The following is a 56,865-nucleotide window of genomic DNA, read 5'->3' on the forward strand; positions in this document are numbered from 1 at the left end:
CCGTCCGCACCGAGCCGCCGCCCATGTCAGGGGCGGCGTCGCTGCGGATATCGATCCGCCAGCCGGTCAGCCGGGCGGCCAGGCGGGCGTTCTGCCCCTCCTTGCCGATGGCCAGCGAGAGCTGGAAGTCCGGCACCACAACGCGGGCGGCGCGCGCTTCGGGATCGACAATGGTGACCGACACCACTTTCGAAGGCGACAGCGCATTGCCGACGAAGGTGGCCGGATCTTCGGCGTAATCGATGATGTCGATCTTCTCGCCGGCCAGCTCGCTCATCACATTGCGCACCCGCTGCCCCATCGGGCCGATGCAGGCGCCCTTGGCGTTGACCCCGGACACGGTGCTGCGCACCGCGATCTTGGAACGATGACCGGCCTCGCGGGCCACCGCGACGATCTCGACCGAGCCGTCGGCGATTTCGGGCACCTCGAGCGCGAAGAGTCGGCGCACCAGATTCGGATGGGTGCGCGACAGGGTGATCTGCGGACCGCGCGGGCCGCGCGAGACACCGACGACGTAACACTTGATCCGGTCACCGTGCTCGTAGGTCTCACCGGGCACCTGCTCGGCGGGCGGGATCAGCCCCTCGGCGCCGTGCAGTTCGCTGCCGATGCGCACCACGATGGTGCCGCGGGCGTTGGCGCGGGCGTCGCGCTGCACCACACCGCCGACGATGTCGCCCTCGTGGGTGGAGAACTCGCCGAAGGACTTCTCGTTCTCGGCGTCACGCAGCCGCTGCAACACCACCTGGCGCGCGGTGGTCGCCGCGATCCGGCCGAAACCCTCTGGGGTGTCGTCCCATTCGGAGATCACATTGCCGTCGGCGTCCAGTTCGCGCGCCATCACCCGGACCGTGCCGGTCTTCTGGTTGATATCGATGCGCGCGTTGGGCTGGTGGCCCTCGGTGTGCCGGTAAGCGGTGAGCAGCGCCGACTCGATCGCGGAGATCACGGTCTCGATCGAGATCCCCTTGTCGGCGACGATCGCGCGCAGGGCTTCGATTTCGATGTTCATTCCACGGTCCCTTCGGTCGGCGAATCGGACGCTGTTACTGATTCGGGTAGTAATGGTGTTGTCCCTCGAACATCCGCGGCGTCGACCGCCGGCACATCATCTTCTTGACCTGGCACCGGGCGGCCGGGGACCACGCCACCGGCCAGTTCCAATTCTCGTGCGCCCGGTTTGGCGAACTCGACCTGCACGACCGCCTCGGCGATGTCGGCGAGTGGCACCCGGACTCGGTGCGGCTTGTGCTTGCCGCCGAGTACCAACGCCACTGTATCGCCGCTGAGTTCACCGACCCTGGCCTCGAACTTCGCTGATCCACCCGAGTCAGGGACGGGGGCGCCCGCGCGGAGGTGCACGCGCACCTTGCGCCCCCGCGCGCGACGCCAGTGCCGGTCCGCGGTGAGCGGACGGTCGACACCGGGGGTGGTGACTTCCAACAGGTACGGCGTTTCGCCGAAATCGCCTGCCTCGTCCAGCAACTCCGACAGTTCGGTGCTGAGCTTGGCGATGGTGTCCAAATCGGAAGGACCGTCGCTGTCGACGGTCACCTTCACTCGCAGCGATTGGTCGCTCCGCTGGCTCCGCGCCTGACCCTGCACAGCCGCACTATGCTTGCCGGTCGTCGAAATCTCGACGCCCTCGAGGTCGAATCCTCGGCGTTCGACGAGTCCAGCGGCGAGCTGGCTCAGCCTTTCCTCGGTCGGCATCGGCATATGGGGCGGCTCCTGGTTCAGTTGTCACGGCGGTGGGGAAATTTCTTCAACCGAAGGTCTAGCGTAACGCGCCCAGAGAGTGTAAAGGACCAGCGGGCAGGCAGTACGCGCGCCACGACGATGCCTGGTCCGGGGCTGCCCCGCGAATCTGGCACGATGGTGCCGTGCCCATCCGCCCTCCAGCGCCGCCGACCGCCCTGCGCACCTCCGGCATCCCCGCCGACCGGCACGAATCCAGGTTCAGCCTGGACCGCCGCAGCATGTTACGGCTCGCCGGTGGCGGCACGATCGGCGTCCTCGCGCTCGGCGCGACAGCGGGCTGCGGTGCCGACGAACCGGTGCACGACCCGGATCCGCTTGCCGCGCAAGAAGTTCAGGCCCGCACCGACGCCGCGGCGGCAACCGCCGCGATCGCGCTGGCACCGCAGCGGCACAGCGCGCTGACCGCGATCGCGACCGAAAGGACCGCGCACGCAGACGCTTTGCGGGCCGAGATCGACCGGGTGATCGGCGTTTACGGGGACGGCACCAAGCCGGTCCACCGCACCCGCACCAACGACGCCGCGCAACCCTCCGGCCCCGCCGCCGTGGCATCCGGTACGGGCGTACCACCCACCCCGCCGCCGAGCGTCGACGCCCTGCGCGCTCAGCTCACCAAGTCACGTCAGGCGGCCGCGGACCTGGCCCGCACCCAGTCCGGCTACCGGGCGGGCCTGCTCGCCTCGATCAGCGCGGCCTGCGCCGTCCAGGCAGGGGTGTTGCTCGCATGACCGAAGCCGAACGCGAAGCACTGCTCGACGCATTGCACGCCGAATACGGCGCGGTGTACGCCTACGGCGTCATCGCCGCGTACGCCTCCCCCGAACGTGGCCGCCTCGTCGCCGAGAACACCGCCGCACACCGCGCCCGCCGGGACACCACCATCGACGCTCTCACCGCGGGCGGCGCCACCGTGCCCCCGCCGGATGCCGCCTACACGGTCCCGTTCCCGGTCACCGACCCGATCCCGGCCGCCCAACTGGCCGTCACGGTGGAAACCGACACCGCCGTCGCTTGGCGCTCCGTCGTCGAACGCGCCGATTCCGAAGCCATCCGCCGCATGGGTATCGAAGCCCTCACGGAATCCGCTGTCCGCCTGGCCACTTGGCAAGCCATTCTCGGCACCAACCCACCAACGGTGGCCTTCCCCGGTAAAGCCTGACCGAGCCCAGCCGCGCATTGCACGAAGGCCGGACCCGAAACGAGTGCGGGACCGGCCTTTTCGCTGGGTCGGACTACGGGCGCATTTCGTACGCGCCGTCGTAGGACGCGACCTCGGCCCACACGCGGTCGAAGCGCGGGCGGTCGGCGACCGGGGGACGCAATGCCGACGCGGCCCACCCCTGCTGGTCGGGGGTGGCGGAGGGCTTGCCGTAGAGAGTGGTGGCGTAGGTGTTGAAGTCGCGGATCTGGAAGTCGAAGATCTGGTCGAGCAGATCGCGGTCCAGGCCGGTGATCGCGGCCTGCTCCAGGATCAGCTGGCCGTAGACCACCAGGGAGAACAGATGGCCGATGGTCAGCATGAAGTCCAGGTCCTTCTGCTGGTCGGCGTCCGGTGCCGCGGTGGTCAGCAGCGTGCGCAGGGCCTGGGCCTGCTCGAAGAACCGGCCCACGTTCGGGACGTCGGCGTGCTTCTCGTAGACCGGCGTCCAGTCGGCGAACTGCACCTTGCCCGCGCCGCGAGCGGGGCCCTGGCGCCAGAAGAACTCGTCGTCGGCCGCGTCCTGGCGGGTGCCGATCTCCGGGTACTCCTTCGGGTTGAACAGGTAGTTCGGCATGAACTTCAGGATCTGCCCGACATTGACGTGCACCGTGCCCTCGAGCCGGGGCAGCGTATTGATCAGCCGCGCCACCTCGGCGAAGTAGGTGTTCTTCTCGAATCCCTTGGCCGCCAGCACATCCAGCAGCAGCGTCATCACCGTCTCACCCTCGGAGGTCACCTTCGACTTCGTCATCGGGTTGAACAGCAGGTAGCGCCGGTCCGCCAGGCTCGCACTGCGGAAGTAGTCGACGGCCCGGTCGCTGAACAGCTTCATCGCCACGATACGGGCGTAGGCGTCGACGAAATTCGTTCGCACGTGCGGGAATTCGGTGACCGGGTTGCCGTAGAGAATGCGATTGTTCGCGTGCGTGATCGCCTCGTAGAAGGAGTGCTCGACCATGCCGATGCCGCCGTGGCACAGATTGAACTTGCCCACGTTGACGGTGTTGAGCGCCGCCGAGAAAGCTTCGGGGCCGGTGTGCAGGATGTCCTGCGCACGCACCGGATAGTTCTCCAAACGGAAGGTGCTGACGTACATCTGCTGGTGTACGACGTTGCCGAGCAGCCGGTAGTTCTCGTGCCTGCTGTCCGCGGCGAACCACACGTACCCGTCCGCGCCCTCGATGTCCGCGCGACGCGAGAACACCGAAACCATGCTCGCCACATTGCCGTTGCCGATGTAGTACTTCTCACCGTTGGCGCGGAACAGGATGCCCGCCTCCGCATCGGCGCTACCCGGCTCGCTCGGGGTCAGCACGAGATCGGTGTTGTAGATGTCGGCGCCGTGCTCCCGCTCGGACAGCCCGAACGCCATCACCTGTCCCTCGGCCAGGTCCGCGGCCGCCCGCTTCTTGGCTTCCTCGTTGTCGCTCTGCCAGATCGGGCCGAGGCCGAGAATGGTCACCTGCTCGGCGTACCAGTAGGCCAGCCCGTAGAAGCCGAAGATCTCCGACAGCGCCGCGTTGCGGGCCGCGTCCCAGCGCCGATTCTCGTCGCCGTCGGCGTAGGCGGCCGGCGTCAGGAAGGTCGCGAACAACTTCTCCCGCGCGACGAAGTCCAGGAAGTCCGCCGTCCACACCGCATCCGCGTCGTCGGCCAGCAGCTGCTGCTTGCCCCGCGACTCGAACCACTCGATGGTGGCCCGCAGCAGCCGCCGGGTCTCGGCGTCGAACTGCTTCGGGTCGTATGTGGCCGGGTTGAACAACAACGGATCGGTGCTCGTCATGCCGTTAACTTACCAGCGGGTAACAGCACTCCGGAGCCAGTCCGCCGTACCTCACACAGCAAATCCTGCCTACGCTCCCGTAGGTCCGTCGCGCGTGCAGCCGGGAAACAGAACGGCCCCGCTGGAATCCCATCGGGGCCGTTCTGTTCGATCGCTGAGACTAGCCGCGGACCTTGGCGACGACGGCGGCTACGGCCGAGTCGGCGGGGAGGTCTTCGGCTTCGCCGGTGAAGCGGTCGCGGAGTTCGACCTTGCCCTCGGCCCAGCCCCGGCCGACCACGAGGACCAGGGGCATGCCGAGCAGTTCGGCGTCCTTGAACTTCACACCCGGTGAGGCGGTGCGGTCGTCGAAGAGCACATCGAGGCCATGCGCATCGAGGCCTGCGACGACCTCCTCGGCGCCGGCCCTGGCCGCGTCGTCCTTGTTCGCGATGACGACGTGGACGTCGTAGGGCGCGACCTCGGCAGGCCAGCGCAAACCCTTCTCATCGTGCTGTTGCTCGGCGATCACCGCGACCATCCGGGAGACGCCGATGCCGTAGGAGCCCATGGTCAGGCGCACCGGCTTGCCGTTCTCGCCGAGCACGTCGACGTCGAACGCGTTGGTGTACTTCTGGCCGAGCTGGAAGATGTGACCGATCTCGATGCCGCGGGACGCCACCAGCGGGCCGCGGCCGTCGGGCGAGGGATCGCCGTCGCGGACCTCGGCGGCCTCGATGGTGCCGTCGGGGGTGAAGTCGCGCCCGGCGACCAGGCCGACGGCGTGCTTGCCCGGCGCGTCCGCACCGGTGATCCACGCGGTGCCGGTGACCACGCGAGGATCAACCAGGTAGCGAACACCGTTGGCCTGCAGCGCCTTCGGGCCGATATAGCCCTTGACCAGGAACGGGTTGGCGGCAAAGTCGGCCTCGGTGAGCAGTTCGACCTCGGCGGGCTCGACGGACGCGCCGAGGCGCTTGTCGTCGACCTCGCGGTCGCCGGGGATGCCGACGCCGAGGATCTCGGATTTGCCGTCCGGGTGGCGCAGCTTCACCATCACGTTCTTCAGGGTGTCGGCCGCGGTGACCGGACGCCCGAACTGTTCGGCGATACCCGCGCCGTTGGCCCAGTCGACGAGGGTCGCGATGGTGGGGGTGTCCGGGGTGTCGTGCACGACGGCCGCGGGCCGGCCCTCGATCGGCAGCGGCGCGGGCGCGGGCGTGACCACGGCCTCCACATTGGCCGCGTAGCCGGATTCGAGGCAGCGCACATACGTGTCCTCACCGACCGGACTGTCGGCGAGGAATTCCTCGGACGCGCTACCGCCCATCGCACCGGAGGTGGCCGCCACGATCACGTACTTGACCTGCAACCGCTCGAAGATCCGCTGGTATGCCTCGCGGTGCGCGTCGTAGCTGGCCTTCAGCCCGTCCTCGTCCAGGTCGAACGAGTACGAATCCTTCATGATGAATTCGCGGCCACGCAGGATGCCCGCGCGGGGCCGTTCCTCGTCGCGGTACTTGTTCTGGATCTGGTAGAGGGTGACCGGCAGGTCCTTGTAGGAGTTGTATTCGCTCTTCACGGTGAGCGCGAAAAGTTCTTCGTGGGTCGGGCCGAGCAGGTAGTCCGCGCCCTTGCGGTCCTGCAGGCGGAACAGACTGTCGCCGTATTCGGTCCACCGGTTCGTCGTCTCGTACGGATCACGCGGCAGCAACGCGGGCAGCGAGATCTCCTGGGCGCCGATCGCGTCCATCTCCTCGCGCACCACGTCCTCCACCCGGCGCAGCACCCGAAGCCCGAGCGGCAGCCACGAGTAGACGCCCGGCGCGACGCGCCGCACATATCCGGCGCGGACGAGGAGTTTGTGGCTGGGCACCTCGGCGTCGGCGGGATCGTCGCGCAGGGTACGCAGGAAAAGGCGAGAGAGGCGGGTGATCACGGATGCACAGGGTAGTCGCTGGCGCGGCGATGTCCCCAGCGCATTACCGTTATCGCTCGTGCTGGTGCTGCTGCCTCCTTCCGAAACCAAGTCCGACGGTGGTTCCGACGTGCCCCTCGACCTGGCCGCGCTGTCGATGCCGCAGCTCACAGCGGTGCGCGAGCGGCTGGTCGACGAGGTGAGCAAGCTCGCCACCGACCCGGACGCCACGCGCGCCGTGCTCGGTCTCGGCAAGGGGGCTGACAGCGAGATCGCCCGCAACGCGACCCTGCGCACCTCCCCTACCCGACCCGCGCTGGAGCGCTACACCGGCGTGCTCTACGACGCGCTCGACGCCCGCTCCTTCACGAAGGCGCAACGCGCCAAGGCCTACGCGCGACTCGGCATCGGTTCCGCGTTGTTCGGCGCGGTCCGCGCGGGCGACCCGATCCCGGCCTACCGCCTGTCCGGCGGCTCGAAACTGCCCGGCCTGCCCACCCTTTCGGCCGTCTGGCGCGACTCGCTCGCCGACGCCCTGCTCGCCGAGGCCGCCGGTGACCTCGTCGTGGACCTGCGCTCCGGCACCTACCAGCAGCTCGGCCGCGTGCCCGGCGCCGTCACCGCCAATGTCCTCACCGAACACCCCGACGGCACCCGCACCGTGGTGAGCCACTTCAACAAACACCACAAGGGCCTGCTCGCCCGCGCCCTCGTGCTCACCCGCGCCGAACCCACCGACGTCCGCGGCCTCGCCCGCGTCGCGAGCAAGGCGGGCCTGAAGACCGAAATTGCCTCTCCGACAGAGCTGCTGATCCTCACCTGAGGGTGCGTCCGCCGCGGGTCAACCTGCGCTCGCTCGCCCGGCGGCCGTCCCGGTCTCGCCGGGCTCGAGCGTTGGTTCGAGCGCGGCGTGCGATACCGCATGGTCGTCCGGCTCCGAACTCTCCAGCGACTCTCGTCGGTCGATGGCGTACTGCAGCGCCAGCGCGATGAATACGACCGCGGCACCGGCAATCTGATGCCCATACAGCACATCACCGCGCAGGCCGACGCCGAGCGCCAGCGCCACCAGCGGCATCAGATAGAAGGCGAGCCCGGCCTGCAACGGCCCCACCGTTCCGATCAACCAGTAGTTGAGCAGGAACGCCACGGCCGTCCCGACTCCCATCGCGACCAGCGAACCGATGACCGCGGCACTGGGATCCACCGGTTGCGCCAATTGCGGCGCGGTGACCACCAGCATCAGCAGACCGGCGACGATCGCCTGACTGGCCGCCAGTGCGACTTTGGAGTAGCCCAGCGTGCTGATCAGATGCTTCGCGTACGCATAGGCGACGGCGTAGCAGACAGCCCCTGCCAGACAGGCGAGTTGGCCCGTCAACGTCGAGCGCGACTCTTCGCCCCACGGTGCCATCAGCACGATGATCCCACCGAACCCCAGCACGGACGCGACGACCTCACCGCGGCTCCCCTTGTCCCGCAACAGCAGCCAGACCACCGGCAGGGACGCCAGCGGAGTCACGCTGTTGTAGATGCCCGCCATGCTGACGGAGACGTTCTGCTGACCCCAGGCGAACAACATCCAGGGCAAGGCCTGCCCGAGAATCCCCATCAGCAGCAGCCGCGCCCAGATGCCCCAGCCACGCGGCAGCTGCCGCCGCAGAGCCAGGCAACAGCCCAGCAGGATGGCCCCACCCAACCACAGTCGCGTTGCCACGATCTGCGACGGATTGGAGCCATCCAGTGCCAGTTCGACCAGCAGGAAGTTGGAACCCCAGATAGTCGCCAGTGCGATCAGAGCAAGGCGGCTAGCGGCGAGCACGTCAGCGCCCTTCCCGTCTCCACTGGATAGGCATCGGTGAAAATGCGCAGCCCGCCATCGGCGTACCAGGACATGATCTGGCCATCCAGCCGGGCGCGCAGCTCGATGATATCGACGACCGCCTTGGCGCATTCATTGAGTTCTTCGTTGCCGACGAAGGAGAACTCGGCGAGCAGATCGAGGGTGACGGCCTCGTGTTCCTCGTCCTCGTTCACGCCGGAATGGGCGGCGATCGGCTTGAAGAATTCCTCGGACAGATCGTTCTCCCGGCACCGGGCCAGGAACAGCTCGAGGAAGTCGGGTTCGGGTTCCTCCATCGGGAACAGCGTGCTGACAATGCCGAGCGGGAATTGGTAAGCGTGCACGCCCATCGTCGCCATGATGGACATCGTCGCGGGCAGCGGCTGCATCCGGAGCAGCTGCTCGCGGGTGATTCCGACGGCTTTCAGCGACTTCTCCAGCATCCGGTCGTGGTTGCGTTCGGCTTGATAGAAGGCCATGAACTGCTGCCAGACTTCGATGCCGATATCGTCGCGCGCCAACAGCGGGGCGAGCGCGCGTGGACACAAATGGGTGACGTGCCAGTATTCGATGGCGTAGCCGATGATCTGGTCTCTGCTCACCTTCCCGGCCACCAGCGCATCGGTGAACGGGCTGTTGATTGTCGCCCGCGCCGCATCGGCCGCACGCTTGAGCTGCGCGTAGGCGCCGACACCGGTGGTTCCGCTGCCCAGCGGGACGGTATCGGAGTCGGCCAGCATGCCTTGTTCATCGAGCGCTTCGAGTACCGCGTCGAATTCTTCCCTGCTGCCGGGGAATTCGGTCGCGAGGTCGTCGGCGGTGCGGGTGCCCGATGCCAATGCTTCGAAGAACTTGCGGGATTCGTCGGCACGTCCCTCGAGGTATTCGAGTTCGATCCAATGCTTGTCCGCCAGATACGACAGCCGGACACCGTCGGCCGTCTCGGTTCGCTCGACCTCACGGCGCAATGTCGGACGCCGCAGCAATTCATGGCCGGCCATCTTCAACTCCTGCAGTGGTAGTGACGGGTGACGAACCGATCGTGCGCACGAGCGGTCGATCGGGATCGCCGTAGTACTCGAGAATTCCGTTGAAGAACTCGGCGTAGGCCTCGACGAACAGATGCGCTTTACCCACCAGGCGCGCTTGCGTACCGGCCGGAAGTGGCGGCAACGCCGCGAAGAACTCCCGGCTCACGCTGCCGTGATCGTGGCCCGCGTTGACCCGCGCGTGCTGCCGCAGCGGTTCGACGAAATGCGTGGGAATACCCGCGGTGGCACAGGCGCGCAGGAACGAATCGTAGTAGGCCCCTTCGCCTTCGGCCTGTTCGAGACGTCCCTCGAGAATGCCGATGGTGGCGATGAAGAACAGCGGATCGGTGCGCGCCCACCAGGACAGCAATTTGATCAGGCCCGATGTGGTGGACAGTGGCCGGGCCGTCACCAGGTCCTGGCGACTGATTCCCAAGCCTTCGAAGGCTCGGACGACGATGTCGTCGTGCCGGTGCTCCTCATGGTAGAAGTCGTTCGCCATGGTGCGGATCGCGTCGCTGCTCGGATAGGACAGGATCGCGGAGTCGAATTCGCTTTCGCGGGAAAGGAAGAACCAGTTCTCCAGGCCGAACCCGTAATAGACGTTCGGCTCGACCTGCTCCGGATGATCGAGTATCGCCCGCCAGAACGGGCCGTCGAATATCAGTTCCTCGAGCAGCCGGTTCACGACGTGTTCGACACTGCTGAGCACAACCATCGGCGACTCGGCCTCGGGCACCGAGCGATCGGCGAGCAGGCCGGTGATCTGCGCGGGCAGCAGGATCGAGGTGAGTTTGTCCGGCGCGACTCCCGTCTTCGCCGAGATTTCCGAAAGGGAAGCTGATCCGTCGGCCGAGCGCAGCACCGCGCCTAGTTGTTCGGCGGTGATGTCGTCTTCCGGCTCGACCTCGAATGTCACCTCCCCGCTACGCAATTCGAGAGTATTGGCAGAGGTTTCCGATACTTCTGCCAAGAGGTGGGGCTTGCCGGGGATTGTTCGAGTCACCGCGCCGTCGACCTTTCGTACAAGGAATTCAAGGGGCGGGTGGGGCGCCCCGATCCAGGGCCGCCCCATCCTTACTCTGCTGCGGATCAGAGGTGAACCGCAGTCAGGGCAACAACTTTCGAAGTGCGACGAATTTTCATGACACCTCCCCTCGAGGAACCAGGCGCTCGGACGCCAACCGCTTGGTGGGCTGATGCCGAGCGGCTAACGGAATGTCCGATGATCGGACGAGCCAAGAATAACAGGATGTCTCGAATGTCGAGGCCAATTCTGTTGGCCCACTTGACATTTAGCGTGATAAGCCCCATTTCTAGGGGCATGACACGATGAGTTCCGTCAGCGGTGGAAGTTCACCACTGCCCGACCCGATACAGACTGTGCAATCAGCACAGCAATGGACGCCGAAGTAAGTAAGCAGTCACTTACTGGGCGAGCGCTACGGGCGGCGCGGCTGCGGATGGCATGGAAGAACCCGGGAGCAGGGGGGCGCTCCCGGGTTCGAGGTAAGAGGTGTAGGCGCTACTGCTGCGCGGCGGCCAGCAGCGCGCGGATCTTCTCGGCACCGGCGGGCGCCGCGGCGTTCTCCCAGAACGGAACTGCCGTCGCGTACGCATCCGCGTAGACCGGTGTATTCACCTGGAAACGCCAACTCTCGCTCAGCGGGCCCACGTCGACGGTGTCGTAGCCGAGCACGTCGAGCAGTTGTGCCGCCGCGGCTTTCGCGTCCGCGTCATCGCCCGCGATCGGCAGTGCCGTGCGGTCCGGCGCCCCGGCGGGGCGGGCCAGCGCGCCGAGGTGCACGAAGTAGATGTTGTTGAACGCCTTGACCACCTTCGAGGTCGGCAGATGCTTCTGCAACAGCTCGCTGCTTGTCGTCGTCCCTTCCTCGAGCTCGGGGAACGTCCCGTCCCGATCCGGGTAATAGTTGTTGGTATCGATGACGACCTTGCCCGCCAGCGGCGCCACCGGCACCTGCCGATAGTTCCGTAGCGGCACGGTCACCACCACGATGTCCCCCGCCGCGGCCGCCTCGTCGGCGGTCGCCGCCCGCGCCCGCGGGCCGAGTTCGGCGACGAGATCGGCGAGGGTCTCCGGACCGCGCGAGTTGCTGAGCACCACGTCCAGACCCGCGGCAATGGCGAGCCGCGCCACCGTGCCGCCGATATTCCCACTTCCGATCAATCCAAGGGTTGTCATAAGCGCTGATAACGACGCCACGGTCAGCGATGTTCCCGCATGCGCCGACGGCTGCGTCCGGGCGTGAGCCACGCCACTTACCGTGCGTCGGCGGTAGCTGTGAGGTCGCGGATGAGTAGTGCGGCGTGCAGCGAGGTGCGCGATTCCCCGTCTTCGAGATCGACGGCGAGAATGCGTTCGATGCGGGCCAGCCGGTCGTAGAGGGTCGGCCTGCTGATGTTGAGCCGGCGCGCGAGTTCGGTCTTGTTGCCCGCCAGGTCGAGGAACTGGCGCAGGGTGCGGGTCAGGTCGGCGGTGTGGCGAATGTCGTAGCGCAGCAACGCACTCAGCTCGGTTTCGGCGAAACGCTGGACGCCCGGCTCGTTGCGGATCAACGAGAGCAACCCGCGCAGCCGCACGTCGCCACTGCGATAGAACGGCCGCGGCACCGAAGTCTCCAGTGACAGCGCGACTTCCGCGACGTGCGCCGCGTGCGGCAGTTGGTGGGCGGTGTCGAGCAGCGAATCCGATTCCGCGCCGACTCCGATCACCACTCGCTCGACGCCGTCGACGCGGCGCACCTCACCGATGATCGCCGTACAGGCGGCCGTCAGACTGTCGTCGAGATCGCCGCTGCGCGGCAACGCGAGAATCATGCCGACTCGATCGCCCTGGTCGGCGGCGGCGAGCGCGGTCAGCTTCGCCAGCCCGAGGCCGTGGGTCACCGCGTCCAGGATGCCCGCGGCGCGGCGTTGCCTGGCGACCGGATCGGTTTCGGCGACCGCGGCGATATCGATGGCCAGCGGGACGTAGGCGGCGCGCCGGGCCAGGCCGAGCGCGGCGGCTCTGGCCACCGCGTCCCGCTCGTCCAGCACCCGCCCGTTGACCATGTCGTCGATGAGACCGGTCTGTGCCTGCCGGTGCAGGCCGAAGCGGTCCTTCTCGATCATCCGGTGCAACGTGAGCGTCTGGGCGGCCCGCTCCAGCACCATCCGGGCCCGGGCGGTGGGCACCCGGCCGGCCGGCAGGATCAGCCGCCCCCACCGCTGGGTGTGCGGGCCGACGGCCACCGCGTCCCAGCCGTCGGGCAGCAGCCGCGAGGTGGTCTCCCAGTTGTCCAGCAGCGCCGAGGTGGACGCGTGCCGGGCGGTCAGCGTGAGCACCCGATGCGCCAGGTCCTCCAGCACGACCGACGAATCGAGCATGCCCGCAGCGGTTTTCACGATCTCGGCGAGCGAGGCGCGGCGCACGCTGAGGTCGGTGAAGGTCTCGTGCACGGTGCGCGCGAATTCGAGTTCGGCGTACTGCTCGGCCACGATCACCCGGTGCACCGCCTCGGTGATCTCGACGAACCGGGTCACCTTGTGCAGCGCGATCAACGGCAGCCCGAGCGCGTCGGCGGTCGCGGCGACGACCGGCGCGAGTTCCGGCACGTACCCGCCCAGCTCGATCACCAGACCCGATACCCCGGCGGCGGCCAGCGCGGTCAGGTAGCCGACCGTCGCGATGTCGCCGTGGCTCATCGCCTGCCCGGTGGTCAGAATCAGTTCCCCGCCGACCAGCAACTGCGCCACATCCGCCACGTCACTCACGTGCACCCAGCGCACCGGGCGGTCCAGCGATGCCCCGCCGACGACCTGCGGCTCGCCGGCGCGCACCACCGGCATTGCCAGCACATCGGCCACGGAGGGAAGCACCGACGAATCGTAATACGAAATCGGAAATCACGTACATATCGTCGGGCCATCCGCCAAGGTTGATGCCGGAGAGTGGTAACCAGGGACGCGTCCATCCGCCGACGCACCGCGACGCTCACGGATCGAATCGAGGAGAAATGCAGACAATCGCGCACTGGGTCGACGGCAAGGCTTTCGCTGGCACCAGCGAGGCAACGGCGGCGGTGACCAATCCGGCAACGGGCGAGGTGACCGGGCAGGTCGCGCTGGCGAATGTCGCGGACACCCGCGCCGCCATCGACTCGGCCGCCGACGCCTTCCCGGCCTGGCGGGACACCTCACTGGCACGGCGCACCCAGATCCTGTTCCGATTCCGGGAACTGCTGAACGAGCGCAAGGAAGAGCTCGCCGGGCTGATCACCGCCGAGCACGGCAAGGTGCTCGCCGATGCGATGGGTGAGGTGAGCCGCGGCTTGGAGGTGGTCGAATTCGCCTGCGGCGTCCCGCATCTGCTGAAGGGCGGCTACACCGAGAACGCGTCGACGAAGGTGGACATCTTCTCCATCCGCCAGCCATTGGGCCCGGTGGCGGTCATCTCACCGTTCAATTTCCCGGCGATGGTGCCGATGTGGTTTTTCCCGCTGGCGATCGCCGCCGGAAACACGGTGGTGCTCAAGCCGAGCGAGAAGGATCCGTCGGCGTCGCTGTGGCTGGCCGCGCTGTGGGACGAAGCCGGTTTGCCCGCAGGCGTTTTCAACGTGGTGCAGGGCGACAAGGTCGCGGTGGACGAGCTGCTGGACAACCCGGCCATCAAGGCCGTCTCGTTCGTCGGTTCGACGCCGATCGCGCAGTACGTCTATCAGCGCGGCACGGCCGCCGGTAAGCGGGTGCAGGCACTCGGCGGTGCGAAGAACCACATGGTGGTGCTGCCGGACGCCGATCTGGATCTGGCCGCCGACGCCGCGGTGAACGCCGGATTCGGTTCCGCCGGTGAGCGTTGCATGGCGATCAGCGTGGTGGTCGCGGTCGGCGGCGCGGCCGACGAGTTGGTCGGCAAGATCACCGAGCGGGCCGCCACCATCAAGACCGGTGACGGCACCCGGGATGCCGATATGGGTCCGCTGGTCACCCGGGCGCACCGCGATCGGGTGGCCGAGTACATCGCGGCGGGTGAATCCGCCGGTGCCCGTGTCGTTCTCGATGGACGCGCGATAGCCGCCGATGGCGCGGCCGACGGATTCTGGCTCGGCCCGACGATTCTCGACCACGTCGGCACGGACATGAGCGTCTACACCGACGAGATCTTCGGCCCCGTTCTCTCGGTGGTACGGGTGGACAGCTATGACGACGCACTCGCGCTGATCAACGCCAACCCCTACGGCAACGGCACCGCCATCTTCACCAACGACGGCGGCGCGGCGCGGCGCTTCCACAACGAGGTGGAGGTCGGCATGGTCGGCATCAATGTGCCGATCCCGGTTCCCATGTCCTACTACAGCTTCGGCGGCTGGAAGAACTCGCTGTTCGGTGACTCGCACGCGCACGGTGCCGACGGGGTGCACTTCTTCACCCGCGGCAAGGCGGTCACCACGCGCTGGCTCGACCCGAGCCACGGTGGGCTCAATCTCGGGTTCCCGGAGAACAAGTAGTCACCGTCAAGTAGCCGATAGCACCAGTGACGCAGGAGAACTCGCCGATGACCCTCCCGAACGGATTGACCCCGGCAGCCGCCCGGCAGGCGGCGGCGCGCGCGTACGAGCTCGACCGGCGCCACGTCTTCCATTCCTGGTCCGCCCAGGCGCAGCTCGACCCGATGACGATCAGCGCCACCCAGGGCTGCTACGTGTGGGACGGCGAAGGCAACCGGCTGCTCGACTTCTCCTCCCAGCTGGTGAACACCAATATCGGCCATCAGCATCCGAAAGTCGTTGCGGCGGTGCAGCAGCAGGCGGCGAAGCTGTGCACCGTCGCACCGCAGCACGTGAACGACGCCCGCTCGGAAGCGGCCAGGCTGATCGCCGAGCGGACACCCGGCGAGCTGAACAAGATCTTCTTCACCAATGGCGGCGCCGAGGCCGTCGAACACGCGGTGCGGATGGCCCGGCTGCACACCGGTCGCTACAAGGTCTTGGCGCGCTACCGCTCGTATCACGGTGGCACCGAGACCGCGATCAACCTGACCGGTGATCCACGACGCTGGCCCAACGACCACGGCAACAGCGGCGTGGTGCACTTCTTCGGACCGTTCCTCTATCGCACGCAGTTCCACGCGGGCGATGAAACCGAGGAAACCGAGCGCGCTTTGGCGCATCTCGAGCAGACCATCGCGTTCGAAGGGCCGAGCACCATCGCCGCGATCGTGCTCGAATCCATCCCCGGCACAGCCGGAATCATGATTCCACCGCCGGGTTACCTGGCCGGTGTGCGGGCCCTGTGCGACAAGTACGGCATCATCTTCATCGCCGATGAGGTGATGTCGGGGTTCGGGCGCACCGGAAAGTGGTTCGCGATAGAGCATTTCGAGGGCGTCACGCCCGATCTGCTCACCTTCGCCAAAGGGGTGAACTCGGGGTACGTGCCGCTCGGCGGGGTGGCGATCAGCCCGGCCATCGCCGCGACCTTCGACAATCGGGCATACCCCGGCGGTCTCACGTATTCCGGTCATCCACTGGCCACCGCCGCCGCCGTCGCGACGATCACCGCGATGGCCGACGAAGGCATCGTCGAGAACGCCGCCGAGATCGGTGCGCGGGTACTCGGCCCCGGCTTGCGGGAACTCGCCGAGCACCACCCGAGCATCGGTGAGGTACGCGGCACCGGCGTGTTCTGGGCGCTCGAGCTCGTCCGCGATCGCGTGACCCGGGAACCGCTCGCGCCGTACGGTGCGACGAGTGCGGCGATGACCGAGGTCGTCGCCGCATGCCGGGCCGCGGGACTGCTGATGTTCGTCAATTTCAACCGGCTGCATGTGGTGCCGCCGTGCATCGTCAGCGAGGCCGAAGCGAAAGAGGGGCTGGCGATTCTCGACCGAGCACTGACCGTTGCCGACCAGCACACGTCCTGACCACCGGCGGCGGCCGGGGCACAGTGCGTCCCGGCTCTCGCCGGAATGGCACGGCAACCGGAATGTCCTCGACCGACCGAGCGTTCCAGTTGTGCGTGACCGATACTGCTGAGCTTTCCGCGGATCTGAAGAAGTATCTGGACGAGTCGAAGGTGTTCGCGACCGTGGCCACGGTCGGCCCCAACGGGCAACCACACCTGACCGTCATCTGGCTGAAGCGCGACGGCGACGATCTGCTGTTCTCCACCACCACCGATCGCCAACAGGGCAAGAACCTGGCCCGCGACCCGCGGATCACCGTGATGATCAACCCGCCGGACAACCCGTACACCTACGCGGAGATCCGCGGGACCGCGACGCTCACGCCGGACCCGGACAAGACGCTGCCGGACGAGCTGTCGATGAAATACACCGGTCAGAAATATTCGGACTTCAACCCGGCGTCCGTGCACGACGGCCCGCGGGTCATCGTGCGGGTCACGCCACGCAAGGTCGCAGGCCGCCTCTGATATCCGACGGCCCGGCAGGCTTATGCCTGCTGGGCCTCTTCCTGCGCGTGCTGCGCCTGGGCGAGCTCCTGCGGCGTGAACCGCACCGTCAGCGCGATCAGACCGGCCACGAACGCGACGATCGCGCACACGAAGAGCACCAGCGTGTAGCCGCTGCCCAGCGCGGCGACCTCGGTCGCGGTCATATCGGTCACCTTGCCGGTCCGCCCGCCGAGCGACAGCGTGCGCGAGGCCGCGATCGGGCTGAGCAGGCCGATGGCGACCGGCGTCGCCAGGTTCATGAACATCTGCCCCACCGCGGACAGTGGCCCGATGTTCGCCGCGGACACCCCGACGAGCACACACAGCGGCGCGAGCACCATCGCCATGCCGACGCCGAAACCGATCACCACGAGCAGCGGCAGCAGCGTCGTCAGATACTGCACGTCACCGTCGAGCGTCGCACCGAACAGCAGACCGATGCCGAGCACGGTCGCCGCACCGGCCAGCAGCCAGCGCGGCGCGACGAACATGGCGGCCTTGGAAGCCACCGCGCCACCGATGCCGATGCCGATGGTGAACGGGATGGCCGCGACGCCCGCCTGCAGTGGGCTGTACCCGATCACGTTCTGCAGGAACTGCGCGACGAAGAATGTCATCGCGCCGAGCACGCCACCGGCCAGGAAGATCAGCAGGAAGGTCGCGACGCGATCGCGGCTGTCGAACAGCGACCACGGCAGCAGCGGATCGGGCACCCGCCGTTCCATCAACACGAAAACGACGAGCAGCACCGCGCCACCCACCAGCGAACCGATGATGGCCGGGTTGTCCCAACCCATCTCCGGCCCCTCGGTCGCACCGAACACGATGGCGGCGCAGGCGAGCGTGCCGAGCACGGCGCCGCGCACGTCCAGCGGTGACCGGTGGTGGGCGGTGTCGGCGAGTTTGTACACCGCGCCGAGGATGATCAGCGCACCGATCGGCACATTGATGAGAAAGATCCAGCGCCAGGACACCTGGGTGAGTGCGCCGCCGACGACCAAGCCGCCGACCGATCCGATACCGACCATCGAGCCGACGATCGCGATGGCCTGGTTACGCGCCTTGCCCGGCGCGAAAGTCGTTGCCACGAGGGCGAATGCGGTCGGCGCCGCGATGGCCGCGCCCGCGCCCTGGATGGCGCGCGCGGCGAGCAGCATGGCTTCGTTCTGCGCCAGTCCGCACAGTAGCGAGGCGAAGGTGAACAACGCGACGCCGATGATCAACATCCGCTTGCGGCCGAACGCGTCGCCCAGCCGTCCGCCGAGCAGCATCAGCCCGGCGAAGGTGAGGCCGTAGGACGTTACCGTCCAGGCGCTACCCGCGCTGGTCAGACCCATTTCCTCCTGCAGCCGAGGCAGCGCGAAGATCACCACGGTGCCGTCCAGCACCACCATGAGTTGCAGCCCGCTCAGCACGAGGATGGCGAGCCCGAAGGCCCGCTGCTTCATCGGATACTGCATCGCCGCAGCGGGATTCTGGAGCACAGTGAGCCACTGTAAACGATTGGCCTAGGTCGGTTCTGCCACGCTGTCCGCCGAGAAGCCCGCCGTGGGGCCGATGACCACGATGGCGGGCGGGCGAATCCCTTCGGCACGGACCCGGGCGGCGACGGTGCCGAGGTCGGCGCGCAGCACCCGCTGGGTGCGCATGGTGCCTTCCTGGATGACGGTGGCCGGGGTGTTCGCCGGGCGGCCGCCTTCGATGAGCACGGTGGCGAATTGCTCGATGCGCTCGACGGCCATCATCAACACGATGGTGCCGCGCAGGCGGGCCAGGGCGGGCCAGTCGACCAGGGAATCCGGGTGATCGGGGGCGACGTGGCCGCTCACCACCACGAACTCGTGGGTGACGCCGCGGTGGGTGACCGGGATTCCGGCCGCGGCCGGTACCGAGATCGGGCTGGTGATGCCGGGCACCACGGTCACCGGAATGCCCGCGTCGACACAGGCCTTGAGTTCTTCGAAGCCGCGGCCGAAGACATACGGGTCGCCACCCTTGAGGCGGACCACGAACTTGCCTGCCTTGGCGCCCTCGATCAGTGCGGCATTGATCGCGTCCTGCGCCATCGCCCGGCCGTAGGGGATTTTCGCGGCGTCGATCACCTCGACGTCGGGGCCGAGTTCGGCCAGTAGTTCCGGCGGGGCCAGCCGGTCGGCGACCACGAGGTTCGCGCGGCCGAGCAGCCGTCGCCCGCGCACGGTGATCAGGTCGGGATCGCCGGGGCCGCCGCCGACCAGCGCGACGCCCGGCGTGATCGGTGTCGAATCATCGGTCACCACACCGGATTGCAGGGCCTCCAGCAGCGCGTTGCGCACCGCGGCCGAGCGCCGGTGCTGGCCGCCGGCCAGGACGCCGAGGGTCATGCCGTCGTAGCGGGCGGTCGCCGGGGTGACCGCGGTGCCGAGCCGTGCGATGTCGGCCCGCACACAGAAGATCCGCCGCCGGGTGGCCTCCTCGACCACGGCCGCGTTGGTTTCCGGTTCGTCGGTGCAGGCGATCGCGTACCACGCGCCGTCCAGGTCGCCGTCCGCGTAGGCCCGCAGCGTGACGGTGAGCTGCCCGGACGTCGCCATGCCCTCGACCGCCGGGGTGACTTCGCGGCTCACCACGTGCACGTCCGCGCCGGAGGCGATCAGCAGTCCGAGCCGGCGCTGCGCCACGCTGCCACCGCCGACCACGACGACGCGGCGGCCCTCGAGATCGAGCCCGACCAGGTAGTTCGGGTCACCCTCGTTCGGGGCGGCGGGCTGGGATACCGCCTGGTCGGCGGTGGGGTCTGACGTGTTCGGCACAATTTTCGAGCCTACGGCCTGCGCCCGGTGTGACGGCAATCGACTCGGCTACCGCCGGTACGGCGTCTCTTGGACCCAGTGGAAGCCGCGCTCGACCAGCGGAAAACGGTCGAGGTCGAGCAGCTCGAGCCGCATGCGCACCGGGCGGCCGCCGAGCTGGCCGTCCAAGATCAGCCTGTTCGGTTCCGGCCGTTGAAAGGAGAAGGTGCCGAACTTGAATTTGCCCGTCATGTCCTGGGCGATGGTCACCGTGTGCTGGTCGGTGTCGACCGTTCCAGGGAAGGTGACCAGCGAATCGTCCATCCGCTGGACGGTCACCGAGACGGGGTTGTCGAAGATGACCCGGCGGAGGCGTTCGGTCGCGATAGCGGTCGCGGGACGGGGCTGGTCGTTGCTGGTGACCAGCGCGGGCAGATCCTGTCCGGCAAGGGAGTATTCGGTGACATTCCAGATGCCGTAGAGCGGCGACTCGGGCCGGGCGTTGCCGTAGCGCTGCCACGCTTCCAGCGCATCGGTGAAGATGGTGAAGACGAACCAGAGCGCGAGCACCACTTGGATTACGCGTGCTACCCGATTCCATCGCGCCTTCGCGAACAACGGGCGCCGCACCACCGCATCGACTCGTCGGCCCGCGAGAAACAGTGCGAGCCTGCGGGCTTCGGGCACGACCAGAGCGATCGCCAACAGCAGCAGATGCAGCGCGTACAGCTTGACCGGCACGTCATAGGTGAGGTTGAGCAACAGCACTTGCAGACCGACCACCAGCGCGAGCAGCGCACCCGCCGTCGCCGTGAGCGGCACGAGCAGCAACAGGGCCGCGGTGACCTCGGCGAGGCCGAGCGCGATCTCGTACGGCTCCGAGGCCGCCGTCTGCGCCCACAGCAGCCCCATCGGGCTCATGTCGCCGAAGGGCTCGACGAGCCGCTGCAATTCGAACGACATCTGCGACGGCAACACCTTGACCAGCCCGTACAGCAGCAGCGAGGTCGCCAGCGAAAACCTGAGCAGCAGCCGGAACCATTCGTTCAGCACCGCATGGTTCGGCCGCCGCCGATCGACGGCCGACCACACCGCCGTGGCCACCGCCGCCACGAGCAGCCAGGTGAACGCCGACACCCAGCCCGCGGCCGTGTCGCTGCTGCCGGTCTCGGCCCAGCTCAGCGGCTTGTTGAGCCGCAGGACATGCTCGGCCACCCAGTCGCTCGGCAGGCGCAGCGACCACGCGTTGCCGACCTCCCGCACCCACTCGTGCGGCACCCCTAGCGAGCCGAACAGCTTGAGAAACAGCCACTGCCCGGCCATCGCGACGCCGAGGTAGACGAACGCGAACCGGAACAGCACCCGCGTCACCGGCCGCCACCGCTCAGCCGGAACCTCCGTCTCGGAGTCGGGGCGGACCACGTCCATCACCATCGTTGCCACCACGCCCAACCTCTCCCACAACCCGAAACTCCTGTGCGGCCAGCAAATCTAGGCCGAACTGCCTGCTGGATGAACACGGCAGAACCGGTGCCCCTGCCTTCGGAGGCACCAGAATTGGGGTTCCGACCGGCCGGATCCGCTTCGCCACATGGGGTTTCCGTCGTATCGGCCCGGCGCTGGCGCGGTTCGGCGTGGCGATCATCACCTGTTCTGCGCTGCCGCCTGTCCCCGCCGTGCGGGGTTTGTCGTGGTGGCGGACGATCCGTACGTTGCGGACGGGATAGTTCCCTTGCAGGCTTGACCCATGACGCAGGCAATATCGGCACGACAACTGCTCGACGTGGCGTACGACGAAGCCATGCGCGGGCTCGCCGAGGGCGGCATCCCGATCGGCGCGGCCCTGTTCGCCGCCGACGGCACGCTGCTCGGTCGCGGCCACAACCGCCGTGTGCAGTCCGGCGATCCCAGCATCCACGCCGAAACCGACGCCTTCCGCGCCGCCGGCCGCCGCCGCGACTACGGTTCGACGATCATGGTGACCACGTTGTCGCCGTGCTGGTACTGCAGCGGTCTGGTCCGCCAGTTCGGCATCGGCTCGGTCATCGTCGGCGAATCGCGGACCTTCCACGGCGGGCACGACTGGCTGGCCGAACACGGCGTCACGGTGACCGTCCTCGACGACCACCGCTGTATCGAGATGATGAGCGAGTTCATCGCCGACTATCCCGCGCTATGGCACGAAGACATCGGCGTCGCGACCGACATCGAGGCCGAATGAGCGCGATCGCCTCGATCGACCTGGCCCGCTGGCGAGCGGGCGGCACGGCGGCGGCCGAGGTCGAGCTCGAGGTGGACGAGGGCTTGCGGCGCGCCGGGTTCCTGCTGGTGCACGGGCACGGCGTGCCGGCGGGGCTGGCCGGGCAGGTGCGCGCCGCGGCCCGGCGCTTCTTCGCGCTGCCGGATCCGGTGAAGGAAAAGTACGCTGTCACGGTCGGTGGGCGCGGGTGGATCGGGCCGGGCAAGGAAGCCAACGGTTATGCGGAGGGCACCGAGACGCCACCCGATCTGAAAGAGACCTTCGCTGTCGGCGCGGACACCGCGATCGGCGACCCGCGCGTCGACGATGTCTGGTTCCTGCCCAATGTGTGGCCGGACGAGGTGCGCGAGTTGCGCGAGTTGGTGACCGCCTACACCGCCGCCGTGCACACCCTGTCCGATGAACTGCTCGCGCTGTTCGCTGCCGCGCTTCGCTTGCCCGCCAACCCTTTCCAGGACCTGGCCAGCCGTCCCACCTGGACCTGCAATATCAACCACTACCCGCCGATGACCGTGGTCGGCACACCGGAGCCCGGTCAGTTCCGGATCGGGCCGCACACCGACTTCGGCACCGTCACCGTGCTGGATCGCGAACCGGGCGCGGGCGGCTTGCAGGTCTTCACCGAGGAAGGGGGCTGGGCCGACGCGCCGTACGATCCCGCCGCGCTGACCGTGAACATCGGTGACCTGCTTGCCTATTGGAGCGGGGAGCGCTGGCCGTCCGGACGGCACCGGGTGCTGCCACCACAGGCGGAGGCGCCGGAAGAGGACCTGGTGTCGCTGATCTACTTCTACGAACTCGACCACGACGCCGTCGTCACGCCACTCGCACCCCCGATCGGTCGGGTGACCGGTCGACCACCGGTCGTCTCCGCCGAGTTCCTGCGCACCCGCTTGGATGCCATCACCCTCGGCTGACCCGCCCCGACTTCCGGCAGAGCGGGCGGTGCCGCGTGCGGGAAGTCAGGGATGCAGCGAGCCTCGGACTAACGGGGGTAGTCCTGGACCCAGCGGAACTCGGTGCTGCGCAACCGGAAGCTGTCGAGGTCCACTTGCTCCAGCGACACCGTGACGGCGTGGCCGTTGAGTTGACCATCGAGTCGTAACCGGTCCGGCGCAGGCTGGGTGAAGGTGAAGGTGGCGATCTGTTTCGGCTCGGGCCGCACCATTTGGACCGGCCCCGCACCGGTGGTCGCCTCTGACACGGTGATCGTGTGCGCCTCGCTGTCGACCGCACCGATGACATGAACCAAACTGCCGTCCATTTTCTGGTACGTCATCGCACCGACATCGAAAATCACCCGCTGCCAACGGTTCTGATCCGTGATCAGCGGCGGAAGCGGCTGACCGTTCTGGCTGAATTCCGACACCGACCAGATTCCGTACAACGGCGGTTTCGGCGCACCACTCCCGGATTCATTCCAGTTCTTCAGATTCTGCGGGACGAGGCCGAGTATTACCCACGCGCCGAGCGCGACCTGCAGGCCCACCGCGATCAACCGGACACGGCGCGTCCGGAACGGATCCGGCTGCCTGGCAGGACCGGTCGGTCGTTGCAGCACAAGAACATTCGCCAGCTTGCGCGCCTGCGGTGCCAGCAACACCAGCGACAGCAGTACCAGGTGGAATGCCAAGATCTTCACCGGCACACCGAAGGTCATGTTCAGGATGAACACCTGCGCCATGCTCACCAAACTCAACAGCGCACCCAACGTGGCAGTCCGCGGGAGGAACAGCAACACTCCGGCCAGCACTTCCGCGAGACCGAGCAGCATCTCGTAGGCCGGAGAGCTACCGACCTGTAGCCACAGGACCCCCATCGGCGTGAAGTTCCCGTACGGCGTGAGCAAGGCCGTCAGCGGCGGCTCGGGCATTTGCAGCGGAATAGCCTTCGCCAGCCCGTACACGAGCATCGTCCCCGCTAGGCACAGCCGGATGCCGAGCAGGAACCAGGCATGCAGCGTCTGATAGTTCGGGCGTCGTCGGTCCAGCACAGTCCACACCGCAGTCGCGGCGAGGGCGACCACCAGGTTGCAGAACACGAAGACCCAGATGATCGCCTGGTCACCGCTTCCCGACTGGTGTAGCGCGACGTCCGCGCCGAACACCTGGCGCCCGACCCAGGCCAGGATCGGGCTCAGTGGCTCGAGCAGACCCTGGTTCGTCCAGTCCGGGAGCTTGTTCTGGAAGATCCCCGCGTACACCCGCGGCAACCCGAACACCAAGCAGAACAGCACGAAATAGACGAAGGAGAACCGGAATGCGACGCGGGTCGCCAGGTTCCACGTCGGGGTGGCCGCGGCGGGGGCGGTGTCGTCCGTTTTCACTGACTCCGTATCGACCGCGTTCACGTCGCCCCTCTTCGCCACCGGATTTACCTGCACCGACGGTATCGGCGCGGGGCACGGCGCCGCCTCCAGGAAGTCCCCGATTTTCCCGTCATCCGTGAGTCGTATTCGCTGGGGCGCTTGCGTTGCGGCGCACAACCAGCCGAGCGGAAACCGGCGGCGGCAGCCGAGGATGTATCCCCGCTTCCGGCCGCCGGTTCTGACAGTCGCCGCTGACCGGATCAGCTGAAGTGGGGGTAGTCCTGGACCCAGTGGAACCCGGTGCTGCGCAAGGGGAAGCTGTCGAGGTCCATCTGTTTCAGCGTCAGCGTCACCGCACGGCCGTGCAGCCGTCCGTCGAGCCGTAGCCGGTCCGGCGCGTCCTGGGTGTAGGCGAAGGTGCCGATCTGGTTCGGCTGCGCCTGTGCCGCCTGCCCGGGGTTGGCACTGCCTGCCGCCTCCGAGAGCGTGATCGTGTGTGCCTCGGTGTCGACCGCACCGACGACGGGAACCAGGGTGCCGTCCATCTTCTGATACGCCATCCCGTTGATATCGAAAACCACTCGCTGCCACCGGTTCTGATCAGTGCTCAGCGGCGGAAGCGGCGCACCGTCCTGATTGAACTCCGACACCTGCCAAATCCCGTACAGCGCGGGCTTCGGCGCTCCGCCGCCGCCTTCGTTCCACCATTTCAGACCCTCCTGGGTCGCGCCGAGCAGCACCCACGCGCCGAGCGCCACCTGTACGGCGACCGCAATCGACCGCACGCGCCGCGACCGGAACGGCTCCGGTTGCACCGCAGGACCCGCTGACCGTTGCAGCACAAGCACATTCGCCAGCGTGCGAGCCTGCGGCGCGAGCAGCACCAACGAGACCAGCATGAGGTGACCCGCCAGAATCTTCACCGGCACATCGAAGGTCATGTTCAGGATGAACACCTGCGCCATGCTCACCAAGCTCACCATCGCACCCAGCGTCGCGGTCCTCGGCCAGAAGAGCAGCAACCCGCCGAGCACTTCCGCGGCGCCGAGCAGGATCTCGTACGGCTGGGAGGTGCCGACCTGGAACCACAGGACCGACATGGGCGTGAGGTTCCCGTACGGCGTGAGCAGGGCAACCAGCGGGGGCTCCGGCATCTGTGTCGGAATCACCTTGCCCATCCCGTACCACAGCATCTGCCCAGCGAGGCAGAGCCGCAGGAAGAGCAGGAACCAGGCTTGCAACCGCGGGTAACTCGTCCGTCGATCCAGCGCGGTCCACACCACGGTCGTCACCATGGCGACGACCAGGATGGTGAAGACGAAGACCCAGATGATCGCCTGGTCACCACTGCCCGAGTCCAGATGCAGTTCGACATCGGCACCGAAGACATGTCGTCCGACCCACTCCCAGATCGGACTCAGCGGATACAGCAACCCGTTGATCGCCCGCTCGGGGAGCTTGGCGCCGAGGGGCCCGGAATAGACGAAGAGGAACTGCGGAAAGATCAGGCAGAACAACCCGAAATAGGTGAAGCAGAACCGGAACGCGATGCGGGTCAACCGATTCCACTTCGAGTCCGCGACCTCGCTATCCTCCTCGGCCTCGGTGACTCCATGCCGATCGACGGATTCCGTACCGACAGCACTCACAACAACCCCTCTCCCTCCGAACACGCCACGGGCGAACACGGTATCGAGGCGAGAGGTGCGTCCGCCTCCAGGAAATCCCCCGTCTTTTCCTCCCCATTCAGTCGTACGTGCTAGCACCACCGGCCACTCCGCCGGGCCTTGCTCAGGCAAAGTACTCGCATGTCAAGCGCCGGTTCCGCACAGTGAGCGGGTTCGGCGACCTCGATCGTTTTCCGCCCGCGGCCCGACTGGAACGCGTTACTGTCGCGTATCGCGGCGCATCGCCGCCGATGTGGGCTGCGCCGTGGCGCGCCCGCGTTTCATGGCGTCAGGAGGACAACGATGGCCGACGACCCGGATCCCGCTGAGCGGCAGCAGCTGACGGTCAGCGAACGTGATCTCGACGTGCTCGCCGAGGACTTGGCGCGCTGGCTGGATTCGAAGGTCTCCGCCGATCATCCGCCGAAGGTCTCCGGGCTCTCGCGGCCGCAGTCCGGCGGGATGTCGAGCACGTCCATCTTGTTCGACGCCGAGTGGAGCGTGGACGGGCGACACGAGAGCGGGTCGTTCGTCGCCAGAATGGCACCGGAGGCCGGGTCGTTCCCGGTGTTCGAGAAATACGATCTGGCCACCCAGTACAGGGTGATGGCCGGAGTCGCCGAGAACACCGACGTGCCGGTGCCCGGGCTGTGCTGGCTGGAAGAGGACGAGAATCCGCTCGGCACACCGTTTTTCGTGATGAAGCGGATCGACGGACGAGTGCCGACGGACAATCCGCCGTATGTGTTCGTCGGCTGGCTGTTCGACGCCAGCCCGGAAGAACGCGCGCTGCTCACCGCCAACACCGTCGAAGTGATCGCGAAGATTCACGACATCCCGGACCCAGCACTGCGATTCCCGGCCTTGCGCGGTGCGGGCCAGTCGCTGCGCAGGCACGTCGAGGCCCAGAAGGCTTGGTATCGCTGGGCGCTGGCCGACGACGGCTACGAGATTCCGCTGCTGGAGCGGGCTTTCGCCTGGCTCGACGAGCATTGGCCCGCCGACCCGGGACCGGACGTCCTCAGCTGGGGCGATGCGCGGCCGGGCAACATCATCTATCGAGGCTTCGAACCCGCCGCGGTCTTGGACTGGGAGATGGCCGCGCTGGGCCCACGCGAACTCGATGTCGCCTGGGTGATCTTCATCCACCGGTTCTTCCAGGACATCGCCACCCGATTCGGCCAACCTGGTCTGCCGGACTTTCTGCGGCGCGCCGACGTCGTCGCGAAATACGAAGAGCTGTCCGGTCATCCGGTGCGCGATCTGGATTGGTACGTCGTCTACGCCGCGCTGCGGCACGGCATCGTGATGGCCAGGGTGAAGCGCCGGATGATCCATTTCGGCGAGGACACCGATACCCCGGACCGGGACGACTATGTGATGCATCGAGCCAGCCTGGAACGGCTGCTCGACGGAACCTACGAATGGGATTGAGAGTCAGCCATGCCAGTTCCCTTGGACGAGTATCCAATTCATCAGACCGGGCTGTCGCTGGCCCGGGTGGCCAGTAGTGACCGGAACTTCTACGACAGAAGCTATTTCAACGGCCACAACCGGGACGGCGGCACCTTCTTCATCACCGGGTTCGGGGTGTACCCGAACCTCGGGGTGACCGATGCCTACGCCGCCGTCCGGCGCGGTGACGTGCAACGGACCGTCCGCTTCTCCGACGCGCTCGGCGACCGCGGTCTGGATCAGCGGGTCGGCGGCTATCGCATCGAGGTGCTCGAACCGCTGCAACGGATCCGGGTGATCTGCGAGCACGACGAGCTGTCCTTCGACCTGACCTGGGCGGGCGCCTTCCCGGCCGTGCAGGAGCAGCCGCATCAGATCCTGGCGGGCAACCGGCCGATCATCGACGCGAGCCGGTTCGCGCAGGTCGGCTCGTGGGCGGGGACGTTGCACGTCGACGGGGACGACATCACCGTCGACCCGGCGGTGTGGACCGGTACCAGGGATCGGTCGTGGGGCATCCGGCCGGTCGGCGAGAGCGAACCGCCCGGCCGCGCGGCCAGCGAACCGTCCGGCGGCTTCTGGTGGATGTATGTGCCGCTGCGCTTCGACGACTTCGCGATCGTGATCATCGTGCAGGAGGAGCCGGACGGCAGGCGCACGTTGAACGACGCCGTGCGGATCTGGCCGGACGGACGCACCGAACAGCTCGGCTGGCCGCGCATCACCATCGACTACCGTTCCGGCACCAGGCTGCCCGTCGGTGCTCGACTCGAACTGACCACACCGGACGGCAAGCCGCTGGAGATCGAGGTGACCACGGGCACCAATGTGCCGCTGCATGTGGGTTGTGGCTACGGCGGCGATCCCGATTGGCAGCACGGGCAGTGGAAGGGCCGCGACTGGTCGTTGTCGAGCCGGTACGACCTCACCGACCCGACCATCGTCGCCCGGGCGCCCTTCGGCGTCATCGACCACGTGGCCCGTGCTCGATGCGGCGGGGTCGAGGGCTGGGGTCTGTTCGAACACGCCAGCCTCGGCCGCCACGATCCCACCGGTTTCGCCGATTGGGGTTCGGTCGCGCCGTAGGTCAGACCGCGGGGCGGGCCAGTTCGGGTCGCTTGCTGTAGTCGGTCAACCCGATCACATTGCCCCACGGGTCGGACACTTCCACGCTCCATCCGGTGGCGACTTCGAAGGGCGCGGTGCGCAGGTCGACACCGCGCTCGTGGAGTTCCGCTGCCGCGGCCTGCGCGTCGGGGACCTCGAACCACACCCGCATCGCGGGCGGCGCGCCCTGTCCCGCGGCCGGATCCACGATCGCCATGATTCCGGGGGTCTGCGCGGCGACGCCGAACAAGGCGATTCCCCGCTCCGGCACCGTGAACCGCACCGATAGCCCGAGCCGGTTCCCGTAGAACTCCACTGCCGCGGTCAGATCCCCGACGGGAACCAGCACGTTGTCGACTCCTCGGATATCCACCCCGCCATGTAACCACGCGTGGCCCGCAGGCGGTTCGGGACACCGCGGTCAGCCGGTGAGCACTCGCCGACTGCGCGGTGTCTGGCAACTGGGGACGCCGACGGGGACGGTCAGGGCGAGATAGGTTGTGCCGCAGCGATAACTACTCCGTGGGCGGTACGTTTCGTCAACACCAACGGGCCGCCTCCGGCCGCGAGGACGGCGGCTGCCTCCGCGACACTCGACGTACCGACTGCGGCCGCCGTTCGCGGGTCCGGGTTCGGCACCGGGACGTCGTCGAGTTCTGCGGCGGTGAAGGTCCGAATCGGCGCCTTCAGTTCGGCCGCCGCGGCGCGAAGACCTGATTCGTCCGCTCGGCGGTCGATGGTCGCGAAGCAGTGGATCTTTTTGTCGCCGAGCACTTCCCGCACGGCGGCCACGATTCGATCGGCGGAAGTATCGGGGCGCAAGCCGAGGCCGACGACCAGGTCAGGCACCAGCGGCCGCAGCGCCGGTGGCTGCTGTTTCCGGCGACCCACGACCCTGTCGCCCGGGCGGAATCATTCGCTCAGTGACTCGCATGAGCACCAGCGAATTCTGCCGCTGCCGCGACGAAACGGCTGGTGGCTTCGGGGTTTCCGGCGGGATGGGTGTGCAGGTAGGAGGCGTGGACGCGGTGAACGAGCGCGCCCTCCCTGACGCGTGCGCCGTCGCTACCGTGCCACCCCCATGCCGGGGTGGCCGTGGACGCCGTCGTCAGGCGGGTCCGATGGAATTCGTGCCCACGCACGCGCTGCCCCGCTCGCCACAGCGGGGAGTCGGTCAGCGCCACCGCGTCGCGGTAGCCGAGGGTCAAGCGTGGGCCGAACTCGGCGTCGGCGTCGATCACTCCGGCCATCGGATGTCCGTCGAGTGAGCGCGTCAAATAGAGCAATCCCGCGCATTCCGCGTGCACCGGCAGTCCGCGCCGGGCCTGCTCGGCCACCGCGGTCAGCAGCGCCGAGTTCGCCGCCAGCGCCGCGGCGTGCTCTTCCGGGAACCCACCGGGCAAGACCAAACCTGATGTGCCGCTGGGCAAGTCGTCCCGCAGCGGATCGAAGACCAGCACTTCCGCACCAGCCGCCGCCAACAGCTCGCGGTGCTCTGCGTAACCGAAGGTGAAGGCGGGACCGCCCGCCATGGCGATCAACGGACGGTCCGCGACGGCTGCTTCGTGGACAGCCTCGACCGGGTCCCAAGCCGGACCCGTGGCGGTCGAGCGGGCCAGCGCGGCGATGGCGTGCAGATCCACATGCGCGGCAACAAGATCCGTCATCGCGGCTACGGCGGCGGTGGCGGCGGCGCCGTGCTCGACGGCCGGGATGAGCCCGAGATGCCGTGACGGCACCTCCAATTCGGTCATGCGTGGCATCGAGCCGAGCACCGGGAGTCCGACCCGGTCACAGGCCGCGCGCAAGACCTGATCGTGCCGTTCGCTCCCGACGCGGTTCAGGATCACCCCGCCGAGCCGGATCCCGCTGTCGAAAGTGGCGAAGCCGTGCAGCAATGCGGCCAAACTCTGGCTGTGTCCCCTGGCGTCGACGACCAGCACGACGGGCGCGCCGAGCAAACTCGCGACCTGCGCGGTAGACCCGTCGGCGACGGGCCCGGCTTGGTTCTCATCGATGCGGCCGTCGAACAGCCCCATCACGCCCTCGACCACCGCGAGATCGCAGTCCCGCGCACCGTGCTGATACAGCGGCACAACACGTTCCGCGCCGACGAGCACCGGATCGAGATTGCGCCCGGGTCGTCCCGCAGCCAGCCCGTGATACCCCGGATCGATGTAATCCGGTCCCACCTTGAACGGCGCGACCCGATGCCCGACCCGCCGCAACGCCCCGATCAGCCCCGTCGCCACCGTGGTCTTCCCGCTCCCCGACGCGGGCGCGGCGATCACCACAGCGGGCACACCGGCGGTCATCGGCACCGCCACGGCGTGGCATTGCGGGGGTTCACCATTCGATGCCTCGCTGGCCTTTGCGGCCCGCGTCCATGGGGTGTTTGAGTTTGGTCATCTCGGTGACCAGGTCGGCGGCGTCGATGAGCGCTCGCGGGGCGTCGCGGCCGGTGATGACGACGTGCTGGTTACCGGGGCGGGTGGTCAGGGTTTCCACGACCTCGTCGAGGTCGACCCAGCCCCATTTGAGGGGGTAGGTGAATTCGTCGAGGACGTAGAAGCGGTGTTGTTCGGCGCGCAGGCGGCGGGCGATTTCCTGCCAGCCCGCGAGCGCGGCGGCGGCGTGATCCTCGTCGGTGCCCGGTTTGCGGGTCCAGGACCAGCCTTCGCCCATCTTGTGCCACTCGACCGCGCCGCCCGCGCCGGTTTCCTCGTGCAACCTGCCGAGGGTGCGAAAGGCCGCTTCCTCCCCCACTTTCCACTTCGCGCTCTTCACGAACTGGAACACCGCGACATCGAAACCCTGGTTCCAGGCCCGCAACGCCATCCCGAACGCCGCCGTCGACTTGCCCTTGCCCGGCCCCGTATGCACCGCGAGCACCGGCTGATTGCGCCGCTGCCGCGTGGTGAGCCCGTCGTCGGGCACGGTCTCCGGCACACCCTTAGGCATCGAATCTCCTTGTCAGTCCGCGGCTCACGCCGCGCGCACCACGGAACCGCCACCTGGTCGCCCGGCACCGGCACGCACCACGTCGGCGACCGAATCCCCGGTCAGTTCAGCCAATCTCAGATATCCGCCGCGGAGTTCACGGGCCAGCTCGGCGGCGAGGCCGAGGCGGATCATGCCGCGTTCGCAGTCGACCACGATCGAGGTGACCGCATCGTTCGCGAGCAGCGCGGCGGCGGCGCGGGCCCGCGGGACCGGATCGACGCCACCGGTGGCGCGACCGTCGGTGAGCAGCACCAACATCGGGCGGCGGCGCGGGTCACGGAGCCGTTCACGCTGAACGATCTCCCGCGCCTTCAGCAGACCCGCGGCGAGCGGGGTCTTGCCACCGGTACGCATGCCGGACAGGCGGCGCACCGCGATATCGACCGAAGACGTGGGCGGCAGGACTAGTTCGGCATCCTGGCCGCGCACGGTGACGACAGCGACCTTGTCGCGGCGCTGGTAGGCGTCCCGCAGCAGGGCGACCACAGCACCGGTGACCGCGGACAGCCGGTCCCTGGCGGCCATCGAGCCTGAGGCGTCGACCACGAAAACGACCAGATTGCCTTCCCGCCCTTCGCGATACGCGCCGCGCAGATCCGCGGCGACCAGCTTCAGCGGACCGTCGCCGCGACCGCGGGAACGCTGATGCGGCGCGGCGGCGAAGATGGTGCCGAGCAGGTGCAGGCCGGTGGCGGTGTCGGAGTTGGAGCGCACGACGCGACCGTGCCGGGACTCGGCTCGGGAGCGGCGGCCCGGGGCGCCTTCGCCGATGCCGGGCACTTCCCAGCGCGGCGGGGTGGTGGCGGCGGAAACCGGTGCGCCGCTACGGCCTTCGCGCGCACTCGGTGACCGGCCGCCGCCGGGGCCGTCGGGCGGGGAGTCCGGATCGTCGTCCGGGTCGGTATCGCCGCGCGGCGACGAAGGTGTCCGATCGGCGTCGAAGTCCGCTGTGTCGGTTGCCGATCGGTCAGCACGGCTCGACTCGTCCGTGCCCGCGGACGGCTGGTCCTGATCCGGCTCGAATTGATCTGTGCCATCGGGCGATCGGTCCTGCTGCGGATCGGTGTCCCCACTCGATTCGGCCTCGCGGGCCACTTCCTCGGCGGCATCCCGCATCGCGTCGTCGAGCTGGTCCTCGCTGATACCGGGCTCGTCGAACGGATCGCGCCGACGCCGATGCGGCAGTGCGAGTTCGGCCGCGATCCGCACGTCCTCCTCGGTCACCGCGTCCGCCCCACGCCACGCGGCGTGCGCCGTCGCGGTGCGCGCGACCACCAGGTCCGCCCGCATCCCATCGACGTCGAACGCGGCGCACAGCGCGGCAATTCGGCGCAGCTCCGCGTCATCGAGCAGCACGTTCGCGACCCGGTCACGAGCGCCGAGGATGCGCTCGGCCACCGCCCGGTCGGCGGCGGCGTAGCGGTCGGCGAACCCGGCCGGATCGGCTTCGTAGTCGAGCCGACGGCGCACCACCGCCATTCGCACGTCCACATTCCGCGAGGCCGCCACATCGACGGTGAGCCCGAACCGGTCCAGCAATTGCGGACGCAGCTCGCCCTCCTCCGGATTCATCGTGCCGACGAGGACGAATCGCGCCGGATGCGAATGCGAGACGCCGTCGCGCTCGATGTGCACCCGTCCCATCGCCGCCGCGTCGAGCAGCACGTCGACCAAGTGGTCGTGCAGCAGGTTGACCTCGTCCACGTAGAGCACGCCGTGGTGCGCGGCGGCCAGCAGACCGGGCCGGAATGCCTGCTCGCCGTCGCGCAGCACCCGCTCGAGGTCCAGCGAGCCGACCACCCGGTCTTCGGTGGCGCCGACTGGCAGTTCCACCAGTCGCGCGGGCCGCGCCCCGGTCTCGTCCACCACCGGCGGCAGCAATTGCGCCAGCGCGCGCACCACGGTCGATTTCGCGGTGCCCTTCTCGCCGCGCACCAGCACACCACCGATACCGGGATGCACCGCGCACAGAATCAGCGCCAGTTGCAAGCGCTCTTGGCCGACTACGGCGGAGAACGGAAAACCCGCCTCCGTGTCGGCGGACCGGGTACGTGATCCGGTCAGCGAGTGGGACGACGGCGCGGTTTCGGCATGGGACAAGGACACGCCCCAACTCTATGCGCGCCCGCGCGGCCCGCCGACGGTGCCCTCGAGATCATCGCCGAACACCAAACCGCCCTCGCCGCATGTCTGCGACGAGGGCGGCAACGAACAGCTGGCCCGGCGATCACCCTTTGCGCATGGGAATGTGCAGAATCCCGTCGTCCTCGAATTCCTCGCCGTCCGGCTTGAACCCGTGCTTGGCGTACATGTCGACCAGATAGGTCTGCGCGTTCAACCGCACGGTCGCCTCGCCGACTTCCGCCAACGCGGCCTGCAGCAGGCGCGTGGTGTAGCCGTGGCCACGAGCAGGGACGGCGGTGCAGAGGCGGCCGATACGGAAATTCTTCACACCGTCCTGGTGCTCCTCGAGCAGTCGCAGCGTGGCGATCACCTCGCCCTCGTCATCGAGCCAGAAATGCCGTGTCTCCGGCAGCAGGTCCAGACCGTCCAATTCCGGATACGCGCACTTCTGCTCGACGACAAAGACTTCGACGCGAAGTTTCAACAGCTGATAGAGGGTGGCGTTGTCCAGATCCAACGCCCATGACCGTTTGAGAGCAACCGTTGACATCATCGCCTGTTGCTATCACACCTAGCCGTTTGCCGCGACCCCCGCATGCCTCGGCGTGTTATCTGTGCCACTCGTCAGATTCAGCGTCTTGGAGGTCCAGTCCCACACTTCGCGGAACAACGGCTGGTTTTCCGACAGCTTGGTGCCCAGTGAGGGAATCATCTCCTTCAGCTTCGGCGTCCACGCGGCGTACTCGTTCGGGAAGCAGCGCCGCATGACGTCCAGCATCGCGGTGACGCCCGTCGACGCACCCGGGGAGGCGCCGAGCAGACCGGCGATGGTGCCGTCTTCGGCGGCGACCACGGCGGTGCCGAACTCGAGCACGCCGCCGACACCCTTGCGGCGGATCACCTGCACCCGCTGGCCCGCGGTGATCAGCTCCCAATCCCGGCCGTCCGCGCGCGGAATGAACTCCGACAGCGTGTCCACCTTGCCCGCCTGGGACTTGAGCAGTTCGCTGATCAGGTACTTGGTCAGACCGAGCTCGGTCACGCCGACGCCGAGCAGCGAGAACAGGTTGTTCGGCTTCACCGACTTGAACAGGTCGGTGTTCTTGCCGTCCTTGAGGAACTTCGGCGTCCAGCCGGCGTACGGGCCGAACAGCAGGCCCGGCCTACCCTTGATGACGCGAGTATCCAAGTGCGGCACCGACATCGGCGGCGCGCCGACGGCGGCCTTGCCGTACACCTTGGCCCTGTGCTGCTGGATCAGGCCGGGGTTGGTGCAGCGGAAGAACTGGCCGCTCACCGGGAAGCCGCCGAATCCGTCGATCTCCTTGATGCCGGATTTCTGCAGCAGCGGCAGCGCCCCGCCGCCCGCGCCGACGAACACGAATTTGCTGATGAGCGTGCGGGTTTCGCGGGTGCGCAGGTTGCGCACCTTAACCCGCCACGACCCGTCGGACTGCTTGGTCAGGTCGCGCACCTCGTTACCGAAGGCCAGGTCGGCGCCGGTGGCGCCGAGGTAGGCGAGCAGTTCCTGGGTGAGCGAGCCGAAGTCGATGTCGGTGCCGCCGTCGGTCCAGTTGAGCGCTACCGGGTCGGAGAAGTCCCGACCGCGCGCCATCAGCGGAAGCCGCCTGGCGAACTCGTCGGGGCTGTCGATGTACTCCATGCCCTCGAACAACGGATGCCGCGACAGCGCGTCGTAGCGCTTGCGCAGGTAGGCGACGTTGTCCGCCCCGTGCACGAAGCTCACGTGCGGGATCGGGTTGATGAAGGTGGACGGGTCGCCGAGGATGCCGTTCTCCACCGCGTAGGACCAGAACTGGCGCGACACCTGGAACCGCTCGTTGATGTCGATGGCCTTGGTGATGTCCACCGAGCCGTCGGGGTTCTGCGGGCTGTAGTTCAGCTCGCAGAGCGCCGAGTGCCCGGTGCCCGCGTTGTTCCACGGGTCGCTGCTCTCCGCCGAGGCGGCATCCAGCCGCTCGAACAGGGAGATCGACCAGTTCGGCTGCAGCTGCCGCAGCAGCGCGCCGAGGGTGGCACTCATGATGCCGGCACCGATGAGTACTACATCAGTCTTTTCAGTCATGGCAGCGTTCGGCACGGCGAAATCGACTTCCTTGTCCTTCTACGCGGACCCGCCGAGCTGGTGGGTCCGCTTGGGCACAATGCTTGCGTATGGCCTCGGTTCTGAAACCATGGCGGGAGTTAGGTTACCCGCCGTTCACCTAGCCCCAATTGTGCACCTCACCACGCCGATCCCCTGCCCCGAACCCGCGGAATGTGACATAGATTGTGTATGTGACAAAGGAAACTTCGCTTGCCGCGCCGCAGACCAGCACGCAGGAATATGGCCAGTGGGAAGCCGATGTCCTGGGTGAGAAGTATCAGCAGCGGACGCTGTCGTTCGGGCCGGACCCGGATGGGGAGGGCGAGGCCGTCGCCACGCTGGTGCGGTATGTGCCGGGTCGGGAAGACGAATTGACGGCGGGGGCGGTGCTCTATGTGCACGGATTCACCGACTACTTCTTCCAAGAACATCTCGCGGAGCATTTCGCTCAGCGCGGGTATCACTTCTACGCCTTGGATCTGCGCAAGTGCGGGCGGTCGTTGCGGGCGGGGCAGACGCCGCACTATGTGACCGATCTCGCACTGTACGACGACGAGCTGAACGAGGCGCTGCGGATCGTGCGGGAGGAGACCGGCGCGCCGGTGGTGTTGAACGCGCATTCCACCGGCGGACTGATCCTGCCGCTGTGGCTGGATCGGCTCAACCGGACCCGTGGCACGGCGGCGGCCGGGATCAGCGGTCTGGTGCTCAACAGTCCCTGGTTCGATCTGCAGGGTCCGTCCTACTACCGGACCATCGGCACACCGGTCATCAAGGCGCTCGGCCGTTTTCGGAAGATGATCGAGCTGCCGGTCGGCAAGATCAGCACCTACGGCGACAGCCTGCACCGCACCGTGGCCGGCGAGTGGGATTACAACCTGGACTGGAAACCGTTGCACGGCTTCCCGGTTCGGTTCGGCTGGCTGCGCGCGATCCGCAACGGCCACGCGCAGTTGCACGCCGGCCTCGACATCGGCGTGCCGTCGCTGATCCTGCGTTCCCGGATGACGAAGTTCGCCCGCCGGTACGGCCCCGCCGTCGACGTGGCCGACGCGGTGTTGGACGTCAAGCAGATTCAGCGCTGGTCCGGCTGCCTCGGCGACCGCACCAACATCGTGCCGATCGACGGGGCCAAGCACGACGTGTTCCTGTCGTCGGCCGAGCCGCTGGCCCACGCCTTCGCCGAGCTCGACAGCTGGCTGGACTGGCTCGCGGTGTATCAGGCCAAGTCCGGCAACGGCTCACCAGGTGCTGGTGCGTAACACGATCTCGGTGGCCAGTTCGTGGTCGGCCTCGGTCGCTACGTTGCTGACATCGATGTCGACCACCCGGAACTCGCCGTAGACGAAGCGCCCGGAGGCTTCGGCGATCGAGCGCGGCAGGTTCTTGGTCACCAGCACCGTGGTCGGCAACTCCACTGGACGGACCGTAGCGTCGGCGGCGGTGCCGCCCGGCCCCGCGACTGCCGGATGGCCCCGATCGGCCACCACGAGGCTGATGAAGCGCCCGAATCCGGCCGCGCAGGCCCGCCACGCCAGTTCGGCCCCGGCCCCACGGGCGGCCACGTTCGCCCATGGCACGCCGATCTCGTCCAGGATCGCCGTGACGCCCGCGGGCTCGAGGCCGTCGATCGACTCGATCGCGATCGTGCGCAGGTCCGAATTGTGCAATCGGGCACACACCTGGTCGTAAACGTCCACCGGGTCGCCGAGGTCGGGCAGCAGCAGGACGCTGTGCCGGGACTCCGGTCCGTCTACCCGCACGGTCCATGCCCGGTCACCGACCGTGATCTGCCGAGATTTCATGCCGAATGACGCTACACGGATCACCTGAACGAAGCCCTATCTTCGGGTCAGGCCAATAGCCTCATTCCGGCGCGTTCACCGGCGGTGTGATCGAAGGTGACGGTGAGGTCGCAACCTGCCTCCTGCCCGAGCTGCTGGATGAGCGCGTCGGCGAAATCCGCGCCGTCGGCGGCCCGCCGCAACGCCTGGCGCACGGTATCGGCGCGTTCGACCACGATCTCGGTCGAATCGAGCAGCCCAAGCAGCACGTCGGTGACCGCCTCCGGGTCCTGTTTGTAGCCGCGGCGCAGCACCCAGTGGATCTCGGCGAGCACGATCATCGTCACGTAACCGGGACGGCTCTCGCTGAGCCCGTCGATCACCTGGTTGGCCCGCGCGGACTGCACCGGGTCGTCCTGGGTGAGGTAGCGGATCAGCACATTGGCGTCGAGACCGATCATTTCTGCTTGCCTTCCACGACATTGCCCGCGATCGCCTCGTTCATCTGCGCGAGACCGACCGGCGAGCCGGACCAGCCGACTATTCCCTTGAGCGACTTGATGGTTCGGGTCTCGGGCACCAGCTCGTAGGTGCCGTTGTCGGTGGGCACGAAGGCGACCCGCACCCCGGCCCGCAGGCCCATGGCGACCCGGACGTCGATCGGGATGGTGATCTGCCCCTTGCTGGTCACCGTCGCGGACACCACATTTCCCGACCTGCTGTTGGACTTCTTGTCTGCCATGTCCCTCACCGACCCGTGCTTCTTCCGCGCCCTCGACCCGCGCCTTACCCGGAGCCGAATTCCTTACTGCAAGGTAAGGGGCGACGTTCGTCACGTCAACAGTTCATGGACGCCAGGGTGCGGTGGCGGAGATCGTGCTGGTGGCCAGGGTCGGTAGACCGGCGGGCGCGCCGTCGGCGAGCAGGCTCGCCAGCTGCGTGAGATCGAGGTGGTTTTCGATCAGATCGGCCAGCAGATCGAGTTGCGCCGAGCGTACGGCGGCGACGGAAATGTCTTCGGCGGCAACGAAGCCGGTACGTCCGGCGGCCGCGGCCACGGTAGCCAGCCAGGCACGGCGGAATTCGTCCGATTCCAGCAGGCCGTGCAGGTGGGTGCCCCAGAGCGCGCCGTTCACACTGCCTTCCGGCTGTCCCTCGATGTCGAGCCAGGGCTGGTCGCCGTTGCCGATCACTCGACCGTAGTGAATCTCGTAGCCGTGCACCGGGACTCCGGCGGCATCGTGGCCGATACTGCGGCGCAACACTTTCGGATCGGCGAATTCGATCTCCAGGTTCAGCAGGTCGAGTCCGGCGACCGACCCGACACCCGACTCCACCGGGTCGACAATTCGCTTGCCGAGCATCTGATAGCCGCCGCAGATGCCGAGAATCGGTCCGCCCGCCAGCGCTCGTGCGCGCAGGGCGTCGGCAATTCCGTTGCGCCGCAACCACTCCAGATCCGACACGGTCGCCTTGCTGCCCGGCAGCACCACGAGATCGGCCCCGGCCAGCCGGGACGGCTCGCTCGCCCAGCGCACGGAAACCCCGGGCTCGCAGGCCAGCGCCTCGATATCGGTGGAGTTGGAGATTCGCGGCAGCCGAATGGCGGCGACGGTCAGCCACTCGGTACCGACGGGCGGACGGGGGCGGCCGACCGGTGCGTCCGCGACGGTGCCCAGCGAATCCTCGGCGTCGATCCACAGTTCCTCGGTGTACGGAATCACGCCGAGGGTCGGCCGGCCGGTCAGCTCGGTCAACCGGTCCAGGCCGGGACGCAACAGCTCGACATCGCCGCGGAACTTGTTGATCACGAACCCGGAAATCAAGTGCTGGTCTTCGGGTTCCAGGATGGCGACGGTGCCGAACAGGTGGGCGAGCACCCCACCGCGGTCGATGTCACCGACGAGCAGCACCGGAAGCCGCGCGGGCCGCGCCAACCCCATGTTGGCCAGATCCGTTGCACGCAGGTTGATTTCGGCGGGCGATCCGGCGCCTTCACAGATCACCACGTCGAATTCGGCGCGCAGCGAAGCGAGTTCGGCGGCCACCACCTCACGCAGTTCGCGACGGTGCTGAAAGTAGTCCCGAGCGCCGACCGTGCCGACCGCCTTGCCGCGGACCACGAGCTGGGAGCGGCGATCGCTGCCCGGCTTGAGCAGCACCGGATTGAACCGCACGCTCGGCTCCAGCCCGCACGCCTGCGCCTGCAAGGCTTGTGCCCGCCCGATCTCGCCGCCGTCGAGGGTGACCACGGAGTTGTTGGACATGTTCTGCGCCTTGAACGGCGCCACCCGCACCCCGCGCCGGGCGAGCATGCGGCAAAGTCCTGCCACCACAACACTTTTACCCGCGTCCGAGGTGGTCCCCGCGACGAGCAGCGCACCCTTCACCGCGGTCGGCCCGGCGCAGGCGGCACAGCAGGGTGAGGACTTCCGCGCCGGTTTCGGTGACCACCCGACGGCGCGAGCCTCGAACTGCGCGGTCCGCACCTCACGGCAAAGTGAGGATTTCCGCGCCGGTTTCGGTGACCACCCGACGGCGCGAGCCTCGAACTGCGCGGTCCGCACCTCACGGCAAAGTGAGGATTTCCGCGCCGGTTTCGGTGACCACGAGGGTGTGCTCGAACTGGGCCGTCCACTTGCGGTCCTTGGTGACCACCGTCCAGCCGTCGTCCCAGATCTCGTAGTCGATGCCGCCCAGGTTGATCATCGGCTCGATGGTGAAGGTCATGCCGGGTTCGATGATCGAATCGATGGCGGGCTGGTCGTAGTGCAGGATCACCAGGCCGCTGTGGAAGGTCGGTCCGACGCCGTGGCCGGTGAAGTCGCGCACCACGCCGTAACCGAATCGGTTGGCGTAGGACTCGATCACCCGGCCGATGACGTTCAGCGCCCGGCCGGGCCGGACCGCCTTGATCGCCCGCAGGGTGGCCTCTTCGGTCCGTTCGACGAGCAGCCGGACCTCCTCATCCACCTCGCCGGCCAGGTAGGTCTTGTTGGTGTCGCCGTGCACGCCGTGGATGTAGGCGGTGACGTCGATGTTGACGATGTCGCCGTCCTCGATCACCGTCGAGTCCGGAATGCCGTGGCAGATCACCTCGTTCAGCGAGGTGCAGCAGGACTTCGGAAAACCCTTGTAGCCCAAGGTCGACGGGTAGGCGCCGTGGTCACACATGTACTCGTGGGCGATCCGGTCCAGCTCGTCGGTGGTGACGCCGGGTGCGACGGCCTTGCCCGCCTCGGCCAGCGCCTGTGCCGCGATCTTGCCCGCGATCCGCATCTTCTCGATCGTCTCGGTGGTCTGCACCCAGGGCTCGCTGCCCTCGTTGACGGTCTTCTTCCACGCGTATTCCGGGCGCTCGATCGTGCGCGGGACCTCGCGGGTCGGTGACAGGGTGCCGGGGGTCAGCGGCTTGCGAGTGCGGACAGACATAGCGAACAGCGTAATCGGACCCTCGCACAGGTGCCGCGGGCGCGGACCGTACGCGTCGCCGAAGCCAGGCGGAATAGTGGCGGACCACGGTCCGTTTACCGTAGTGGTTGACATCGACACTACTGAGGAAAGAGGCTCGACCGTGGAACTGGGACTCACGACATTCGCCGAGTTGTACCCGGTCGGCGACCGGCCCGCGCCGAGCGCGGGTGCGCGGCTGCGCGAGGTGGTCGAGGAGGCCGTCACCACCGAGCGGGCCGGGCTCGACGTCTACGGCGTCGGCGAACATCACCGCAAGGATTTCGCGGCGTCCTCGCCCGCGGTCGTGCTGGCCGCCATCGCGGCGCGAACCGAGAAGATCCAGCTGACCAGCGCGGTCAGCGTGCTCAGCTCTGATGATCCGGTCCGGGTGTACCAGGACTTCGCGACCCTGGACGGTCTGTCCAACGGTCGCGCGGAGTTGATGGCCGGGCGCGGCTCGTTCACCGAATCGTTCCCGCTGTTCGGCTATGACCTGTCCGACTACAACGAGCTGTTCGAGGAGAAGCTGGCGCTGTTGCTGCACATCCGCGAGGACGGGCCGGTCACCTGGTCCGGCAAGTTCCGCGCGCCGCTGCGCGAGGCCATCGTCTATCCGCGCACCGACCACCGGCCGCTGCCGGTGTGGATCGCGGTGGGCGGCAGCCCCGAGTCGGTGGTCCGCGCCGGGCTACTCGGCCTGCCGCTGGCGATCGCGATCATCGGCGGCCAGCCCGCCCGTTTCAAGCCGCTGGTCGAGCTGTACCACCGGGCGCTCGCCGAAGGTGGACACGAGAAGCAGCCGGTGGCGGTGCACGCGCACGGCTACCTCGCCGACACCGACGAGCAGGCGGTCGCCGACTTCTACGAGCCGTACGCGTTGGCCATGAGCACCCTCGGCCGGGAACGCGGCTGGGGGCCGATGACCCACGCCCATTTCGACGCGCTGCGCTCGCCGGAGGGTTCGCTGTTCGTCGGCACGCCGGATTACGTCGCCGAGAAGGTCGCCGACATTCGCGACACCCTCGGCCTGGACCGGTTCATGCTGCACACCAGTGTCGGCACACTGCCCCACGAAAAGGTGCTGCACAACATCGAATTGCTCGGCGAGAAGGTAGCCCCGCAGGTCCGCTGACCCGACACCTATTGCGCCGCGCACACTTTCGCTTCCCGCGCGCGAAATCGCTGACGATTCCGCGCGCGGCGGGCGGGACGGGGCGCGGTGGGCGGACTACGCGGTGAGGTGGACTACGCGGTGAGGTGGACTACGCGGTGAGGTGGGCTTCGAAGGCTATGCGGTCGCCGCGGTAGAGGCCGCGGACGCGTTCGATCGGATCGCCTTCGGGGTCGGTGCTGCGGCGGTGCAGCAGTAGCAGCGGTAGGGCCGTGGTGCATTCGAGGAGGGCGGCCTCGCGCGGGGAGGCGAGCACCGTTTCGATGCGTTCGGTGGCGCGGGCGAAGACGACGCCCGAGGCGCGGATCGCGGCATACAGCGAGGTGCCCGGATCGTAGGTGGTGCGCAGGTTCGCGAAGCGGTGCAGCGGCAGGTAGGTGCTCTCCAGTCCGATTCGTTCACCGTCGGCGAGCAGCACCCGCTCCAGGTGCATGACCGAAGTACCCACGGGCACACCGAGATCGCGAGCGGTGTCGGCGTCGGCGGGCACGTCGTCCCAGCCGACCAGCAGCCGCCCGGGGACGCGGCCGTAGCTGATCGCCCCTTCGGTGTAGGAGCGAAGCGACAGCGGCTGCACCATTTTCGGGCGGGAGACCACGGTGCCACGGCCTTGTCTGCGAATCCGGCCATCCACCAACAGATCCCGCAGCGCCTGACGCACGGTCTCGCGCGCCACCTCGAACCGGACCGCCAGATCGCGTTCCGAGGGAACCGGATCGCCCTCGTCGAGATCGTCGAGGATCGTCTCCAGCTCGGTGCGCACCCGGTACGACTTCGGCAACCGCTCGGGCAGCGCGAATTCGGTTCGCCCGCCGTGTATGTCGTCGGGCACCGGGTCGGCGCCGATCCCCGCCACCTCCGTTGCGTCCATGGCCCACAGCGTACCCGCAATTGGTCTATACCAATTATTAACCTGGCGTTAGCGTGGGCAACACTCCTTGGTCTAGACCAATGTGCACCATGGGGTTCATGCGATTGGTCATCATCGGAGGTGGAATCCTTGGCACCGCTCACGCCCTGGCCGCCGTCCGACGCGGTCACGAGGTCGTGCAGGTGGAGCGGGAGACCGAGGCCCGCGGCGCAACGGTACGCAACTTCGGCCTGGTGTGGGTCTCCGGGCGCTCCGCCGCCGAACTGGAACTGACCCTGCGCTCGCGGCAGCTGTGGGAGGAGATCGGCGGCAAGGTCCCCGCCGTCGGGTTCCGCCCGGCCGGATCGATCACGCTGGTGCGCACCCCGGTCGAGTTGGCCGTCGCCGAGGCCGCCGCGGCCGGTCCGTCGGCCGAGGCCCGCGGGTTCGAGTTGCTCGACCCCGAGCGGGTGCGCGCGATCAACCCGGCGCTGCGCGGGAAATTCTTTGCCGGACTGCATTGTTCGACCGACGCCGCGGTCGAGTCGCGGCAGGCGCTGCCCGCGCTGCGCGCCTATCTGGCGGCCACCGGCCGCTACACCTTCCACGCCGCCACCGAGGCCAGGGCGGTCACCGACACCACGGCGGGCGCCAGCGTGCTCGACGATCAGGGCCGCCGCTTCGACGCCGATCTGGTGCTGGCCTGCCCCGGTGCCGCACACGGCGGCCTGACTCGCGAGTTGGTCGGCTCTCTGCCCGTGCGCCGGGTGCGGCTGCAAATGATGCAGACCGCGCCGCTCGGCGAACCGCTCACCACCGCCATCGCCGACGGCGACAGCTTCCGCTACTACCCCGGCTTCGCGGGCGCTGAGGTCGACACGCTGAATCGGGAACAGTCCCAATCGGCCACCGCCGCCGAGCACAAGATGCAGCTGCTCTGTGTGCAGCGCTTACACGGGGGTCTCACCATCGGTGACACCCACGAATACGACGAGCCGTTCGCGTTCGACGTGGACGAGGCGCCGTACGAGCACCTCACCGCGGTCACCGAGGAACTGCTCGGACGCAAACTGCCGCAGGTGGTTCGGCGGTGGGCAGGCGTGTACAGCCAGAGCACCGACCCGACCGCGATCGTCACCCGCGCCAAGGCAGGCGAGCACACCTGGGTGATCACCGGCCCCGGCGGCCGCGGCATGACCCTCGGCCCCGCTCTCGGCGAGGAAACCGCCGACCTACTCGACCTCTGAGGATTGCTTTGTCGAACAACACCATTCAACTGGCCGTCCTGGACATGGCGGGCACCACCGTCGCCGACGGTGGCCTCGTCCTGCGCGCCTTCGACGTCGCCGCCACCGCGGCGGGCATCGACACCGAAGGGCCGCAGCGCGACAACGCCCGACAGTACGTGCTGGACACGATGGGTCAGTCGAAGATCGCCGTGTTCCGTGCGCTGCTGGGCGACGAGGACCGCGCCCAAAAGGCCAACCGGGCCTTCGAGTCCGCCTACGAAGCGTTGATCGACGAGGTCGACATCACGCCGATTGCCGGTGCGGCCGAGGCGATCACGAAGCTGCGCGGCGCGGGCATCAAGGTCGCACTCACCACCGGGTTCAGCCGGACCACCCAGGATCGCCTGCTGACTGCGCTCGGTTGGCAGGACGTCGCTGATCTGACCCTGGCGCCCGCGGACGCCGGACGCGGACGCCCCTACCCCGACATGGTCCTCACCGCCCTGCTGCGCTTGCGCGCCGACGCGGTGGATCGCGTTGCGGTGCTCGGCGATACGACCAGCGATATCGCCACCGGCCTGGCCGCGGGTGCCCGGATCGTCGCGGGCGCGCTCACCGGTGCGCACGACGAGGCGCAGCTGCGGGCGGCCGGCGCGACCCATGTCGTGCCGTCGGTCGTCGAGTTCACCGAGCTGGTGCTGGCCGACCGCACCTGACCCCGTCGACCCGGCACCTCCGGTGTCGACCCATCCGACCCTCCGACACTCCTCACGAACCGAAAGTTGTAGTCATCGTGCGTACTTCGAACACGCCGTCCCGCCTGGCCCGCACCCTCTCCCGGACCGCGCTGCTCGTCGCCGCCATCACCGCCGTCGCGTCCACCGCGGCCTGCGGCGGCACCGGCACCGGCACCGGCACCGGCACCGACAGCGCGGGCGGCAAGACCGTCACGGTCTACTCCGCCGACGGTGTCGGCAGCTGGTACCGGACCCAGTTCGCGGCCTTCCGGAAGCAGACCGGCATCGCGGTCGACCTGGTGGAGGCGGGCTCCGGCGAGGTGGTCAACCGGGTCGACAAGGAGCAGGCCAACCCGCAGGCCGACGTGCTGGTCACGCTGCCGCCGTTCATCCAGAAGGCGAAAGCCGCCGGGCTGCTCCAGGACAGCGGTGTGGATACCAGCGCGATCCCCGCCGCCGACAAGGACGCCGAGGGCAAGTACGTCACCCTGGCCAACAACTACCTGTGCTTCATCGCCAACCCGGCGGTCGATGCCACCGCGATCACCTGGGACGACCTGCTGAAGCCGGAATTCAAAGGGAAGCTGCAGTATTCGACGCCGGGACAGGCGGGCGACGGCACCGCCGTGCTGATCCTGCTACAAAAGCTGCTCGGCAAGCAGAGTGCGCTCGACTACCTGAACAAGTTGCAGGCCAACAATGTCGGGCCGTCCTCGTCCACCGGCAAGCTACAGGCCAAGGTCGACAAGGGTGAGCTGCACATCGCCAACGGGGACGTGCAGATGAACCTGACCACCATCAAGGAGAAGGGCTCGAAGTTCAGCGTCTTCTTCCCGGCCGCCGCCGACGGCAAGAAGTCGACCGTCGCGGTCCCGTACGTGATGGGTCTGGCCAAGGGTGCCCCGCACCAGGCAGGCGCGAAGAAGCTGATGGAGTTCCTGCTGTCCGCCGAGGCGCAGAAGACCCTGGGCCCGGACGCTTTCGCGGTGCCGGCCCGCGCGGAACTGCGTGCGGCCCCGGTGACCGGATCGGGTCCGTCGCCGAGTTCGGTGCTGAAGGGTGTCGAGCTGCTGCCGGTCGATTGGCACACGGTGCTCACCGATCTGGACGCCGACCTGGCCGCATACCAAAAGGCCACCGGTAGCTGAAACCCCGTACACCACAAGGGAGTCGACCATGACCACCGGTGACGCGCGTACGAAGTCATCCACTACCGCCCCGCCGCGGGCTACCGTCGGGGCACCGGCGATCGTGTTCGATCGGGTCGGCGTCAGCTACCGCAGCGGCCGCAAAACCACTGTCGCGCTGGCCGATTTCACGCTGCGCGTCGCCCCGGGCGAGACCGTCGCCCTGCTCGGGCCGAGCGGCTCCGGCAAGTCGACCGCGCTCAAGGCACTGGCCGGTTTCGTCCGACCGACCTCGGGCGCGGTCCGGCTGGCCGGGCGCGACGTCACCGACCTGTCGCCCGCCAAACGCGGGATCGGCGTGGTCGTGCAGTCCTACGCGCTGTTCCCGCACATGAGCGTGCACGGCAACGTCGCCTTCGGGTTGAAGTCACACCGGGTGCCGCGCACCGAGATCGGTGTCCGGGTAGCCGAAGCGCTGGACATGGTCGGTATGGGCGCTTACGCCGAACGACTGCCCAGAGAACTGTCCGGTGGCCAGCAGCAGCGGGTAGCGATCGCCAGGGCACTGGCCATCCGCCCCAAAGTGCTGCTGCTGGACGAGCCGCTCGCCGCGCTGGACGCCCAACTGCGCCAGTCCATGCTCGGCGAACTCCAGCAGCTACGAAAGGCCCTGCCGGACACGGCCATGCTGTACGTGACCCACGACCAATCCGAAGCTTTGGCCTTGGCCGATCGCATCGCGGTCATGCGCGACTCCCGCCTGGTCGACATCGACACCGCCGAAAACCTCTGGCGGCGGCCACCCACCGACTTCACCGCCGCGTTCCTCGGTGGCGCGAATCTGCTGCCGTGCACGGTGAACCGAGTGTCGGGCGGATCGGCTCTCGTCACCGTCGGCACCCAGACCTTGCGCGCGGAGGCACCTATCCCCGGTGTGGGCCAAGAGAACTGGGTCCTCGACTCGCCTGCCCTGCTGTGTGTCCGACCGCACACCGTGCGCATCGTTGCTGTCGCCGAACGCGATGCCCTGCGCGCAACGGTGGTGTCCGCCGTCTGGCGCGGCGCCTCGACCCGATTGCACGTGGCCATCGATGGGTTGGCCGACGAAGTCACCGCCGACGTCCCCGGCCATGTCGACACGTCCGTCGGCTCGGTGGTCGGCGTCCGCTTCCCCGACCCCGCCGGAGTGCTGATCCCCCGGGCGGTCGGCGCAGGCACGACCAGCATGCAGGTGCAGCCGTGAGACGCCGAGTGGTGGCGTATCGGCCCCGGGCGTTCCGCGAGAAGCCGAGCGGGAGACCGATCGTGAGCGCGCCCACGCCGCTCGAGCCGCTTGCCGAACCCCAGCCGCCGAAACGGCCTGCACAGCAACGTAACTGGAAGCCAGTGTGGTGGAGCTTGCCGCCACTACTGGTGGTCCTGTTCATCGCCGTCTACCCGATCGTGCGGGTCCTGGCGGAGTCCACGGTGACACCCACCGGCCGGGGTACGTCGGTCTGGTCGCAGGTGCTCGGCTCCGAGTCCTTCCGAAATGCGTTGTGGCGCACCGTGTCCATTGCGGTGAGCTCGACCGCGGGCTGCCTGGCGCTCGGCACGTTTCTGGCGATCGTGCTGGCGTTCGTGCCGTTTCCCGGGTCGCAGGTGGTGGGCAGGCTCATCGATACCGTGCTGACACTGCCGTCGTTCCTCATCACGCTGGCGTTCACCTTCCTCTACGGCACGGCGGGTGCGGTGAACGCGGCGATCGCCCGGATCACCGGGAGCAACGAACCGACACTGAACTTCCTGGCCACCCCGCTCGGCGTAATCCTGGCCGAGATCACCTTTTTCACGCCGTTCGTCGTGCGCCCGCTGCTCGCGGCGTTCGCGCAACTACCGCGCGAACAACTCGACGTGGCAGCGAGTCTCGGTGCATCGCCATGGCGCGTGCTGCGCCAGGTAGTGCTGCCCGAGGCGTGGCCCGCACTGGCGGCGGGCGGCAGCCTGGTATTGCTGTTGACGCTCAACGAGTTCGGCATCGTCCTGTTCACCGGAGCGAAGGGCGTGATCACCCTGCCCGCGCTGATCTACACCCGCGGCATCGTCACCTTCGATCTGCCCGGCGCGGCGGTGCTCGCCTCGGTGCAGGTGCTGCTGTCGCTCACGTTGTACGTCGGGTACCGGCTGGTCTTCGCCCGGTTCACCGGTGCGTCCGGAAAGGAAGGCTGACCCGATGCTGGTGTGGACCAAGCGGGGCAGGGCCCTAGTGCTCGCCGTGTTCGCGCTCGTCGTGCTCGTGGTGTTCGCCGCGCCGATCGCCACCGTTGTCGCGGCCGCGCTCGCCGGGCAGTGGACCGGTCCGCTGCCGTCGGACCTCGGCTTCGGCAACTTCGAGCGCGCATTGTCCGGCGAGCAGGCGGCCAGTCTCTCGGTGAGCCTGCAAACCGCGCTACTGGCCGGCGCGCTTTCCCTGGTGCTGGGCACCTGGGCCGCCCTGGCGTCCCGCGAGGCGCCCGGCTGGTGGCGCCGCTGTACCGACGCGGTGTTCCACCTGCCGGTCGCGGTCCCATCGGTCGCCATCGGCTTGGGCGTGCTGATCGCGTTCAACGAGCGTCCGGTATTGCTCGGTGGCACCAAATGGATTGTCATCGTCGCTCATTCGGTGCTCGTGCTGGCCTACGCGTTCAGCGCGGTCGCCGCCGCCCTCGACCGGCTCGACCCCGGCTACCGGCAAGCCGCCGAATCGCTCGGCGCGAGCCCGGCCCGCGTGCTCTGCCAGGTCACGCTGCCACTGCTGCTTCCCGCGCTCGGCGGGGCGGCCGGACTCGCCGTCGCCCTGTCGATGGGCGAACTGGGCGCCACCATCATGGTCTACCCGGCCACCTGGAAGACCTTGCCGGTCGGCATCTTCGCCCAAACCGACCGTGGCGAGGTCTTCGACGCCGCGGCCGGTACCACCCTGCTGGTCCTGGTCACCTTGGTGTCGCTGATCCTGCTCGGCCGCCTCCGCGGCCGCGCCGCGCTGCGCTGATCCGAAACATCGGATCAGCGCCCTAAGATGACGAGGTGTCAGCACTCCCCCTGATCTTCACCGCGGGCTGGGCGAGCGGGGTCAACGCCTACGCCGTGGTGTTGTTGCTCGGCATCTTCGGTCGCACCGGGCTGTCCGACTCGGTACCGGAGGCGCTGCAACGCACTGATGTGCTGATCGCGGCCGCCGTGCTCTTCGCGATCGAGGCGGTCGCCGACAAGATTCCGTATTTCGACTCCTTCTGGGACGCACTGCACACGGTCGTGCGGCCCGCCGCGGGTGCCGTCGTCGCGGCACTGCTTGCGGGACAAGACGGTTCGCTCTCCGAGCTGGCAGCGGGTGCGGTCGGCGGCGCCACCGCCCTCGCGAGCCATCTGGTCAAGGCCGGAACTCGGATGGCCATCAACACCTCACCGGAGCCCGCGAGCAATATCGTGGCCAGCACCGCCGAGGACACCGCCGTCGCGGGGGTCATCACCCTCGCCATCTTCCATCCGCTGCCCGCGGCCATCGTCGCGGGCACCCTCCTCGTGGTCGGCCTGTTCCTGGTGGCGTTCCTCGCCACCCGTATCCGTCGTTACCTCCGCCGCCGCCGACAACGTCGGGAGATGGGCGGCGCTACCCCCGTCTGACCGGGCAATGCCGCCGCCGCGGTGCCTGGCCCCCGAAAACCGGTATGCGCGACATATCCTCACAACGACCACGGGGGGTCCCTCGGTATCTGAGGAAAGGCTGGCCGTCGAACAATGGCATCAGCGGCGACGAAGCTAGTGAGGCACCTCGAGCCGTTGTCCGCGCCGCAGCGGCGACGGGCAATCGCGACGACGGCGTTACGGTTGGCCGGTCTCGGCGCGCTGCTGACCGAGCTGGCGGGGCGTGGGCGCTACGAGTGGATCATCTCGATCACCTGGCCGCGATCGCGGGCGACCGCGGTCATCTTGTCGGACAGCTGGATTCGGCAGGACAGGAATTCGTCTCGCGCGCGGTCGTCGCACTCGTCCGGATCGGCGTCGCGCCCGAGGTGCTGGTCGAGCGGTTGCCACGAATGGCGCACCGGACTCGGCGGGTCCTGTATCGCGCGCTCGGCCGCGGGCGCGATTCCAGCCTCTCCGATGCGCTATTGCCCGGCGTCCGGCAGCATTTCGGCGACGCCGAGGCAGCACGCGTCTTGCCCTACTACTCGACCGGCCTGGTCACCGAGCAGCTGCCTGAGCTCGCGTACGCGGCACCGAACTGGCAGACCTTGAGCCGCAAGCACACCGACGTCGTGCTCAGCTATTTAGAAGATCTCGCCGCCGCTGTGGCCGCGCATCGCAGCCTCTGCGGACACCTGCGCGATCCGCTACCCGGATCGCCTGCTCGCCCTCGCCGCGCACGTACGCGTCGGGTCGCCGCCGCTCGATCCCGGTGCGGCACGTGCAGCTCTACGGTCTGAACGCGATCGCGGGCAAGTTGGCTCCGCACGACCCGGCCGCCATCGTCGAGCTGATCCTGCATCCGAGCGGACGCGGCACCGGCCTGTCCGGACGGGCGCTGTTCACCGCATTGCGCGAGCTCCCCCGACGACCGACTGGTCGCCGTGGACGCGGCGTATTCCGGATATCAGCGGCGGCGGTTCCTCGCCACCCACGACTCTCGACGTTGGTCGGCAATCTCGGCGGCGCGACCGGGCGGACGGAGCAGGCGCGGGCGACGGCCGTCGCCGTTGCCGAACGACTGGGGAGTGAACCGGAGTGGCGGCGGTCAGCGATAGATCTGCTGCTCGCGCGGAACCGTTGGGCCGACGCCGTGTCGAGCGCGCGATCGATCCGGCAGGCGTGTGGTCTCGCCGAGGGCGCTCTGGTGCGTTACCCGGCCGAACGACTGGGGATTCAGCTGGCGCGCACCATCCGGATGGTTCATGGCGACACCGTGTCGGCAATCGCCTACGACCGCGCCGCCGACGTGGACACCGCGACAGCGCTGGCGGCCGTGGCGCTGATCGCGCAGGGCGGCGGTCACTTCGGCTGGACGTCCACCCTGGGTGGATCTGCTCGCCCGAATGCGGACGCATGAGCAGCCTGATGTTCGTCCGGCGGCGCACGAAATCTTCACTGCTGCTGAATGATTGGAATCACCACAGAGTTCCCCAGCGGGCGTGCCGCGCCAGTCGACCACGCGGCACGCCGGGCGGGGCGCCCCGTTGCGCCCGCCGTCACTGTGCCGGCGACGTGATCGTCCAGATGGAGCCACTGGTCGGATGACTACGCCTGGGACGTCGCCTATCGGGCAAGTGACGCTACCGGGGCAGTGTCACTATCGCGGTGGAATCCGTCGTTCGAGAAGATCATTGTTCCGGCAATCGGCGGCGGCCACCGGCCACGTCGGTTACCAAATCAGTGTACCCATCAACAAGTTCTGCCAGGTGGTACCAGTGTTTATGGGTGTTGTCACTGCGCACGCCCTCGACGTCGATCGCTTGGTTCGCGTCTACCCAGCTACGCGCCATCCGGTCCACCACAGCACCGAGGCTTTCCGTGTGCAGCGACGCACCGTTGCGATGCTGCGGTATCTCTTTGCCGATCCAATCATTGATATCGTCGACGAGTTCACTTCGGCGGCAGTCGATTTCTACGATCAGCGCGGAGTCGCGCACCTGCTGCCTGCGCGCGTGCAGTTCGGCGAGAGCATGCGCGGACCGGAGCATTTCCCGATCCTGGAAACGACGACCTTGAAAGGCACACAACAATTGCGGAGCAGTCGGCAGCACACCTACTGTTGGCGCGCTCATCGCCGTACCCCGAGTTCACCCGACACCAACGCGTTTTGTACCAACATAATTGGCTCTCGATTCGGTTATCCCGGTCATCGGATCGGTTGTTCACAACTAGGCTAGCTGGATCATGCTCTTACAGATGCAAGAACGCAAGAGTGCGTCCGCATGGCTGCGAGCCCTCCGTTCGGGCATCGGGTAAGGGCCTTCTCCCCCAGCTGGACAACAGGTTCTGCGGCCGATGAGCGGGAGTGTCACCGATGATCTATCGCGATCCAGGATGCCGGTTTCGGACGGACGCCAGTGCACGTCCTGGGCCTGCGAGCACTGTCGGCCGCGAATTGCGATGGGCACTCGACAGCGCCAATAGCGGTGGCCAGTCGATTGCTGGCCGTCACCGCGGGCTTCGATATCGACCCGGCACCCGTGTCAAGACTGGTTACGCCTTGCGCCGGAGGGCGTTCAGCGCATTCGAGTGAACGTGGCGTAATGGTCCCCGGTGTACCACGCGGATCTCTCGCTTCCGGTGACGATGCGTTCGGCATCACGGGTCTGCCCGGGCTTCTTGATATTGACGTCCCACTCTTGATAAGTGATCGGCCTGCCCGCCGCGTCAGTGCGCGGCAGCGTCCCCTCGCGATTCGACCAGGTACCACCGCCTTTGGTGCCGGAGCCGTCGTTCGGCGGCCACGTGCCCGCATCGATCCTGGCGAGTGTGTCCCAGGCCCGTTGCGGGACAGCGGCCCCGAGCAGCGTGATCGATTCCGTCTGCGCGGGCCGCGCATGCTGCTCCTGCGCACCCGTCGACAGCCCGAGCACCAGCGTCAAGGCCGCGGCCACCACGGCGAGGAGGTGCACTAGTCGCTTCGCTGTCGATCCCGCCCCAGTCATGACGGTGAACCTACGTGCCCAAACCGAATTCCAGGTTTCGCCAGGTTTCGACTCCGTGAAGGATTGGTGCCGGACAAACACCTTCGCCGGTGCTCATCCCACTGATTCCGGTCCGCCCCGGCTAGGCCCCGCGCTCGGACTGCCGATATTGGAGAAGCTGGTCGAGCTGGTCCGCGACTCGCTCGAGCGGGGTTATCGAACGCGCGGCGATGCACATGACGACCGCGCCTTCGATGGCGGCGACCGCGGTGGTCGCCAGGGACGCCGCCATCGGGGCATCGAAACCCTCGGCGGTCAGCTGCTCGGCGATCAATGTCTCCCAACGCGTGAAGACCTCGGCGGCGATGGCCGGTGCCGCGGGCACCTCCGATCCCGACAGTGCCGCCGCGACAACCGGGCAGCCCGCGGTGAAGTCGGTGGCGACCAGCGTGTCTTTCCACATCTGCACGAAGGCGGCAAGCCGAGCCGCCGACGTGCCGGACCCTTCGGTCGCCGTGATGGCCGCGGCCATCACCTCGCCCGCTGTCCTCGTCGCTTCCTCGATCAGCTGTTGCTTGCCGCGCGGAAAGTTCTGGTAGACGGAGCGACGGGCGGTATTGCTGTGCGCGAGGAGTTCGGTCATGCCCGTGCCCGCGACGCCGTGCCGGCGAATCAGATCAATGGCGCCCATGATGAGCCGCTCACGGGGACGCATCGTCATGGTCGCACCTTACCCATCCTCATCTTGCGGTAGACCGATCATGCTACTACATTGGGTCACACGTAACCCTTCGTAACAGGAAAATCCGGCTGCTCAGCGTGGCACAACCCAGGAGGACACATGACCGCTCTCGTCGGGCAGGACTCGACGGCGACCGACCGCACGTTCGATGCGATCGTCGTCGGCTCGGGAATGGGCGGCATGACAGCCGCGGCGTACTTGGCGGCGGCGGGCAAACGCACCCTGGTGCTCGAGGCCTACGACGTGATCGGCGGCTGTACTCATGCCTTCCGGCGCGCGGGGAAGTGGGAATTCGATGTCGGGGTGCACTACCTGGGTGACTGCGGACCGAACGGGCAGATCCCGACCATCCTGCGCGGCGTCGGGCTGGACAAGAAGATCGAGTTCCGGCCGCTGGACCCCAACGGTTTCGACACCATCGTCTTTCCCGACCTGACTCTGAAGATCCCGCGCGGCTGGGACAACTATCAACACAACCTGATCGAGGCGTTTCCCGCCGAAGCACGAAAGATCCGCAGGGTGGTAGCCATTCTGCGGCGGGTCGGCACGAGCATCGACCACAGTCGCACCCCGGCCTCGCTGCTCGGTAACGCGAAGTTCTTGCTCGCGGCCGGAATTCACGCGCCGTGGGCGATGGTTCCGCTGACGCAGTTGCTGAACGCGCATCGGCTCACCTCTGGACTCAAAGCCGCGATGTCGGTGCAGTACGGCACCTACGCCAGCCCGCCGCATCGCACCCCGGTCGCCGTGCACGCCTTCATGCTGCAGAACTTCCTCAGCGACGGTGCCTGGTTCCCCAAGGGCGGCGGACAGGTGCTCTCCGCCCGGCTCGGCGAGGTGGTCGTCGCCAACGGCGGGCAGATCCGGACGCGGTCGGCAGTGCGGCGAATCCTGGTGGCAGACAAGGCGGTAACCGGCGTAGAGCTCGACGACGGCAGCCGATTCACCGCCCCGATCGTGGTCTCCAACGCCGACATCAAGAAGACCTACCTGGATCTGGTAGGTCGAAAACACCTGCGCGCCACCACCATCGCCCGGGCCCAACGGTTGCGGATGTCGCAGTCGTTCTTCAACTGCTACCTAGGCGTCGACATCGACCTGAGCACCCGGATCGACAACACCAACTTCTACTCGGTGCCGACCACTGAAGATGTCACCTCACTGTTCCAGGATCTGGCCGAGAACAAGGCGGGCTACACCAAGGACGAGCGCATCGAACAGGCGCGAAAGAGGTTGCCCGCGTACGTCAGCGTGACCACGACCAAGGACCCCGGCAACCCGCACGGCGCCCCGGCCGGTTCCTCGGTACTCGAGGTGATGACGCTCGCGCCCGCCGAACCGGAATTCTGGGGCTTGGCCGAGTGGCCCGCCGTCGGCGACGACAGCTACCAGCGCAACCCCGAATACCTCCGAATGAAGGAGGCGTACACCGAGCTCATGATCGCGCGAGTCGCCGAGGTCATCCCCGGCATCGAAGAGCACATCGTGTGGTGCGAGGGAGCCACCCCGCTGACCCAGCACCGCTATACCCGCTCCAGCAGCGGCACCCCGTACGGCCTCGAAATGTCCATCACCCAATTCGGGCCGTTCCGTCCGGGCGTGCGCACCGAAATCGGCGGCCTGTTCCTGTGTGGCGCGAGCACCGCGTGGGGTCCCGCCGTCGAGAGCGCGATGCTGTCCGGCCTGCACGCCGCGGGTGCGGCGTGTGGGCGCGACCTGGATCAGGAGATCCGCGCCGGTCGCGTCCTCGGCATGGTCGACGACAGCGAAGACCCCGCGGGCTGGGAGCCGCTCGCGGCAGCCAAAAAGCTTGCCGTTCGCACCGCCCGTGTTGCGACTCGATCCTGAACGCGGCTGAACCGAAAACCTTGGACCCCCGAGCGATCGCAAGCGGTAGGCTCTGGCCTACGAACACACCGAGAGGGGTGTTGTCATGGCAGGTAAGCGCACCGTCCTGACCGTTCGGCTGCGTCGGTTGGCGGCGATGCTGCAAGAGATGCGCGAGAACGCCGAACTCAGCAAGGAAGAAGTGAGTTCGAAGACCGGCATCAATGTCACCACGCTGTATCGGATCGAGACCGCGCAGGCTCGGCCGCAGCGGCGCACGCTACAAGCGATGCTCGACTTGTACGGCGTGACCGAGGAGAAGCGCGAAGACGCCATCGAGTTGCTGTCGGACGCGCTCAAGCCGGGAATGTCGCGGGCGTATGAGGGCAGCGTGTCCGAGGTGTACGCGGCGTACATCAATTTCGAGGCCGAGGCGCTGTCCGCGCGGCACTACCAGACCTCCACCATCCCAGGGCTACTCCAGACCATGGAATACGCGACGGCGGTCATCGACACCTCGATGCCGAAGGTCGAGGCATCGGTCATGGAGGACCGGGCGCGAGCCAGGATGGATCGCGCCGCCAACCTGACCAAAGACGATCCGCTAGAGCTGTGGGTGGTGATGGACGAGGCCGCCATCCGGCGCACCGTGGGCGGCCCCGCAGTCATGCGCGGTCAGCTGGATCGGCTGCTTCAGGAAACCAAGCGCAAGAACGTGATCCTGCAGATCCTGCCGTTCGACGCGGGCGCCCATCCCGGCATGGCCGGGTCGTTCACGCTGTTGGACTTTCCCGACCCGGCCGACCCCGAACTGGTGTACGTGGAAGGCATCGCCGGCGACGAACTGATCGAGGGACATCCCGAGATCCGGCGCTTCGGCGTCATCTTCGACCAGTTGCGCGCCATGGCGCTGAGCCCGCGCGATTCCGCGGCGATGATCACCGACGCCGCCGCCCGGATGGGTTAACTCCGGCTGGCCCGCCGGTAGCCGACCGCGGCGGGCACCGCGAACACCACGATCGCGCCGACCGACCACGCCACGGTGGCCAAGAGTGCGGCGCGGACCGGGCCGCCCAGCGACAACCCGCGCATGGCGTCGATCGCGTACGTCATCGGCTGGTGCGCGACGATCGGCTGGGCCCAGCGGGGATACGCGGTCAACGGGACGAAGCCGGTGCTGAAGAACATCATGATCGACGAACCCAGCGAAACCGCCTCCACCAGAGCCGCTTTCGCACTGAACACCGCGACAGCGGTGACCAGCGTCGCGAAGCCGAGACCGTACAGCAGCGGCACCCCGAACAACGCGATCCCGGCGAGTACGCCCTGCTCGAACCGAAAGCCGAGCAGCACGCCCACCGTGAACAACACGAGGGTGCACAACAGGATTCGGACTCCTTCGGCGAGGATCCGCGAGGCCAGGCCGGACGCGCGATGCACCGGCAGCACCCACAATCGGGCCAGCAGACCCTGATCGCGCTCCCGTCCCAGGGTGATCGCACCGGCCAGCGACCCCGACATCACCCCCACCAGTGCCACC

General features: G+C 67.7%; 54 protein-coding genes (2 of these 54 cut by a window edge). 23 read left to right on the forward strand and 31 right to left on the reverse strand.

Annotated elements, in window-relative coordinates; genetic code table 11:
- Positions 1-1,015: the 5' portion of a transcription termination factor NusA gene (gene nusA, locus ACFK0J_RS28025; protein WP_069167613.1), read on the reverse strand. 17 nt of this gene lie to the left of the window's left edge; only the first 1,015 of its 1,032 coding nucleotides appear in the window; its start codon is at positions 1,013-1,015; the stop codon falls past the left edge of the window.
- A complete protein-coding gene (rimP, locus tag ACFK0J_RS28030) occupies positions 1,012-1,722 on the reverse strand; it encodes a ribosome maturation factor RimP (protein ID WP_378732328.1) in 711 nt (236 codons plus the stop codon). Before rimP ends, nusA begins: the two co-directional genes overlap by 4 nt.
- A gap of 164 nt (positions 1,723-1,886) precedes the next feature.
- On the opposite strand from rimP, the gene ACFK0J_RS28035 reads away from it, so the two are divergent.
- Positions 1,887-2,492, forward strand: coding sequence for a hypothetical protein (locus tag ACFK0J_RS28035; protein WP_378732331.1), 606 nt, complete (start codon positions 1,887-1,889; stop codon positions 2,490-2,492).
- A complete protein-coding gene (locus tag ACFK0J_RS28040; RefSeq protein WP_378732334.1) occupies positions 2,489-2,923 on the forward strand; it encodes a ferritin-like domain-containing protein in 435 nt (144 codons plus the stop codon). Before ACFK0J_RS28035 ends, ACFK0J_RS28040 begins: the two co-directional genes overlap by 4 nt.
- 73 nt (positions 2,924-2,996) lie before the next feature.
- On the opposite strand, the gene ACFK0J_RS28045 is transcribed toward ACFK0J_RS28040, so the two are convergent.
- Together ACFK0J_RS28045 and ACFK0J_RS28050 are read right to left on the reverse strand one after the other, a co-directional pair.
- A complete protein-coding gene (locus tag ACFK0J_RS28045; protein WP_378732337.1) occupies positions 2,997-4,748 on the reverse strand; it encodes an acyl-CoA dehydrogenase family protein in 1,752 nt (583 codons plus the stop codon).
- 160 nt (positions 4,749-4,908) lie between these two features.
- Complete coding sequence (locus tag ACFK0J_RS28050) at positions 4,909-6,666, reverse strand: proline--tRNA ligase (protein ID WP_378732338.1); 1,758 nt, start codon at positions 6,664-6,666, stop codon at positions 4,909-4,911.
- A gap of 58 nt (positions 6,667-6,724) precedes the next feature.
- On the opposite strand from ACFK0J_RS28050, the gene yaaA reads away from it, so the two are divergent.
- Positions 6,725-7,468 carry a peroxide stress protein YaaA gene (yaaA, locus tag ACFK0J_RS28055; protein WP_378732341.1) on the forward strand — a complete coding sequence of 248 codons (744 nt, stop codon included), beginning with the start codon at positions 6,725-6,727 and terminating at the stop codon, positions 7,466-7,468.
- Positions 7,469-7,486: 18 nt separating this feature from the next.
- Here the strand turns inward: yaaA and ACFK0J_RS28060 are convergent, their stop codons facing one another.
- The 5 genes from ACFK0J_RS28060 to ACFK0J_RS28080 all read right to left on the reverse strand — a co-directional run bounded on the left by ACFK0J_RS28060 (position 7,487) and on the right by ACFK0J_RS28080 (position 13,368).
- Complete coding sequence (locus ACFK0J_RS28060) at positions 7,487-8,467, reverse strand: DMT family transporter (RefSeq protein WP_378732344.1); 981 nt, start codon at positions 8,465-8,467, stop codon at positions 7,487-7,489.
- Positions 8,440-9,489, reverse strand: a complete 1,050-nt coding sequence (locus tag ACFK0J_RS28065) for an iron-containing redox enzyme family protein (protein ID WP_378732347.1) — start codon at positions 9,487-9,489, stop codon at positions 8,440-8,442. Before ACFK0J_RS28065 ends, ACFK0J_RS28060 begins: the two co-directional genes overlap by 28 nt.
- On the reverse strand, positions 9,476-10,453 hold the full coding sequence (locus ACFK0J_RS28070; protein ID WP_378732350.1) for a hypothetical protein: 978 nt from the start codon (positions 10,451-10,453) through the stop codon (positions 9,476-9,478). The genes ACFK0J_RS28065 and ACFK0J_RS28070 overlap by 14 nt, the downstream gene beginning before the upstream one ends.
- Positions 10,454-11,044: 591 nt before the next feature.
- Positions 11,045-11,722 carry an NADPH-dependent F420 reductase gene (locus tag ACFK0J_RS28075; RefSeq protein ID WP_378732353.1) on the reverse strand — a complete coding sequence of 226 codons (678 nt, stop codon included), beginning with the start codon at positions 11,720-11,722 and terminating at the stop codon, positions 11,045-11,047.
- A 77-nt stretch (positions 11,723-11,799) separates the two neighbouring features.
- Positions 11,800-13,368: a PucR family transcriptional regulator gene (locus tag ACFK0J_RS28080; RefSeq protein ID WP_378743084.1), complete on the reverse strand. Its 1,569-nt coding sequence runs from the start codon at positions 13,366-13,368 to the stop codon at positions 11,800-11,802.
- A 167-nt stretch (positions 13,369-13,535) separates the two neighbouring features.
- On the opposite strand from ACFK0J_RS28080, the gene ACFK0J_RS28085 reads away from it, so the two are divergent.
- The 3 genes from ACFK0J_RS28085 to ACFK0J_RS28095 all read left to right on the forward strand — a co-directional run bounded on the left by ACFK0J_RS28085 (position 13,536) and on the right by ACFK0J_RS28095 (position 16,950).
- Entirely contained in the window at positions 13,536-15,026 is a 1,491-nt protein-coding gene (locus ACFK0J_RS28085) for a CoA-acylating methylmalonate-semialdehyde dehydrogenase (protein ID WP_378732356.1), read from the forward strand.
- 47 nt (positions 15,027-15,073) lie between these two features.
- A complete protein-coding gene (locus ACFK0J_RS28090; protein WP_378732359.1) occupies positions 15,074-16,441 on the forward strand; it encodes an aspartate aminotransferase family protein in 1,368 nt (455 codons plus the stop codon).
- Positions 16,442-16,536: 95 nt separating this feature from the next.
- Positions 16,537-16,950 carry a PPOX class F420-dependent oxidoreductase gene (locus tag ACFK0J_RS28095; protein ID WP_378732362.1) on the forward strand — a complete coding sequence of 138 codons (414 nt, stop codon included), beginning with the start codon at positions 16,537-16,539 and terminating at the stop codon, positions 16,948-16,950.
- 20 nt (positions 16,951-16,970) lie between these two features.
- On the opposite strand, the gene ACFK0J_RS28100 is transcribed toward ACFK0J_RS28095, so the two are convergent.
- The 3 genes from ACFK0J_RS28100 to ACFK0J_RS28110 form a co-directional block, all read right to left on the reverse strand.
- Positions 16,971-18,431 (reverse strand): MFS transporter, encoded by a 1,461-nt coding sequence (locus ACFK0J_RS28100; RefSeq protein ID WP_378743086.1) that lies wholly within the window; start codon positions 18,429-18,431, stop codon positions 16,971-16,973.
- 48 nt (positions 18,432-18,479) lie between these two features.
- Positions 18,480-19,685 carry a uroporphyrinogen-III C-methyltransferase gene (cobA, locus tag ACFK0J_RS28105; RefSeq protein ID WP_378743088.1) on the reverse strand — a complete coding sequence of 402 codons (1,206 nt, stop codon included), beginning with the start codon at positions 19,683-19,685 and terminating at the stop codon, positions 18,480-18,482.
- A gap of 126 nt (positions 19,686-19,811) precedes the next feature.
- Positions 19,812-21,185 (reverse strand): DoxX family protein, encoded by a 1,374-nt coding sequence (locus ACFK0J_RS28110; RefSeq protein ID WP_378732365.1) that lies wholly within the window; start codon positions 21,183-21,185, stop codon positions 19,812-19,814.
- A 331-nt stretch (positions 21,186-21,516) separates the two neighbouring features.
- On the opposite strand from ACFK0J_RS28110, the gene ACFK0J_RS28115 reads away from it, so the two are divergent.
- Both ACFK0J_RS28115 and ACFK0J_RS28120 read left to right on the forward strand, forming a co-directional pair.
- Complete coding sequence (locus ACFK0J_RS28115) at positions 21,517-21,963, forward strand: nucleoside deaminase (RefSeq protein ID WP_378743090.1); 447 nt, start codon at positions 21,517-21,519, stop codon at positions 21,961-21,963.
- Positions 21,960-22,919 (forward strand): isopenicillin N synthase family dioxygenase, encoded by a 960-nt coding sequence (locus ACFK0J_RS28120; RefSeq protein ID WP_378732368.1) that lies wholly within the window; start codon positions 21,960-21,962, stop codon positions 22,917-22,919. The genes ACFK0J_RS28115 and ACFK0J_RS28120 overlap by 4 nt, the downstream gene beginning before the upstream one ends.
- Before the next feature lie 68 nt (positions 22,920-22,987).
- Here ACFK0J_RS28120 and ACFK0J_RS28125 read toward each other — a convergent pair whose 3' ends face one another.
- The gene (locus tag ACFK0J_RS28125) at positions 22,988-24,370 is read right to left on the reverse strand and encodes a DoxX family protein (protein ID WP_378732371.1); all 1,383 of its coding nucleotides are present in this window, start codon (positions 24,368-24,370) and stop codon (positions 22,988-22,990) included.
- A gap of 200 nt (positions 24,371-24,570) precedes the next feature.
- Positions 24,571-25,959, reverse strand: coding sequence for a DoxX family protein (locus ACFK0J_RS28130; protein WP_378732374.1), 1,389 nt, complete (start codon positions 25,957-25,959; stop codon positions 24,571-24,573).
- Between the two features lie 321 nt (positions 25,960-26,280).
- Between ACFK0J_RS28130 and ACFK0J_RS28135 the strand changes: the two genes are divergently transcribed.
- Both ACFK0J_RS28135 and ACFK0J_RS28140 read left to right on the forward strand, forming a co-directional pair.
- The gene (locus ACFK0J_RS28135; RefSeq protein WP_378732377.1) at positions 26,281-27,411 is read left to right on the forward strand and encodes a phosphotransferase family protein; all 1,131 of its coding nucleotides are present in this window, start codon (positions 26,281-26,283) and stop codon (positions 27,409-27,411) included.
- A 9-nt stretch (positions 27,412-27,420) separates the two neighbouring features.
- On the forward strand, positions 27,421-28,518 hold the full coding sequence (locus ACFK0J_RS28140; protein WP_378732380.1) for a hypothetical protein: 1,098 nt from the start codon (positions 27,421-27,423) through the stop codon (positions 28,516-28,518).
- Position 28,519: 1 nt separating this feature from the next.
- Here ACFK0J_RS28140 and ACFK0J_RS28145 read toward each other — a convergent pair whose 3' ends face one another.
- The 7 genes from ACFK0J_RS28145 to mqo all read right to left on the reverse strand — a co-directional run bounded on the left by ACFK0J_RS28145 (position 28,520) and on the right by mqo (position 35,752).
- Positions 28,520-28,912 carry a VOC family protein gene (locus ACFK0J_RS28145; protein ID WP_378732382.1) on the reverse strand — a complete coding sequence of 131 codons (393 nt, stop codon included), beginning with the start codon at positions 28,910-28,912 and terminating at the stop codon, positions 28,520-28,522.
- 110 nt (positions 28,913-29,022) lie between these two features.
- Positions 29,023-29,430 (reverse strand): cobalamin biosynthesis protein, encoded by a 408-nt coding sequence (locus ACFK0J_RS28150; RefSeq protein WP_378732384.1) that lies wholly within the window; start codon positions 29,428-29,430, stop codon positions 29,023-29,025.
- Positions 29,431-29,459: 29 nt separating this feature from the next.
- Positions 29,460-30,854: a cobyrinate a,c-diamide synthase gene (locus ACFK0J_RS28155; protein ID WP_378732386.1), complete on the reverse strand. Its 1,395-nt coding sequence runs from the start codon at positions 30,852-30,854 to the stop codon at positions 29,460-29,462.
- A 31-nt stretch (positions 30,855-30,885) separates the two neighbouring features.
- Complete coding sequence (gene cobO, locus ACFK0J_RS28160; protein ID WP_378732388.1) at positions 30,886-31,500, reverse strand: cob(I)yrinic acid a,c-diamide adenosyltransferase; 615 nt, start codon at positions 31,498-31,500, stop codon at positions 30,886-30,888.
- Between the two features lie 24 nt (positions 31,501-31,524).
- Positions 31,525-33,606, reverse strand: coding sequence for a VWA domain-containing protein (locus tag ACFK0J_RS28165; protein WP_378743091.1), 2,082 nt, complete (start codon positions 33,604-33,606; stop codon positions 31,525-31,527).
- A 163-nt stretch (positions 33,607-33,769) separates the two neighbouring features.
- On the reverse strand, positions 33,770-34,219 hold the full coding sequence (locus ACFK0J_RS28170; RefSeq protein ID WP_218470496.1) for a GNAT family N-acetyltransferase: 450 nt from the start codon (positions 34,217-34,219) through the stop codon (positions 33,770-33,772).
- Between the two features lie 18 nt (positions 34,220-34,237).
- Positions 34,238-35,752 (reverse strand): malate dehydrogenase (quinone), encoded by a 1,515-nt coding sequence (gene mqo / locus ACFK0J_RS28175; RefSeq protein ID WP_378732391.1) that lies wholly within the window; start codon positions 35,750-35,752, stop codon positions 34,238-34,240.
- A gap of 212 nt (positions 35,753-35,964) precedes the next feature.
- On the opposite strand from mqo, the gene ACFK0J_RS28180 reads away from it, so the two are divergent.
- The gene (locus ACFK0J_RS28180) at positions 35,965-37,035 is read left to right on the forward strand and encodes an alpha/beta hydrolase (protein WP_378732393.1); all 1,071 of its coding nucleotides are present in this window, start codon (positions 35,965-35,967) and stop codon (positions 37,033-37,035) included.
- Here the strand turns inward: ACFK0J_RS28180 and ACFK0J_RS28185 are convergent.
- The 5 genes from ACFK0J_RS28185 to map all read right to left on the reverse strand — a co-directional run bounded on the left by ACFK0J_RS28185 (position 37,015) and on the right by map (position 40,989).
- Positions 37,015-37,578, reverse strand: a complete 564-nt coding sequence (locus ACFK0J_RS28185) for an alpha/beta hydrolase (protein WP_218470499.1) — start codon at positions 37,576-37,578, stop codon at positions 37,015-37,017. The two genes, ACFK0J_RS28180 and ACFK0J_RS28185, sit on opposite strands and share 21 nt — an antisense overlap.
- Positions 37,579-37,625: 47 nt before the next feature.
- Positions 37,626-38,018 (reverse strand): PIN domain-containing protein, encoded by a 393-nt coding sequence (locus ACFK0J_RS28190; RefSeq protein WP_218470500.1) that lies wholly within the window; start codon positions 38,016-38,018, stop codon positions 37,626-37,628.
- Complete coding sequence (locus ACFK0J_RS28195; RefSeq protein ID WP_378732396.1) at positions 38,015-38,299, reverse strand: AbrB/MazE/SpoVT family DNA-binding domain-containing protein; 285 nt, start codon at positions 38,297-38,299, stop codon at positions 38,015-38,017. The genes ACFK0J_RS28190 and ACFK0J_RS28195 overlap by 4 nt, the downstream gene beginning before the upstream one ends.
- 103 nt (positions 38,300-38,402) lie before the next feature.
- Positions 38,403-39,947, reverse strand: a complete 1,545-nt coding sequence (locus ACFK0J_RS28200; protein ID WP_378743093.1) for a cobyric acid synthase — start codon at positions 39,945-39,947, stop codon at positions 38,403-38,405.
- Between the two features lie 178 nt (positions 39,948-40,125).
- The gene (map, locus tag ACFK0J_RS28205) at positions 40,126-40,989 is read right to left on the reverse strand and encodes a type I methionyl aminopeptidase (protein ID WP_378732397.1); all 864 of its coding nucleotides are present in this window, start codon (positions 40,987-40,989) and stop codon (positions 40,126-40,128) included.
- Positions 40,990-41,131: 142 nt separating this feature from the next.
- On the opposite strand from map, the gene ACFK0J_RS28210 reads away from it, so the two are divergent.
- Complete coding sequence (locus ACFK0J_RS28210; RefSeq protein ID WP_378732399.1) at positions 41,132-42,142, forward strand: LLM class flavin-dependent oxidoreductase; 1,011 nt, start codon at positions 41,132-41,134, stop codon at positions 42,140-42,142.
- Between the two features lie 130 nt (positions 42,143-42,272).
- On the opposite strand, the gene ACFK0J_RS28215 is transcribed toward ACFK0J_RS28210, so the two are convergent.
- Positions 42,273-43,052, reverse strand: coding sequence for a GntR family transcriptional regulator (locus tag ACFK0J_RS28215; RefSeq protein ID WP_378732401.1), 780 nt, complete (start codon positions 43,050-43,052; stop codon positions 42,273-42,275).
- Between the two features lie 98 nt (positions 43,053-43,150).
- Here ACFK0J_RS28215 and ACFK0J_RS28220 point away from each other — a divergent pair, with 98 nt between their 5' ends.
- The 9 genes from ACFK0J_RS28220 (at position 43,151) to ACFK0J_RS28260 (ending at position 51,189) form a co-directional block, all read left to right on the forward strand.
- Complete coding sequence (locus ACFK0J_RS28220) at positions 43,151-44,278, forward strand: TIGR03364 family FAD-dependent oxidoreductase (protein WP_378732403.1); 1,128 nt, start codon at positions 43,151-43,153, stop codon at positions 44,276-44,278.
- A gap of 8 nt (positions 44,279-44,286) precedes the next feature.
- On the forward strand, positions 44,287-44,976 hold the full coding sequence (locus ACFK0J_RS28225; RefSeq protein ID WP_378732405.1) for a phosphonatase-like hydrolase: 690 nt from the start codon (positions 44,287-44,289) through the stop codon (positions 44,974-44,976).
- A 77-nt stretch (positions 44,977-45,053) separates the two neighbouring features.
- The gene (locus ACFK0J_RS28230) at positions 45,054-46,145 is read left to right on the forward strand and encodes a 2-aminoethylphosphonate ABC transporter substrate-binding protein (RefSeq protein WP_378732407.1); all 1,092 of its coding nucleotides are present in this window, start codon (positions 45,054-45,056) and stop codon (positions 46,143-46,145) included.
- A gap of 28 nt (positions 46,146-46,173) precedes the next feature.
- The gene (locus ACFK0J_RS28235) at positions 46,174-47,367 is read left to right on the forward strand and encodes an ABC transporter ATP-binding protein (RefSeq protein ID WP_378732409.1); all 1,194 of its coding nucleotides are present in this window, start codon (positions 46,174-46,176) and stop codon (positions 47,365-47,367) included.
- A 62-nt stretch (positions 47,368-47,429) separates the two neighbouring features.
- Positions 47,430-48,332: a 2-aminoethylphosphonate ABC transporter permease subunit gene (locus tag ACFK0J_RS28240; RefSeq protein WP_378732411.1), complete on the forward strand. Its 903-nt coding sequence runs from the start codon at positions 47,430-47,432 to the stop codon at positions 48,330-48,332.
- A 4-nt stretch (positions 48,333-48,336) separates the two neighbouring features.
- Positions 48,337-49,134, forward strand: a complete 798-nt coding sequence (locus tag ACFK0J_RS28245) for an ABC transporter permease (RefSeq protein ID WP_378732412.1) — start codon at positions 48,337-48,339, stop codon at positions 49,132-49,134.
- A gap of 35 nt (positions 49,135-49,169) precedes the next feature.
- Entirely contained in the window at positions 49,170-49,766 is a 597-nt protein-coding gene (locus ACFK0J_RS28250; RefSeq protein WP_378732414.1) for a DUF4126 domain-containing protein, read from the forward strand.
- A 257-nt stretch (positions 49,767-50,023) separates the two neighbouring features.
- Entirely contained in the window at positions 50,024-50,569 is a 546-nt protein-coding gene (locus ACFK0J_RS28255; RefSeq protein ID WP_378732416.1) for a hypothetical protein, read from the forward strand.
- The gene (locus tag ACFK0J_RS28260; protein ID WP_378732418.1) at positions 50,551-51,189 is read left to right on the forward strand and encodes a hypothetical protein; all 639 of its coding nucleotides are present in this window, start codon (positions 50,551-50,553) and stop codon (positions 51,187-51,189) included. The genes ACFK0J_RS28255 and ACFK0J_RS28260 overlap by 19 nt, the downstream gene beginning before the upstream one ends.
- Before the next feature lie 271 nt (positions 51,190-51,460).
- Here the strand turns inward: ACFK0J_RS28260 and ACFK0J_RS28265 are convergent, their stop codons facing one another.
- The 3 genes from ACFK0J_RS28265 to ACFK0J_RS28275 all read right to left on the reverse strand — a co-directional run bounded on the left by ACFK0J_RS28265 (position 51,461) and on the right by ACFK0J_RS28275 (position 53,477).
- The gene (locus ACFK0J_RS28265; protein WP_378743095.1) at positions 51,461-51,820 is read right to left on the reverse strand and encodes a DUF4254 domain-containing protein; all 360 of its coding nucleotides are present in this window, start codon (positions 51,818-51,820) and stop codon (positions 51,461-51,463) included.
- A 528-nt stretch (positions 51,821-52,348) separates the two neighbouring features.
- A complete protein-coding gene (locus tag ACFK0J_RS28270) occupies positions 52,349-52,777 on the reverse strand; it encodes a ribonuclease domain-containing protein (protein WP_378732420.1) in 429 nt (142 codons plus the stop codon).
- 121 nt (positions 52,778-52,898) lie between these two features.
- Positions 52,899-53,477: a TetR/AcrR family transcriptional regulator gene (locus ACFK0J_RS28275; protein WP_378732421.1), complete on the reverse strand. Its 579-nt coding sequence runs from the start codon at positions 53,475-53,477 to the stop codon at positions 52,899-52,901.
- Positions 53,478-53,597: 120 nt separating this feature from the next.
- On the opposite strand from ACFK0J_RS28275, the gene ACFK0J_RS28280 reads away from it, so the two are divergent.
- Together ACFK0J_RS28280 and ACFK0J_RS28285 are read left to right on the forward strand one after the other, a co-directional pair.
- Positions 53,598-55,346 (forward strand): phytoene desaturase family protein, encoded by a 1,749-nt coding sequence (locus tag ACFK0J_RS28280; RefSeq protein ID WP_378732422.1) that lies wholly within the window; start codon positions 53,598-53,600, stop codon positions 55,344-55,346.
- Between the two features lie 85 nt (positions 55,347-55,431).
- Positions 55,432-56,292 carry a helix-turn-helix transcriptional regulator gene (locus tag ACFK0J_RS28285; protein WP_218470514.1) on the forward strand — a complete coding sequence of 287 codons (861 nt, stop codon included), beginning with the start codon at positions 55,432-55,434 and terminating at the stop codon, positions 56,290-56,292.
- On the opposite strand, the gene ACFK0J_RS28290 is transcribed toward ACFK0J_RS28285, so the two are convergent.
- Positions 56,289-56,865: the 3' portion of an ABC transporter permease gene (locus ACFK0J_RS28290; protein ID WP_378732423.1), read on the reverse strand. 254 nt of this gene lie beyond the right edge of the window; the window shows 577 of its 831 coding nt (coding positions 255-831); its start codon lies off the right edge, out of view; its stop codon occupies positions 56,289-56,291. The genes ACFK0J_RS28285 and ACFK0J_RS28290 overlap by 4 nt on opposite strands.

Source organism: Nocardia brasiliensis (assembly GCF_042691675.1).
Classification (GTDB): Bacteria; Actinomycetota; Actinomycetes; order Mycobacteriales; family Mycobacteriaceae; genus Nocardia; species Nocardia brasiliensis_D.

What these genes read in the sequence shown, in the direction of transcription:
- rimP (WP_378732328.1), bottom strand. Translation starts at nt 1,722, where the DNA reads ATGCCGATGCCGACCGAGGAAAGGCTGAGCCAGCTCGCCGCTGGACTC.
- ACFK0J_RS28040 (WP_378732334.1), top strand. Translation starts at nt 2,489, where the DNA reads ATGACCGAAGCCGAACGCGAAGCACTGCTCGACGCATTGCACGCCGAA.
- ACFK0J_RS28045 (WP_378732337.1), bottom strand. Translation starts at nt 4,748, where the DNA reads ATGACGAGCACCGATCCGTTGTTGTTCAACCCGGCCACATACGACCCG.
- ACFK0J_RS28065 (WP_378732347.1), bottom strand. Translation starts at nt 9,489, where the DNA reads ATGGCCGGCCATGAATTGCTGCGGCGTCCGACATTGCGCCGTGAGGTC.
- ACFK0J_RS28075 (WP_378732353.1), bottom strand. Translation starts at nt 11,722, where the DNA reads ATGACAACCCTTGGATTGATCGGAAGTGGGAATATCGGCGGCACGGTG.
- ACFK0J_RS28080 (WP_378743084.1), bottom strand. Translation starts at nt 13,368, where the DNA reads ATGCCGGTGGTGCGCGCCGGCGAGCCGCAGGTCGTCGGCGGGGCATCG.
- ACFK0J_RS28085 (WP_378732356.1), top strand. Translation starts at nt 13,536, where the DNA reads ATGCAGACAATCGCGCACTGGGTCGACGGCAAGGCTTTCGCTGGCACC.
- ACFK0J_RS28090 (WP_378732359.1), top strand. Translation starts at nt 15,074, where the DNA reads ATGACCCTCCCGAACGGATTGACCCCGGCAGCCGCCCGGCAGGCGGCG.
- ACFK0J_RS28100 (WP_378743086.1), bottom strand. Translation starts at nt 18,431, where the DNA reads ATGCAGTATCCGATGAAGCAGCGGGCCTTCGGGCTCGCCATCCTCGTG.
- ACFK0J_RS28120 (WP_378732368.1), top strand. Translation starts at nt 21,960, where the DNA reads ATGAGCGCGATCGCCTCGATCGACCTGGCCCGCTGGCGAGCGGGCGGC.
- ACFK0J_RS28135 (WP_378732377.1), top strand. Translation starts at nt 26,281, where the DNA reads ATGGCCGACGACCCGGATCCCGCTGAGCGGCAGCAGCTGACGGTCAGC.
- ACFK0J_RS28140 (WP_378732380.1), top strand. Translation starts at nt 27,421, where the DNA reads ATGCCAGTTCCCTTGGACGAGTATCCAATTCATCAGACCGGGCTGTCG.
- ACFK0J_RS28155 (WP_378732386.1), bottom strand. Translation starts at nt 30,854, where the DNA reads ATGACCGCCGGTGTGCCCGCTGTGGTGATCGCCGCGCCCGCGTCGGGG.
- cobO (WP_378732388.1), bottom strand. Translation starts at nt 31,500, where the DNA reads ATGCCTAAGGGTGTGCCGGAGACCGTGCCCGACGACGGGCTCACCACG.
- ACFK0J_RS28170 (WP_218470496.1), bottom strand. Translation starts at nt 34,219, where the DNA reads ATGATGTCAACGGTTGCTCTCAAACGGTCATGGGCGTTGGATCTGGAC.
- mqo (WP_378732391.1), bottom strand. Translation starts at nt 35,752, where the DNA reads ATGACTGAAAAGACTGATGTAGTACTCATCGGTGCCGGCATCATGAGT.
- ACFK0J_RS28185 (WP_218470499.1), bottom strand. Translation starts at nt 37,578, where the DNA reads ATGAAATCTCGGCAGATCACGGTCGGTGACCGGGCATGGACCGTGCGG.
- ACFK0J_RS28190 (WP_218470500.1), bottom strand. Translation starts at nt 38,018, where the DNA reads ATGATCGGTCTCGACGCCAATGTGCTGATCCGCTACCTCACCCAGGAC.
- ACFK0J_RS28195 (WP_378732396.1), bottom strand. Translation starts at nt 38,299, where the DNA reads ATGGCAGACAAGAAGTCCAACAGCAGGTCGGGAAATGTGGTGTCCGCG.
- map (WP_378732397.1), bottom strand. Translation starts at nt 40,989, where the DNA reads ATGTCTGTCCGCACTCGCAAGCCGCTGACCCCCGGCACCCTGTCACCG.
- ACFK0J_RS28215 (WP_378732401.1), bottom strand. Translation starts at nt 43,052, where the DNA reads ATGGACGCAACGGAGGTGGCGGGGATCGGCGCCGACCCGGTGCCCGAC.
- ACFK0J_RS28220 (WP_378732403.1), top strand. Translation starts at nt 43,151, where the DNA reads ATGCGATTGGTCATCATCGGAGGTGGAATCCTTGGCACCGCTCACGCC.
- ACFK0J_RS28235 (WP_378732409.1), top strand. Translation starts at nt 46,174, where the DNA reads ATGACCACCGGTGACGCGCGTACGAAGTCATCCACTACCGCCCCGCCG.
- ACFK0J_RS28245 (WP_378732412.1), top strand. Translation starts at nt 48,337, where the DNA reads ATGCTGGTGTGGACCAAGCGGGGCAGGGCCCTAGTGCTCGCCGTGTTC.
- ACFK0J_RS28265 (WP_378743095.1), bottom strand. Translation starts at nt 51,820, where the DNA reads ATGCTCCGGTCCGCGCATGCTCTCGCCGAACTGCACGCGCGCAGGCAG.
- ACFK0J_RS28270 (WP_378732420.1), bottom strand. Translation starts at nt 52,777, where the DNA reads ATGACTGGGGCGGGATCGACAGCGAAGCGACTAGTGCACCTCCTCGCC.
- ACFK0J_RS28275 (WP_378732421.1), bottom strand. Translation starts at nt 53,477, where the DNA reads ATGACGATGCGTCCCCGTGAGCGGCTCATCATGGGCGCCATTGATCTG.
- ACFK0J_RS28280 (WP_378732422.1), top strand. Translation starts at nt 53,598, where the DNA reads ATGACCGCTCTCGTCGGGCAGGACTCGACGGCGACCGACCGCACGTTC.
- ACFK0J_RS28285 (WP_218470514.1), top strand. Translation starts at nt 55,432, where the DNA reads ATGGCAGGTAAGCGCACCGTCCTGACCGTTCGGCTGCGTCGGTTGGCG.